Source organism: Streptosporangium sp. NPDC051022, from assembly GCF_040683035.1.
Classification (GTDB): Bacteria; Actinomycetota; Actinomycetes; order Streptosporangiales; family Streptosporangiaceae; genus Streptosporangium.
Map to the genome: position 1 here is coordinate 132,016 of NZ_JBFBCF010000020.1, position 55,914 is coordinate 187,929.

The 55,914-nt window shown below is 70.6% G+C and carries 53 protein-coding genes and 1 tRNA gene (2 of these 54 cut by a window edge); 29 read left to right on the plus strand and 25 right to left on the minus strand.

The window, feature by feature from the left end; translation table 11 throughout:
* The 5 genes in view from AB0N02_RS28890 to AB0N02_RS28910 are tightly spaced (at most 25 nt apart) and all read left to right on the plus strand, a layout consistent with a single transcriptional unit that may run on beyond the window.
* Positions 1-329, plus strand: partial view of an ABC transporter substrate-binding protein gene (locus tag AB0N02_RS28890; RefSeq protein WP_363952815.1) — the final stretch only. Its footprint begins 1,162 nt before the window's first position; the window shows 329 of its 1,491 coding nt (coding positions 1,163-1,491); the start codon falls outside the window, past its left edge; its stop codon occupies positions 327-329.
* 25 nt (positions 330-354) lie between these two features.
* On the plus strand, positions 355-1,344 hold the full coding sequence (locus AB0N02_RS28895) for an ABC transporter permease (protein WP_363952817.1): 990 nt from the start codon (positions 355-357) through the stop codon (positions 1,342-1,344).
* On the plus strand, positions 1,334-3,247 hold the full coding sequence (locus AB0N02_RS28900) for a dipeptide/oligopeptide/nickel ABC transporter permease/ATP-binding protein (protein WP_363952819.1): 1,914 nt from the start codon (positions 1,334-1,336) through the stop codon (positions 3,245-3,247). The genes AB0N02_RS28895 and AB0N02_RS28900 overlap by 11 nt, the downstream gene beginning before the upstream one ends.
* 5 nt (positions 3,248-3,252) lie before the next feature.
* The gene (locus tag AB0N02_RS28905) at positions 3,253-3,435 is read left to right on the plus strand and encodes a hypothetical protein (protein WP_363952821.1); all 183 of its coding nucleotides are present in this window, start codon (positions 3,253-3,255) and stop codon (positions 3,433-3,435) included.
* On the plus strand, positions 3,432-4,433 hold the full coding sequence (locus AB0N02_RS28910) for a dipeptide ABC transporter ATP-binding protein (protein WP_363952823.1): 1,002 nt from the start codon (positions 3,432-3,434) through the stop codon (positions 4,431-4,433). The genes AB0N02_RS28905 and AB0N02_RS28910 overlap by 4 nt, the downstream gene beginning before the upstream one ends.
* Positions 4,434-4,618: 185 nt before the next feature.
* Here AB0N02_RS28910 and AB0N02_RS28915 read toward each other — a convergent pair whose 3' ends face one another.
* The 4 genes from AB0N02_RS28915 to AB0N02_RS28930 form a co-directional block, all read right to left on the minus strand.
* Complete coding sequence (locus tag AB0N02_RS28915; protein ID WP_363952825.1) at positions 4,619-5,440, minus strand: PIG-L family deacetylase; 822 nt, start codon at positions 5,438-5,440, stop codon at positions 4,619-4,621.
* Between the two features lie 118 nt (positions 5,441-5,558).
* Positions 5,559-7,346, minus strand: a complete 1,788-nt coding sequence (locus AB0N02_RS28920) for a biotin carboxylase N-terminal domain-containing protein (protein ID WP_363952827.1) — start codon at positions 7,344-7,346, stop codon at positions 5,559-5,561.
* A 4-nt stretch (positions 7,347-7,350) separates the two neighbouring features.
* Entirely contained in the window at positions 7,351-7,530 is a 180-nt protein-coding gene (locus AB0N02_RS28925) for an acyl-CoA carboxylase subunit epsilon (protein ID WP_363952829.1), read from the minus strand.
* On the minus strand, positions 7,530-9,119 hold the full coding sequence (locus AB0N02_RS28930) for an acyl-CoA carboxylase subunit beta (RefSeq protein WP_363952831.1): 1,590 nt from the start codon (positions 9,117-9,119) through the stop codon (positions 7,530-7,532). The genes AB0N02_RS28925 and AB0N02_RS28930 overlap by 1 nt, the downstream gene beginning before the upstream one ends.
* Positions 9,120-9,320: 201 nt before the next feature.
* On the opposite strand from AB0N02_RS28930, the gene AB0N02_RS28935 reads away from it, so the two are divergent.
* The gene (locus tag AB0N02_RS28935; protein ID WP_363952918.1) at positions 9,321-10,325 is read left to right on the plus strand and encodes a TIGR03617 family F420-dependent LLM class oxidoreductase; all 1,005 of its coding nucleotides are present in this window, start codon (positions 9,321-9,323) and stop codon (positions 10,323-10,325) included.
* Between the two features lie 503 nt (positions 10,326-10,828).
* On the opposite strand, the gene AB0N02_RS28940 is transcribed toward AB0N02_RS28935, so the two are convergent.
* The 5 genes from AB0N02_RS28940 to AB0N02_RS28960 are packed head-to-tail and all read right to left on the minus strand — an operon-like array spanning position 10,829 to position 15,342.
* Entirely contained in the window at positions 10,829-12,472 is a 1,644-nt protein-coding gene (locus tag AB0N02_RS28940) for a PQQ-binding-like beta-propeller repeat protein (RefSeq protein WP_363952833.1), read from the minus strand.
* Positions 12,469-12,990: an ester cyclase gene (locus AB0N02_RS28945; protein WP_363952835.1), complete on the minus strand. Its 522-nt coding sequence runs from the start codon at positions 12,988-12,990 to the stop codon at positions 12,469-12,471. The genes AB0N02_RS28940 and AB0N02_RS28945 overlap by 4 nt, the downstream gene beginning before the upstream one ends.
* A gap of 35 nt (positions 12,991-13,025) precedes the next feature.
* The gene (locus AB0N02_RS28950) at positions 13,026-13,730 is read right to left on the minus strand and encodes an SDR family oxidoreductase (RefSeq protein WP_363952837.1); all 705 of its coding nucleotides are present in this window, start codon (positions 13,728-13,730) and stop codon (positions 13,026-13,028) included.
* Positions 13,727-14,377 carry an HAD family phosphatase gene (locus AB0N02_RS28955; RefSeq protein WP_363952839.1) on the minus strand — a complete coding sequence of 217 codons (651 nt, stop codon included), beginning with the start codon at positions 14,375-14,377 and terminating at the stop codon, positions 13,727-13,729. The genes AB0N02_RS28950 and AB0N02_RS28955 overlap by 4 nt, the downstream gene beginning before the upstream one ends.
* Positions 14,374-15,342, minus strand: coding sequence for an AfsA-related hotdog domain-containing protein (locus tag AB0N02_RS28960; protein WP_363952841.1), 969 nt, complete (start codon positions 15,340-15,342; stop codon positions 14,374-14,376). Before AB0N02_RS28960 ends, AB0N02_RS28955 begins: the two co-directional genes overlap by 4 nt.
* A gap of 184 nt (positions 15,343-15,526) precedes the next feature.
* Between AB0N02_RS28960 and AB0N02_RS28965 the strand changes: the two genes are divergently transcribed.
* Genes AB0N02_RS28965 through AB0N02_RS28985 form a run of 5 tightly spaced genes read left to right on the plus strand, consistent with a single transcriptional unit; the run spans position 15,527 to position 19,010 of the window.
* Positions 15,527-15,787: an acyl carrier protein gene (locus AB0N02_RS28965; RefSeq protein ID WP_363952843.1), complete on the plus strand. Its 261-nt coding sequence runs from the start codon at positions 15,527-15,529 to the stop codon at positions 15,785-15,787.
* Positions 15,780-16,997, plus strand: coding sequence for a beta-ketoacyl-[acyl-carrier-protein] synthase family protein (locus AB0N02_RS28970; RefSeq protein WP_363952845.1), 1,218 nt, complete (start codon positions 15,780-15,782; stop codon positions 16,995-16,997). The genes AB0N02_RS28965 and AB0N02_RS28970 overlap by 8 nt, the downstream gene beginning before the upstream one ends.
* Positions 16,994-18,115 (plus strand): beta-ketoacyl synthase N-terminal-like domain-containing protein, encoded by a 1,122-nt coding sequence (locus AB0N02_RS28975; RefSeq protein WP_363952847.1) that lies wholly within the window; start codon positions 16,994-16,996, stop codon positions 18,113-18,115. The genes AB0N02_RS28970 and AB0N02_RS28975 overlap by 4 nt, the downstream gene beginning before the upstream one ends.
* Complete coding sequence (locus AB0N02_RS28980; RefSeq protein WP_363952849.1) at positions 18,106-18,573, plus strand: MaoC family dehydratase N-terminal domain-containing protein; 468 nt, start codon at positions 18,106-18,108, stop codon at positions 18,571-18,573. Before AB0N02_RS28975 ends, AB0N02_RS28980 begins: the two co-directional genes overlap by 10 nt.
* Positions 18,570-19,010 (plus strand): MaoC/PaaZ C-terminal domain-containing protein, encoded by a 441-nt coding sequence (locus tag AB0N02_RS28985; RefSeq protein WP_363952851.1) that lies wholly within the window; start codon positions 18,570-18,572, stop codon positions 19,008-19,010. The genes AB0N02_RS28980 and AB0N02_RS28985 overlap by 4 nt, the downstream gene beginning before the upstream one ends.
* Positions 19,011-19,077: 67 nt before the next feature.
* Here the strand turns inward: AB0N02_RS28985 and AB0N02_RS28990 are convergent, their stop codons facing one another.
* A complete protein-coding gene (locus AB0N02_RS28990) occupies positions 19,078-19,836 on the minus strand; it encodes an AfsR/SARP family transcriptional regulator (protein ID WP_363952853.1) in 759 nt (252 codons plus the stop codon).
* A gap of 216 nt (positions 19,837-20,052) precedes the next feature.
* Between AB0N02_RS28990 and AB0N02_RS28995 the strand changes: the two genes are divergently transcribed.
* The 3 genes from AB0N02_RS28995 to AB0N02_RS29005 are packed head-to-tail and all read left to right on the plus strand — an operon-like array spanning position 20,053 to position 21,948.
* The gene (locus tag AB0N02_RS28995; protein WP_363952855.1) at positions 20,053-20,457 is read left to right on the plus strand and encodes a MaoC family dehydratase N-terminal domain-containing protein; all 405 of its coding nucleotides are present in this window, start codon (positions 20,053-20,055) and stop codon (positions 20,455-20,457) included.
* Entirely contained in the window at positions 20,450-20,872 is a 423-nt protein-coding gene (locus AB0N02_RS29000; protein WP_363952857.1) for a MaoC/PaaZ C-terminal domain-containing protein, read from the plus strand. Before AB0N02_RS28995 ends, AB0N02_RS29000 begins: the two co-directional genes overlap by 8 nt.
* A gap of 53 nt (positions 20,873-20,925) precedes the next feature.
* Positions 20,926-21,948: a lactonase family protein gene (locus AB0N02_RS29005; RefSeq protein WP_363952859.1), complete on the plus strand. Its 1,023-nt coding sequence runs from the start codon at positions 20,926-20,928 to the stop codon at positions 21,946-21,948.
* Between the two features lie 64 nt (positions 21,949-22,012).
* Here the strand turns inward: AB0N02_RS29005 and AB0N02_RS29010 are convergent, their stop codons facing one another.
* Together AB0N02_RS29010 and AB0N02_RS29015 are read right to left on the minus strand one after the other, a co-directional pair.
* Entirely contained in the window at positions 22,013-22,648 is a 636-nt protein-coding gene (locus AB0N02_RS29010; RefSeq protein WP_363952861.1) for a MerR family transcriptional regulator, read from the minus strand.
* Between the two features lie 93 nt (positions 22,649-22,741).
* Positions 22,742-24,163 carry a DHA2 family efflux MFS transporter permease subunit gene (locus AB0N02_RS29015; RefSeq protein ID WP_363952863.1) on the minus strand — a complete coding sequence of 474 codons (1,422 nt, stop codon included), beginning with the start codon at positions 24,161-24,163 and terminating at the stop codon, positions 22,742-22,744.
* 120 nt (positions 24,164-24,283) lie between these two features.
* Here AB0N02_RS29015 and AB0N02_RS29020 point away from each other — a divergent pair, with 120 nt between their 5' ends.
* The 6 genes from AB0N02_RS29020 to AB0N02_RS29045 all read left to right on the plus strand — a co-directional run bounded on the left by AB0N02_RS29020 (position 24,284) and on the right by AB0N02_RS29045 (position 31,080).
* The gene (locus AB0N02_RS29020; protein WP_363952865.1) at positions 24,284-26,443 is read left to right on the plus strand and encodes an MMPL family transporter; all 2,160 of its coding nucleotides are present in this window, start codon (positions 24,284-24,286) and stop codon (positions 26,441-26,443) included.
* 3 nt (positions 26,444-26,446) lie between these two features.
* On the plus strand, positions 26,447-27,475 hold the full coding sequence (locus AB0N02_RS29025) for an aldo/keto reductase (protein ID WP_363952867.1): 1,029 nt from the start codon (positions 26,447-26,449) through the stop codon (positions 27,473-27,475).
* Positions 27,476-27,843: 368 nt separating this feature from the next.
* Complete coding sequence (locus tag AB0N02_RS29030; RefSeq protein WP_363952869.1) at positions 27,844-28,983, plus strand: histidine kinase; 1,140 nt, start codon at positions 27,844-27,846, stop codon at positions 28,981-28,983.
* Entirely contained in the window at positions 28,902-29,588 is a 687-nt protein-coding gene (locus AB0N02_RS29035; protein ID WP_363952871.1) for a response regulator transcription factor, read from the plus strand. The genes AB0N02_RS29030 and AB0N02_RS29035 overlap by 82 nt, the downstream gene beginning before the upstream one ends.
* Before the next feature lie 53 nt (positions 29,589-29,641).
* Positions 29,642-30,610 (plus strand): hypothetical protein, encoded by a 969-nt coding sequence (locus tag AB0N02_RS29040; RefSeq protein WP_363952873.1) that lies wholly within the window; start codon positions 29,642-29,644, stop codon positions 30,608-30,610.
* A complete protein-coding gene (locus AB0N02_RS29045; protein WP_363952875.1) occupies positions 30,607-31,080 on the plus strand; it encodes an ABA4-like family protein in 474 nt (157 codons plus the stop codon). The genes AB0N02_RS29040 and AB0N02_RS29045 overlap by 4 nt, the downstream gene beginning before the upstream one ends.
* A 149-nt stretch (positions 31,081-31,229) precedes the next feature.
* Here AB0N02_RS29045 and AB0N02_RS29050 read toward each other — a convergent pair.
* From AB0N02_RS29050 to AB0N02_RS29065, 4 genes are all read right to left on the minus strand, one after another.
* Positions 31,230-31,303, minus strand: a tRNA-Lys gene (locus AB0N02_RS29050).
* A gap of 430 nt (positions 31,304-31,733) precedes the next feature.
* Positions 31,734-32,132 (minus strand): OsmC family protein, encoded by a 399-nt coding sequence (locus AB0N02_RS29055; RefSeq protein WP_363952877.1) that lies wholly within the window; start codon positions 32,130-32,132, stop codon positions 31,734-31,736.
* Positions 32,133-32,319: 187 nt separating this feature from the next.
* Complete coding sequence (locus AB0N02_RS29060) at positions 32,320-32,604, minus strand: hypothetical protein (RefSeq protein ID WP_363952920.1); 285 nt, start codon at positions 32,602-32,604, stop codon at positions 32,320-32,322.
* 74 nt (positions 32,605-32,678) lie between these two features.
* Positions 32,679-33,755 (minus strand): NADP-dependent oxidoreductase, encoded by a 1,077-nt coding sequence (locus AB0N02_RS29065; RefSeq protein WP_363952879.1) that lies wholly within the window; start codon positions 33,753-33,755, stop codon positions 32,679-32,681.
* Between the two features lie 353 nt (positions 33,756-34,108).
* On the opposite strand from AB0N02_RS29065, the gene AB0N02_RS29070 reads away from it, so the two are divergent.
* Positions 34,109-34,477, plus strand: coding sequence for a phage holin family protein (locus tag AB0N02_RS29070; protein ID WP_363952881.1), 369 nt, complete (start codon positions 34,109-34,111; stop codon positions 34,475-34,477).
* Between the two features lie 290 nt (positions 34,478-34,767).
* Positions 34,768-36,138 (plus strand): carbohydrate-binding protein, encoded by a 1,371-nt coding sequence (locus AB0N02_RS29075; protein ID WP_363952883.1) that lies wholly within the window; start codon positions 34,768-34,770, stop codon positions 36,136-36,138.
* A gap of 243 nt (positions 36,139-36,381) precedes the next feature.
* Here the strand turns inward: AB0N02_RS29075 and AB0N02_RS29080 are convergent, their stop codons facing one another.
* Positions 36,382-37,371 carry a LacI family DNA-binding transcriptional regulator gene (locus tag AB0N02_RS29080; RefSeq protein ID WP_363952885.1) on the minus strand — a complete coding sequence of 330 codons (990 nt, stop codon included), beginning with the start codon at positions 37,369-37,371 and terminating at the stop codon, positions 36,382-36,384.
* A gap of 192 nt (positions 37,372-37,563) precedes the next feature.
* On the opposite strand from AB0N02_RS29080, the gene AB0N02_RS29085 reads away from it, so the two are divergent.
* Both AB0N02_RS29085 and AB0N02_RS29090 read left to right on the plus strand, forming a co-directional pair.
* A complete protein-coding gene (locus AB0N02_RS29085) occupies positions 37,564-38,472 on the plus strand; it encodes an amidohydrolase (RefSeq protein WP_363952887.1) in 909 nt (302 codons plus the stop codon).
* A gap of 64 nt (positions 38,473-38,536) precedes the next feature.
* Positions 38,537-39,079, plus strand: a complete 543-nt coding sequence (locus tag AB0N02_RS29090) for a cysteine dioxygenase family protein (RefSeq protein ID WP_363952889.1) — start codon at positions 38,537-38,539, stop codon at positions 39,077-39,079.
* Positions 39,080-39,158: 79 nt separating this feature from the next.
* Here AB0N02_RS29090 and AB0N02_RS29095 read toward each other — a convergent pair whose 3' ends face one another.
* On the minus strand, positions 39,159-40,256 hold the full coding sequence (locus AB0N02_RS29095; RefSeq protein ID WP_363952890.1) for a glycerophosphodiester phosphodiesterase: 1,098 nt from the start codon (positions 40,254-40,256) through the stop codon (positions 39,159-39,161).
* A gap of 200 nt (positions 40,257-40,456) precedes the next feature.
* Positions 40,457-41,917 carry a benzaldehyde dehydrogenase gene (locus AB0N02_RS29100; protein ID WP_363952892.1) on the minus strand — a complete coding sequence of 487 codons (1,461 nt, stop codon included), beginning with the start codon at positions 41,915-41,917 and terminating at the stop codon, positions 40,457-40,459.
* 243 nt (positions 41,918-42,160) lie between these two features.
* Between AB0N02_RS29100 and pcaB the strand changes: the two genes are divergently transcribed.
* Both pcaB and AB0N02_RS29110 read left to right on the plus strand, forming a co-directional pair.
* Positions 42,161-43,525, plus strand: a complete 1,365-nt coding sequence (gene pcaB, locus AB0N02_RS29105; protein ID WP_363952894.1) for a 3-carboxy-cis,cis-muconate cycloisomerase — start codon at positions 42,161-42,163, stop codon at positions 43,523-43,525.
* A gap of 238 nt (positions 43,526-43,763) precedes the next feature.
* Positions 43,764-44,309, plus strand: coding sequence for an RICIN domain-containing protein (locus tag AB0N02_RS29110; protein ID WP_363952896.1), 546 nt, complete (start codon positions 43,764-43,766; stop codon positions 44,307-44,309).
* Between the two features lie 140 nt (positions 44,310-44,449).
* On the opposite strand, the gene AB0N02_RS29115 is transcribed toward AB0N02_RS29110, so the two are convergent.
* The 3 genes from AB0N02_RS29115 to AB0N02_RS29125 all read right to left on the minus strand — a co-directional run bounded on the left by AB0N02_RS29115 (position 44,450) and on the right by AB0N02_RS29125 (position 48,759).
* The gene (locus AB0N02_RS29115; protein WP_363952898.1) at positions 44,450-45,226 is read right to left on the minus strand and encodes an AMP-binding protein; all 777 of its coding nucleotides are present in this window, start codon (positions 45,224-45,226) and stop codon (positions 44,450-44,452) included.
* 691 nt (positions 45,227-45,917) lie between these two features.
* Positions 45,918-48,395: a tetratricopeptide repeat protein gene (locus AB0N02_RS29120; RefSeq protein ID WP_363952900.1), complete on the minus strand. Its 2,478-nt coding sequence runs from the start codon at positions 48,393-48,395 to the stop codon at positions 45,918-45,920.
* 130 nt (positions 48,396-48,525) lie between these two features.
* Positions 48,526-48,759 carry a hypothetical protein gene (locus tag AB0N02_RS29125; RefSeq protein WP_363952902.1) on the minus strand — a complete coding sequence of 78 codons (234 nt, stop codon included), beginning with the start codon at positions 48,757-48,759 and terminating at the stop codon, positions 48,526-48,528.
* A 69-nt stretch (positions 48,760-48,828) separates the two neighbouring features.
* On the opposite strand from AB0N02_RS29125, the gene AB0N02_RS29130 reads away from it, so the two are divergent.
* Together AB0N02_RS29130 and AB0N02_RS29135 are read left to right on the plus strand one after the other, a co-directional pair.
* Positions 48,829-49,047 carry a hypothetical protein gene (locus AB0N02_RS29130; RefSeq protein ID WP_363952904.1) on the plus strand — a complete coding sequence of 73 codons (219 nt, stop codon included), beginning with the start codon at positions 48,829-48,831 and terminating at the stop codon, positions 49,045-49,047.
* Between the two features lie 531 nt (positions 49,048-49,578).
* Entirely contained in the window at positions 49,579-51,657 is a 2,079-nt protein-coding gene (locus tag AB0N02_RS29135) for an ABC transporter ATP-binding protein (protein ID WP_363952906.1), read from the plus strand.
* On the opposite strand, the gene AB0N02_RS29140 is transcribed toward AB0N02_RS29135, so the two are convergent.
* The 3 genes from AB0N02_RS29140 to AB0N02_RS29150 form a co-directional block, all read right to left on the minus strand.
* Entirely contained in the window at positions 51,645-53,165 is a 1,521-nt protein-coding gene (locus tag AB0N02_RS29140; protein ID WP_363952908.1) for a penicillin-binding protein 2, read from the minus strand. The genes AB0N02_RS29135 and AB0N02_RS29140 overlap by 13 nt on opposite strands.
* A 116-nt stretch (positions 53,166-53,281) precedes the next feature.
* Positions 53,282-53,698, minus strand: a complete 417-nt coding sequence (locus AB0N02_RS29145) for a MerR family transcriptional regulator (RefSeq protein WP_363952910.1) — start codon at positions 53,696-53,698, stop codon at positions 53,282-53,284.
* 517 nt (positions 53,699-54,215) lie between these two features.
* Positions 54,216-54,800, minus strand: a complete 585-nt coding sequence (locus AB0N02_RS29150) for a TetR/AcrR family transcriptional regulator (protein ID WP_363952922.1) — start codon at positions 54,798-54,800, stop codon at positions 54,216-54,218.
* Positions 54,801-54,942: 142 nt separating this feature from the next.
* On the opposite strand from AB0N02_RS29150, the gene AB0N02_RS29155 reads away from it, so the two are divergent.
* Positions 54,943-55,914 carry the 5' portion of a GH1 family beta-glucosidase gene (locus AB0N02_RS29155; protein ID WP_363952912.1) on the plus strand. The gene runs 354 nt beyond the window's last position, so the window shows 972 of its 1,326 coding nt (coding positions 1-972); the start codon lies at positions 54,943-54,945; its stop codon lies beyond the right edge, outside the window.

Below are 55,914 nucleotides of genomic sequence, written 5' to 3' on the forward strand. Positions count from 1 at the left end.
TCAGCGGCGGCAACATGATGCCCGACCCGGACATCACCGCCAGCCGGCTGGCCACCGACGGGCAGCGCAACCACCTGAAGTTGTCGAACCCGGACGCCGACGCCTGCTATGCCGCCGCCCGGAGCACCATCGACCGGGACGAGCGGACCGCGCACTACCGGCGGCTGCAGGAGGTGTGGGCGCGCGACGTCAACATGATCCCGCTCTTCTGGTACTGCATCTACCTGCTACGCAGCGACGAGTTCTTCGGGTGGGCCGACCAGATCGACTTCCGGGTCCCGTTCTGGCACTGGGGCCGGATCCGGAAGATCACCGGCGGCGAAGGCTAACGGGTAACGGGCGCGGAGATTCCTCATGGAGATCTTGGGCTTCGCCCTGAGGCGGCTGCTGGCCGCCATCCCGGTGCTGCTCGTGTCGACATTCCTCATCTTCCTTGCAGTCGCCGGGTCGGGTGACCCGCTGGCCGAGCTCCGGGAGCGTCAACCACCGGTGCCGCCGGAAACGATCACCGCTGAGGAAACACGGCTCGGGTTGGACCAACCCGTGCTGGAGCGGTACTGGCACTGGCTGACCGGAGTCGTCCAAGGCGACTTCGGCCCGTCGGTCAACCGCAACGCCCACATCGGTATGGAGATCGGCACACGCCTGGGCATGACCATGCGCTTCGTGCTCATCGCGATGCTGATCGCGGCCGTGCTGGCGATCCTGGTCGGGGTCGTCAGCGCGGTTCGCCAGTACTCCTGGCTGGACCATATGTTCACCTCGGTCGGCTTCCTGTTCCTGGCGATGCCGTCGTTCTGGCTGGCGATCCTGCTCAAACAGGGCGGCATCCAGTTCAACCGGGTGACCCACACGGAAACCTTCTACATGATCGGCGACAGGTCGGTGCCGCCACCGCCCGCCCTCGGCGCGCAGATAGCCGACATCGCCGGGCACATGATCCTGCCGACCGTCACCCTGGTACTGATCCATTTCGCGGTGTGGAGCCGGTTCCAGCGCTCGTCCATGCTCGAGGTCCTCAACAGCGACTACGTCAAGCTGGCCACCGCCAAGGGACTGCCGCGACGCACGGTGCTGCGCAAGTACGCGCTGCGCACCGCGCTCACCCCACTGATCACGATCATCGCGCTGGACTTCACCGCGGTGTTCGCCGGCGCGGTGATCACCGAGACGGTCTTCCAGTGGCGGGGCATGGGCGACTACCTGCTGTCGTCCATCAACGCGCGGGATGTCAACGCCGTGATGGCCTGGCTGCTCGTGGCGGCCCTGGCGGTGGTGGTGTTCAACCTGCTCGCCGACATCCTGTACGCCACTCTCGACCCGAGGATCCGTCGTGTCCGCTGAATCCTCACCGACGCCCGCGGCCGGTGCCGAACCCGGCCAGTGGCGCACCGTCATCGCCCGGTTCCGCCGGCACCGGCTCGCCGTCGTCGCGCTCGTGGTGCTCGTGCTCGTCACGCTGTTCGCCTTTGCCGGGCCGACGCTGTGGCACTACCGGTACGACCAGATCACCCCGGACAACTCGAAGCCGCCGTCGGCGACCCACCCACTGGGTACCGACGCGCTCGGTCACGACCTGCTGGCCCAGGTGATGCGCGGTACCCAGCAGTCGCTGCTCATCGCGCTGAGTGTGGCCCTGGGCGCGGCCCTGATCGGTACCGTGATCGGCATCGTCGCCGGCTTCTACCGAGGCCGCGCCGACGCACTGCTGATGCGGACGGTGGACCTGTTCCTCACCGTCCCGACGATCGCGGTCGCCGCTGTGCTCGGGCACAACTTCGCCGGCGAGAGCGGCTGGTTCCTCATCGCCGCGGTGCTCGCCGCCCTGATGTGGACCACGGTGGCCAGGGTGGTCCGGGGGGTCGTGCTCGGCCTGCGGGAACGCGAGTTCGTGGCGGCCGCCCGCGCGCTCGGCGCGTCCAACGTCCGGATCATGGCCTTGCACATCCTGCCCAACGTCGCCGGCCCGATCATCGTGTCGGTGACCGTTCTGGTCGCCGGCGCGGTCCTCGCCGAGACCGCGCTGTCGTTCATCGGCTTCGGTGTCCAGCCGCCCGACACCTCGCTCGGCCTGCTGATCGCCAACGCCCAGTCGGCGGTGGGTACCCGGCCCTGGCTGTTCTACTCGCCGGGTGTGGTCATCCTGCTGATCGCCCTGTCGATCAACTTCGTCGGGGACGGGCTGCGTGACGCGCTGGACCCGGCGCAGACGAGGGGTCCGCGCCGGCGCCGGTACCTGGCCCGGCCGGCGCGGCGCACCGACGCGACACCCGATGAGGTGTTGCTGTCCATCCGGGACCTGAAGGTGGTGTTCGCGGCCGACGGCGGCGACGTGCCGGCGGTCCGCCGGCTGGACCTGGACCTGAGCCGGGGCGAGGTTGTCGGCCTGGTCGGGGAGTCCGGCTCGGGCAAGTCGGTCAGCGCCGCCGCGATCATGGGTCTGTTGCCGCCCACCGCCACGGTCAGCGGTTCCATTCGCCTCTCCGGGGAGGAACTCGTCGGGCTGGCGGAGCCGCGGTACCGGCGGCTGCGCGGCCGGCGCGTCGCGATGGTGTTCCAGGACCCGATGTCCTCGCTCAGCCCGGTGCACACCATCGGCGACCAGGTGGCCGAGGCCGTCCGGGTACACCAGGGTTGTTCCTGGGCCGCCGCCCGCGACCGGGCCGCCGAACTACTGGACGTCGTCGGGGTACCCGACGCCCGCAACCGGCTGCGCGACTACCCGCACCAGTTCTCCGGCGGGATGCGCCAGCGGGTGGTGATCGCGATGGCGATCGCCAACGACCCGGATCTCATCATCGCCGACGAGCCGACCACCGCGCTGGACGTGACCGTACAGGCGCAGGTGCTCGCGGCGTTGCGCGCCGTCCGGGAACGTACCGGGGCTGCGATCCTGCTGATCACTCATGACCTGGGGATCGTGGCCCAGATGGCGGACCGGATCGCGGTGATGTACGCGGGCCGGCTGGTGGAGACCGGTACCGCCGCCGATGTCTTCGACCACCCCGCCATGCCGTACACCCGCGGCCTGCTGGACTCGGTCCCCCGGCTGGACCGGCCCGCCGACGACGAGCTGTGGGCGATCCCCGGCTCGCCACCGACCATGACCGCGTTGCCGGCCGGCTGCGCGTTCGCGCCCCGCTGCGCGATCCGTACCGCCGAGTGCGCCGAGAGCGAGCCCGACCCGCGCCCGGTGTCCGCCGGGCACCACGCCGCCTGCCTGCACCTGACCGTCGAAAGGACGTGACGCTGATGCCCTCTCCCCTGCGTGGCACCGCCGGGCGGCGCGAGCTGTTCCGCTACCCGGTGCTGACCGGCCTCGACGGGCCGGACGTCGCCATCCACGCCCGCGTGGTCACCGGTACCGCGGACGGGCCGACGTTGACTCTCGACGTCGGGTTCGTTGTCGGCCGGCCTCGCCGGAGCGCGTCGTGACCGGCGAGGAACTGCTGGCGGTCGAGGGAGTGACCAAGCACTACCCGATAAGCCAGGGGCGGATCATCAAGCGGCCGGCCGGCGTGCTCAAAGCGGTCGACGGCGTGTCCTTCGAGTTGCGGGCGGGGGAGACGCTGGGCATCGTCGGCGAGTCCGGATGCGGCAAATCGACCCTCGCGAAGCTGCTCGTCCGGCTGGAGCAGCCGACCGGTGGGCACATCCGGTATCGGGGTACCGACATCGCGGCGTTGCGCGGGCGGGAACTGCGCGACCTGCGCCGCCAGGTGCAGATCGTCTTCCAGGATCCGTACTCGTCGCTGGATCCCCGGATGACGGTCGGCCAGATCATCGCGGAGCCGTTCGCGGTGCACCGCGAGTCGGCGCCCGCCGACCGGCGCCGCCGGGTGCGGGAGCTGCTGAAGACGGTCGGGCTCAACCCCGAACACATCGACCGGTACCCGCATCAGTTCTCCGGCGGACAGCGGCAGCGCGTCGGCATCGCACGTGCCCTCGCGCTACGTCCCGATGTCCTTGTATGCGATGAGCCGGTGTCCGCGCTGGACGTGTCGATCCAGGCTCAGATCATCAACCTGCTCCGGCAGCTACAACGCGACCTCGGGCTGGCCTACGTCTTCATCGCGCACGACCTCGCCGTGGTGCGGCACATCTCGCACCGGGTCGCGGTCATGTACCTGGGGAAGATCGTGGAGATCGGCACGGCGGCCGAGATCTTCGAGCGACCGGCACACCCCTACACGCGTGCTCTGTTGTCCGCCGCGCCGGTGCCGGATCCGCACCACCGGGGTGAGCGAATCATCCTGCGCGGTGATCCGCCAAGCCCGGTGAAGTCGCCCAGCGGCTGCTCGTTCCGTCCCCGGTGCTGGCAGGCCGTCGACGCCTGCGCGGAGCGCCCACCGGCGTTGGCCGAACTGAGCACGGGACACTCGGTGGCCTGCATCCGGCAACCGGCCTCTGGCGTTCGCGCGTTCGACGACTGATCATGTGTTGATCGCGTATTCGATCGTGCCGAAGAACGACCCGGCCGTCGCCTGTCGCCGGGAGGTCACGAACGGTGCTCGGCGCCTGCGACAGGCCGGTGTGCGACCTGTGGGGCCGCTGTCGGCCGCCCCGGCACGCCCCACGCCGTCGAAGAGACGCCCGGACCGTCCCGGGGCGGCGGCCGTCACATCTCGCGCAGGCCGTCGAAGAGGTCGTCCTCGTGGTCGGCGGCGGCGACACGGCTGGATCGGCGGACGAAGGACTCGTGGGAGAGGGCCCGCTGCTGGGCCTCCTCGGGCATGCGCAGCAGGAAGATGCTGTCGCCCTGGCTGGCGTGCGCCCGCAGCGCCTTGCGCTTGCGCTCCACGTGGGCGGTCACGTCGACCACGGTGGTGATCTGCTCCTGCGGGGTGCCGAAGTCCGGGGGCAGTCCCTGGTCGTCGGGGGCGGCGCCGATCGAGCGGAGGTAGGCGAACAGCTCGGCGATCCGCTCCCGGGGCACGGCGGTGTAGTAGATCTTGTCGGGAATGCCGGTGGCCTCGGCCGCCGCCATGGTGATGCGGTGGGCCTGGATGTGGTCGGGGTGGCCGTAACCGCCGTTCTCGTCGTAGGTGACGACGACCTGCGGGCGGTAGCGCTCCATCAGCGCGGCCAGCCTCGCCGCCGCCTCCTCGACGGGGACGTTGGCGAAGGCGTCCCGCGCCTGGTTGCCCTCCCAGCCGTCCATTCCGGAGTCCCGGTAGCCGAGCAGTTCCACGTGGGCGATGCCGAGATGGGCCACGGACTCGTTGAGCTCCTCAAGACGGCGGGCGCTCACCGCCGCCTCGTCGTGCCCGGCCTCCCCGGGCTTCACCCCGCCGGGGCCGTCGCCCTGCTCACCGTTGGTGCAGGTGACCAGGACGGTGCGCACGCCCTCCTCGGCGTATCCGGCGAAGACGCCGCCCGTCCCGAGCACCTCGTCGTCGGGATGGGCGTGCACGGCCATCAGCGTCAGCTCTCGGTGCATGAATATCGACCTCTCCGTAGGGGAGGGCCACACGGCCCCGCCCACTCTACGGCGGCCTCCGAACAGACGTCGGTCCGCGGGGATGCCGAATCGCAGACCTCCCCGCGGACCGATCCGTTCAGTCCTGCAGGACGCACAGGACGTGACCGCCGGTGACGGCGTCGCCCACCCCCATGTCCAGCCGTGCGACGGTGCCGGTCTTGTGGGCGAAGAGCGGCTGCTCCATCTTCATCGCCTCCAGCACGACGATCAGGTCCCCGGTCGAGACCCGGTCGCCGTTGCCGACCGCGACCTTGACGATCGTGCCCTGCATCGGGCTGGTCACGGCGTCCGCGCCGCCCTGGGCGCCCGCCGTGCCGTTCCTGGACGGCTGCCGCCTGGGGCGCCTGGCCGTACCCGGCGTGTGGGCCGCCGAGGACGGGTACGGCCCCGCCGAGGAGGCCGCGAAGCCCGGCGGGACCACGACCTCGACCCTGCGGCCGTCCACCTCGACGACGACGGTCTCGCCCTTGGCGGGCGGGATCCCGGCCGCCGGGATCTCCAGGTACGGCTCGATGCCGCCCCGGAACTCGGTCTCGATCCACTGGGTGTGCACGGAGAAGACCCCGCCCTCCCCGTCGCGGAAGGCGGGGTCCTCCACCACGGCCCGGTGGAAGGGCAGCGTGGTGGCCAATCCCTCGACCCGGAACTCGGCGAGGGCGCGCCGGGCCCGCTCCAGCGCCTGGGTGCGGTCGGCACCGGTGACGATGAGCTTGGCCAGCAGCGAGTCGAAGGCCCGCCAGAGCACCGTGCCCTCCTCGGCGCCCGAGTCCAGGCGCACACCGGGTCCGGAGGGGGCGCGCCAGGCCGTGATGGTTCCCGGGCTGGGCAGGAAGTTGCGGCCGGGATCCTCGCCGTTGAGGCGGAACTCGATGGAGTGCCCGCGCACCGGCGGATCGCCGTACCCGAGCTCCTCGCCGCAGGCGATGCGGAACTGCTCGCGGACCAGGTCGAGCCCGGTGACCTCCTCGCTGACCGGGTGCTCGACCTGCAGGCGCGTGTTCACCTCCAGGAAGGAGACCATGCCGTCGCTGCCGATCAGGAACTCGCACGTGCCCGCCCCGACGTAGCCCGCCTCGGCGAGGATCGCCTTGGACGCGCTGTACAGCACGCGGTTCTGCTCCTCGGTGAGGTACGGCGCCGGCGCCTCCTCGACGAGCTTCTGGTGCCTGCGCTGCAGGGAGCAGTCACGGGTCGAGACCACCACGACGTTGCCGTGCGTGTCGGCCAGGCACTGCGTCTCGACGTGCCGGGGCCGGTCGAGGTAGCGCTCGGCGAAGCACTCGCCCCGGCCGAAGGCGGCCACGGCCTCCCGCACCGCCGACTCGTACGCCTCCGGGATCTCCTCCAGCGTCCTGGCCACCTTCAGTCCCCGGCCGCCGCCGCCGAACGCCGCCTTGATGGCGACCGGCAGGCCGTACTCCCTGGCGAACTCCACCAGCTCGTCCGGGCCGCTGACCGGCCCGTCCGTGCCGGGGGCGAGCGGGGCCCCGGCCGCCAGGGCGATCCGGCGGGCCGAGACCTTGTCGCCGAGCTCCTCGATCACCCGGGGCGGCGGACCGATCCAGGTCAGCCCGGCGGCCAGGACCGCCCTGGCGAAGTCGGCGTTCTCCGCCAGGAAACCCCAGCCGGGGTGGACGGCGTCCGCGCCCGACCGGACGGCGGCCTCCACCACCTTGCCGATGTCCAGGTAGCTCTCGGCGGCGGTCTCGCCGCCCAGCGCGAACGCCTCGTCGGCGACCGTGACGTGGAGCGCGTCCCGGTCGGGGTCGGCGTAGACGGCCACGCTGGCGATGCCCGCGTCACGGCAGGCCCTCGCGACACGGACCGCGACCTCGCCGCGGTTGGCTATCAGAACCTTGCGCACTGGCTCAGCCTCTCTGCAACGGCCCGCGGTAGGCGGGACCGGCGATCCAGAACGGCTTCCTGACGGGCGGGCGCGCCTTGTCACGCGTGTTCCTCCGGGCCAGGAGGAACGTGACGACCATGGCCGCGAGTTCCTCGTCCGAGGGCTTCCCGCGCACGACCAGGAACGGGTGGTCGGTCCCCATCACATCGGGGGGTTGCCGTGCTTGCGCTGCGGCAGGGTAGAGCTCTTGGCGCGGAGTACGGCCAGCGACCTGGCCAGCGTCGCCCTCGTCTCACGGGGGTCGATCACGTCGTCGACCAGGCCGCGCTCGACCGCGTAGTAGGGGTGCATGAGCTCCTCGCGGTACTCCGCGATGCGCTCGGCGCGCCTGGCCTCCGGGTCGGGCGCCGCGGCGATCTCCTTGCGGAAGATCACGTTGGCCGCGCCGTCCGCGCCCATCACCGCGATCTCGTTGCTCGGCCAGGCGAACGACAGGTCGGCGCCGATGGAGCGGGAGTCCATCACGATGTACGCGCCGCCGTACGCCTTGCGCACGATGATCTGGATCCGGGGGACGGTGGCGGCGCAGTAGGCGTACAGCAGCTTGGCCCCGTGCCGGATGACGCCGCCGTGCTCCTGCCCGGTCCCGGGCAGGAAGCCCGGCACGTCGACGAACGTCACCAGCGGGATGTTGAAGGCATCGCAGAACTGCACGAACCGGGCGGCCTTCTCCGAGGCGGAGATGTCCAGCACGCCGGCGAACGACATCGGCTGGTTGGCGACGACGCCGACGACGTGACCCGCGACACGGCCGAGCCCGCAGACGATGTTCGTCGCCCAGCCCTCGTGGAACTCCATCAGCTCGCCGTGGTCGACCACCTCGGCGACGACGTCGCGCATGTCGTAGGGCCGGTTCGGGTCGGCGGGCACGATGTCCAGCAGCGCCTCGCACAGCCGGTCGGCCGGGTCGTCCGCCGGTGCCTCCGGCGGGAACTCCTGGTTGCTCGCCGGCAGCAGCGACACCAGGTGGCGCACGTCCTCCAGGCAGGAGATCTCGTCGTCGCAGACGAAGGTGGCCACCCCGGTCATCGTGCCGTGGACCCCCGCCCCGCCCAGCTCGTCGTGACTGACCTTCTCGCCCGTGACCGCCTCGACGACGTCGGGCCCGGTGACGAACATCTGGGCGGTGTCGCGGACCATGAACACGAAGTCGGTGAGCGCCGGGGAGTAGGCCGCCCCTCCCGCGCACGGCCCCATGATCACGCTGATCTGCGGGATCACCCCGGAGGCCCGGACGCTGCGCTGGAAGATCCCGCCATAGCCCGCCAGGCCGGTCACGCCCTCCTGGATGCGGGCGCCCGCACCGTCGTTCAGGCCGATCAGCGGGGCGCCCGCGGCATATGCCATGTCCATGATCTTGTGGATCTTCTGGGCGTGCGCCTCTCCCAGTGATCCGCCGAAGATGCGGAAGTCGTGCGCGTAGACGAACACGGTCCGGCCGTCGATGGTCCCCCACCCGGTCACCACGCCGTCGCCGTACGGCCGTTTGGCCTCCATCCCGAAGCCGCTCGCCCGGTGCCGGCGCAGTCCCTCGACCTCGGTGAAGGAGCCGTCGTCGAGGAGCAGGCCGAGCCGCTCCCTGACCGTCATCTTGCCGCGGGCGTGCTGCTGCCTGGTCGCCTGCTCTCCGGGGCCGAGCCGGACACTCTCCTGGATCCGGGCGAGCTCCTCGGTGTACGCGCGCATGGATCGCGTCGCGGTCTCGACTTTCCTCTCTTCGACCGCCGTCATATCCGTTTACCCTTCCTATGGGAATCAGGTCTACAAATACTGTCAATTCAATCGGCGGCAGAGGAAGGGCTCTTCTCCGTAGGTGGTATCCGGCTATTTCTTAGGAGACATGGCCGAGGCTCCCGGCTCGGTGGTCTGATCGTGGCATATGCCTTTTACGAGGGGACCGAGCCTGTGAGGATCGACTTTCACGGAATCACCGTGCCACCGGACGCCTTCGGCGACCGGGCCGCGCGTGCCGAGGAGCTTGGATACGACTCGGTGTGGATGTCCGAGACGCAGCACGACCCGTTCGTCGGGCTGACGGCTGCGGCACTGCGGACCGAGCGGGTGGCCGTCAGGACGGGCCTCGCCGTGGTGTTCGCCAGGAACCCGATGACCACCGCGATGCTCGCCAACGACCTGCAGCTGGTGTCGAAGGGGCGTTTCGCCCTCGGCATCGGATCACAGCTGCAGACGCACATCACCAAGCGGTTCAGCATGCCGTGGTCAAAGCCCGCGCCCCGCATGCGGGAGTACATCCTGGCGATGCGCGCCATCTGGAAGTGCTTCGCCACCGACGGCAGGCTGCGCTTCCGCGGTGAGTTCTACCGCCACACGGTGATGAGCCCCTTCTTCAACCCCGGTCCGAACCCCTACGGCGAGCCGCCCATCCTCGTGGCCGGCGTCGGCCCGATGATGACGCAGCTCGCCGGCGAGCTGGCCGACGGTTTCCTCGGCCACATCATCTCCACCCGGCGGCTGCTGGAGGAGGTGACGATCCCCGCGCTGCGCCAGGCGAGGGAGGGCGTCGGCAAGTCGATGGAGGGCTTCGAGCTGCACGCGACCCCGATCGTCGCCACCGGCAACAACGAGGACGAGCTGCGCGCGTCGATCCGGCAGGCGAAGGAGTCGATCGCCTACTACGCCTCCATCCCCAGCTACGCGCCCGTTCTGGAGCTGCACGGCCTCGGCGACCTGAAGGACGAGCTGTACCGGCTGGCGGGCACGGGCCGTACGGCCGAGATCGTCGACGCGATCGACGACCACGTGCTGGAGACGTTCGCGATCGTGGGCGAGCCCAAGGAGGCGGCGGCCAAGATCTGGGAGCGCTTCGGCGGCCTGGCCACCAGCATCGCCTTCTTCCAGTCGGGCGACCTGCCGCCCGACTCGCTGCAGCCGCTGCACGAGGCGCTGCGCGACCTCACGCAGCGGCCTCCCGCCTGACCCGCCGCACACGGCCGAAGGGCCGGGCCACCGTCTCGGTGGCCCGGCCCTTCTGTCATGTCCGTCTCTGTCATGTCCGTCTCTGTCATGCCTGTCTCTGTCATGTCCGTCGTGCGGAGCCGTCCTCCCCGGAGGCGGACACGCGAAAAGCGGCGCCGGGTGGGGATGATGTCCCGGCGCCGCTCGTTCGAGGTGCGATGTGCTCGCCGTCGTGGCGTGGCCCGTGAGACCCGTCGTGGTGTGACCCCTGAGACGGGGACTCCGGGCATCGCGTGGCCGGTGCGCCGGCCCGCCGGTGCCGCCCGGGGGCGCCTCTCACCGGGTAGGGCGCCGTCCACGGGCGCCGGACGGGCCGGCGTCACCGCTCGCCGTACCGGTGCCGTGCGGGGCGCCGGTACGGCGGGGGAACGGCCGCGCGTCCGCGCTGCCGGCACCGTGGAGGATGTGGCACGGTGCCGGTGCGCACGGTGGGGGGTGCGCGGCGGGGTGCGGCCGGTGGCCGGTCAGCGGCCGTTCACGGAGAAGGCGTAGAAGGTCTTGCTGCCCTTGCCCTGGATGAACCGGTTGTTGTAACCGTTGCCCCAGAAGACCGTGCCGTTGACGATGGCGGGCCCGGCGTTCGAGGAGCCCTCGCCGAGGTAGTCCCAGAGGATGCGGCCGGTGGCGCCGTCAAGGGCGTACATGTGGCCGCTCATGGAACCGGCGTACATGACCCCGTTGGCGGTCGTGACCGCGCCCATGGTCTCGGCGTTCGACGGGTCGGCGATCTGCCAGAGGATCTTGCCGGTCCTGACGTCGACCGCGGCGAAGATGCCGTTCGTCGTGGTCTGCCCGTTGGGCAGGGTGTAGGGGACGTGGCTGGTGTTGGCGTTGCTGACGTAGAAGCGCCTGCCGTCGGTGGCGCTGCCCCACTCGATGCCGCCGTGCACGCCGCCCGGACCGACCTGCGTCTTCCAGATGGTCTTGCCGGTGCGGGCGTCCAGCAGCCAGTAGGCTCCGCTCTTCTGCCCGGCGCCGATGACCAGGCGCGGCAGGCCGTTCGGGCCGGGGATGGTCAGCAGGTGGCCGCCCTCGGCGAAGTCGTAGTCGCCGCCGTGGTTGGGCGGGCAGTTCTGGTGCGGGAAGTTCGGCTCGCAGGCCACCGTCCAGGCGTCGAACACGATGTCGCCGGCCTGCCACTTGATGTCACCGGTGCGCAGGTCCAGGGCGAGCAGCTGGTCGACGTGGTTGTCCGGCGGCTGGCACTCGGAGGCGGGCTTGCCCGCGCTCTGGCAGTCGCTCACGGTCTTCGGCACCGACAGGTTCTGCCCGGTGCCGACGACGACCGTGCGGTTGATCGGGTCGATCATCGGGCTGGTGCTCCACACGCCGCCACCGCTGAAGCCGCCGATCTGGCCGCCGTTCTCGGGGACGGTGTACTTCTTCCACAGGACCTTGCCGGTGGCCGCGTCGATCGCGTTCACGCTGCCGCGGAAGGTGCAGCACAGGTAGTTGGGCAGGCCCGCGACGGCCGCCTCCTTGGAGGAGACGCCCTGGTAGAGGACGCCGTTGTAGAGCGTGGGGGAACCGGTGACCACGGCCGCGAAGTGCTCGTCCAGCGTGGTCTTCCACACCAGGTCGCCGGTGGCGGCGTCGACGGCGAGCAGGTGCGCGCCCTGGCCGCCCTGCGGGCCGTTCTGGTCGCCGACGTAGATGCGGCCGCCGATCACCGTCGGGCTCGCCCGCACGATGCCGCCCTCGATGCCGTTCCACTCCGACACCTTGCGCGACCAGATGACCGCGCCGGTCTTGGCGTCGAGCTTGGAGAAGTAGCCGCCCCAGTCGGGGATGTAGACCGCGCCGTCGACCACGGCCGGGATCGCGGAGGTGTCGCCGTGCGTGGTGTAGGTCCACTTGACGGCGAGCTTGTCGGCGTTCGAGGGGCTGATCTTGCGCTCGAAGGGGTTGGACTTCGAGTTGAAGACGTTGTGGCCGCCCATCGCCCAGTCGGCGGGCGAGGGGAAGCTCGGGAAGGTCAGCCCCTGGAACGGCGTCTGCGCCTGGGGCTGGGGCTCGGCCTGGGCCCCGGGCGTCAGGACGCCCATCGCCAGCAGGAGCGCGCTCACGCCCACGGCGGCGCGCGTCAGCAGATTGCCTGGCAGCTTCACGAGGAGACCTCCTGTCGGCCGGCCGCCACGCCCGCGTCGGCGGGGGTGGCGTGCTCGGGGCTGAACTTGCCGATCTGGCGGAGCAGGGTCAGCTCGTCGCGAGCGCCCCAGTGCTCGGCGGCCTTGCCGTCCGCGATCCGGTAGAAGTGCAGGTGCTGCACCTTCACCTCGGCACCGGTCGGCGCGATGCCCATGAAGTCGCCGGTGTGGCGGCCGCTGAAGGTCACCCGGACGGCGAACTTGTCGCCCTCCGAGATGAAGTCGTCAACCTGCCACGTGGCCTCGGAGAACGCGTTACGCATGTAACGGGCCGTCGACAGGTAGCCCTCGGGGCCGCCCGCGACACCCGGCGACGCCTCGTGGTCGATGAAGTCGGGGGCGATGAACTGCTGCGCCGCCTCCTCGTCGAGCTCACCGAACACCCGGGCGATCCCGATGGCGATCTCGATGATCTCCTGCGTGGCAACCGGAGGCGCCTCCGCCAGAGGGGCCAGCATCTTGTCAACCTCGTCCGGCATGGTCAGCCTTTCTCAAGATGTGCGAGGTGCGTGAGTTAGTAGCCGAGCCCGGAGCCGCCGCTGATGGGCAGCAGCGCGCCGGTGATGAAGCTCGCCTCGTCGCTGGCCAGGAAGCGCACCGCGGGGGCGACCTCCTCCGGCCGGCCCGAACGGCGCAGCGCGGTGATGCTGTGCAGGTAGGCGCGGTGCTGCTCGGAGAGCCCCGAGACCATGTCGGTCTCGATGAGACCGGGCATGACCACGTTCACCGTGACCTTCCTGGGGCCCAGCTCCCAGGCGAGGGAGCGGGCGAAGCCGGCCATGGCCGCCTTGGAGGCCGAGTAGTTGGTCACGCCGGGCGAGCCCCAGAAGGCCGTGGTCGAGCCGACGAGGATGATCCGGCCCCAGCGGGCCTTGACCATGTCCGTCACCGCGCAGCGCGCGGCCCGTACGGCGCCCATCAGGTTGGTGTCGATGACGTCGGCGAAGTCCTTCTCCGACATGCCGAGGAAGAGGTTGTCCCTGGTGGTGCCGGCGTTGGCGACCAGGACCTGGACCGCGCCCTGCTGGGCCTTGACCTCCTCGAAGGCCGCCTCGACCGACGCGGTGTCGGTCACGTCGCACCGCACGCCGAACAGTCCCTCCGGCGGTTCGCCGGAGCGGTAGGTGACGGCGACCTTGTCCCCCGCCTCCTCGAACGCCCGCGCGATGGCGAGGCCGATGCCCCGGTTGCCACCGGTGACCAGTACGGAACGGCTCACTGAGCCCACACTCCCAACTGCTCGTCCAGAGCCTTGATTGCCGTTTGCGCGTCGGTGAAGTGAACGGCCCGCCAGCCCGCGGCCTCGGCGCCCTCGCAGTTCTTGGCGAGGTCGTCGACGAACAGGGACTGCGCCGCCGGGATGCCGGACCGCTCGACCGCGAGGTCGAAGATCTCCTTGGCGGGCTTGCGGTGGCCGACCTCGAAGGAGAGCACGACGTCGTCGAAGTACTCGGCCGGATCGACCATCCGGCGCCAGTGCTCGTCCCAGGCCGGGACCATGTTGGACAGCAGCCCGACGAACAGCCCGGCGGACCTGATCTCCCGCAGCCGGTCGGCCCACGCCCGGTTGACCTCCCTGCCGTCGAACCAGGCGTCGGCGAGCGTCGTCAGGTGCAGGTCGATGCCGTGGTCGGTGCGCAGCAGCTCGCCGATCCGGGCGAGCCACTCCTGTTCGGTGACCAGGGGCGTGTCGATGGGCAGCATGATGTCGTCGGTGCCGTAGGACGCGGTGACCTTGAGGATCGCGTCGATCAGCGGCTCCTGCCGGATGCCCTGGCTCTCGCAGAAGACGGCCAGGGTGTGGCTGATGGGCGGCGTCAGCACGCCGCCGAAGTCGGTCCACACGGCCAGAACGGGTTCGGTCATCGGGGCACCATCACCATCGTCGACTCGGCGATCGTGATCGCCTCCTGAATGAAGGCGACGTTCACCGTGACGGTGCCGTCGCCGGTTTCCGTACGGGTCGCCGCGGCCAGCACCGGCTGGTCCAGCTCCGCGAACCGTCCGAAGGATCCCGAGACCGTGACGGGCCAGGCGCCGGGGTCGCCGGTGGCGACGACGGCGAGCTGGCGGGCCGCCTCGGTCAGGGTCATGGCGGGCAGGTGGTCGTAGTCGTGGTCGAACAGGGCGCGGTTGCCGAACCTCGGGGTCACCCTGGCGGTCACCGCGGAGGGACCCCGCTCCACCTGCGAGATCACCACGTTCATCGGGCTCACCCTGCCGACCTCGTGCGGTTCGGCCTGGCGGGGGTCGGGCACGTCCTCGAGGTCCCCGGTGAGGGGCGCCGGAGTGCCGCGGAGCACGTTGCGCAGCGCCTCGTGCTCGGTGTGCGTGACGATCTGCACTTCCATGGTGTGCGTCCCGGCGGGGACGCCGCCGACGTAGAGGTCCTGGCGGACGGCGCCCTTGCGCACCTTGCCCGCCCTGACGCGGATGGTCTCGAAGCGGTTGTCGATCCGCAGTTCCCCCGGCCTGCGTCCCGCCTGCAGCACCGACGGTTCCGGAAGGTCCAGCGAGAACGAGTTCACCATCATCGTGGTGTCCGGCGGGAGCCCGAGGAGATGGGCGCCCGCGATGCCGGCCTGCCTGCCCGCCTCCAGGATGAGCAGCGGGTCGAACAGGGCCGGCCGCGCCAGATGATCGCTGTAGTAGCCGTGACTGAGCGGAAGCTGGGCCCCGGCCAGGAAGCGGGACTCCCCCGCCGGGACCAGGTCGGTCACGAAGACCTCCGCGACGGAGGCCCTGTGGACCAGGCGGCGTTCCACCGTACGGCCGAAGCTCAGCTCCTCCGACAGGGCGAGATCCTCGGCGGCCCCGGTGTTGACCGTCATCCGTACCTCCACAAAATGCCGGAATAAGTCGGGCATCACTGTGACACGACGCGATGAAATTGAAATAAAAACGCCATAAAATTGCGCCCGCCTACTACTTTCGATCCTCCGCCTTGCCCGTCATATCCAGCCGCCGTTAATGTCGACTTTCAGCGGAGTCCCGCATTCACGAAAGGAATCCATAATGACTCTGGACGTTCTGCAGGAAAAGATCCGCGGCATCATCTCGCAGGAGCTCGAATTGGAGGACGGCGAGCTCACCGCGGACGGTCACTTCATCGACGAATACGACGCCGACTCTCTTTCCCTCATCACGATCCTCGCTCGGATCGAGAAGGAGCTGGGCGTCGTGGTGCCGCAGGACGAGCTGCCGAACATGCCGAACCTCCAGGGCGTCTTCGACGTCGTGGGCAAGATCACCAGCCGGGAGTCCCAGGGTGTCTGAACGCCGCCGGGTGGTCATCACCGGCCTCGGGGCGGTGAGCAGCATCGGTATCGGGGTGGACGCCTTCATCGAGGGCATTCGCGAGGGGCGCAACGGCGCCTCTCCGATCGCCAGCTTCCCCACCGGTGGCTTCCCCTACGTGACGGCCGGTGAGGTGCACGACTTCGAGCCCGAGGCGATCCTCGAACGGCTCGACGTCGAGCGGTGGGGCCGCAGCAGCCTGTTCTCCGCGGCCGCCGCGCGGCTGGCCGTACAGGACTCCAAGCTGGACCCCGAGTTGCTGTCCGCCTCGCGGGCGGGCTCCATCATGGGGACCACCGCGGGCGAGGCGCAGGTGCTGCAGGCCGCGGTGGAGCAGTGGGTGGCGGACGGGCTGGACAACGTCGACGGGCGGCTCGCCGCCATGACGCCGGTCAGCCAGATCGCCAACTCCGTCAACCACGAGCTGCGGCTCACCGGCGACGCCCAGACGATCCCCACGGCGTGCTCGGCGAGCAACATGGCACTGGGCTACGCCTACGACCTCGTCCGCACCGGTGAGGCCGACTTCATGCTCGCCGGGGGCGCGGACGCGGTCAACCGGGCCTGCCACGCCGGCTTCTACCGGCTGGGCGCGCTGGCCGAGGACCTGTCCCGGCCGTTCGACGTCAACCGCTCCGGCATCCTCACCGGTGAGGGAGGGGCGGTCCTGCTCCTCGAACCGCTGGAGCACGCGCTCGCCCGGGGTGCCCGGATCTACGCCGAGGTGCTCGGCTACGGCGTGAACTGCGACGCCCGGCACATGGTCAACCCGGACGCGCCGAGCATCGCCGAGTGCATCCGCATCGCCCACCGCTACGCGGGGGTCAAGGCCGAGCAGATCGACTACATCTGCGCGCACGGCACCGGCACGCCGACCAACGACTACACCGAGGTCAGCGCGGTGCGCGAGGTGTTCGGCGAGCGGATCCCGCCGATCAGCTCGATCAAGTCCATGATCGGGCACACGATGGGCGCGGCGAGCGCGTTCGGCGCGATCGTCTGCGGCAAGGCGCTGGAGGACGGCTTCCTGCCCCCGACCGCGAACCTGGACACGCTCGACCCGGCGCTGGGCGACGGGCTCGACGTGGTGCCGGGCAAGGCGCGTCCCGCGACCTTGAACATCGTGCAGAACCAGGGTCTCGCGTTCGGCGGGAACAACGTCGTTACGATCTTCGGGAGGGTGGCGTGACGACAACCGTCGCCGTCAGGCCTTTGACGATCACGGCCTGCGGGGTCGTCTCCCCCGCGGGCCTGGGCCTGGGCGCGCTTGAGGCCGCCCTGCGTTCCGGTGTGGACGGCTACACCGGGCCGGAGCGCGCCTTCGAGGAGGCGCTGGACGGCTACCCGCCGCGGCCGCTGTGGGCGGTTCCCGATCTCAAGATCGCCGAGCACCTGGGCCGCAAGGGCCTGCGCCACATCGACCGCTTCACCATGCTCGGTCTCATCGCCTGCAAGCTGGCCCTGGACGAGACCGGCGAGGCCCTCAGCGACGAGGACCGCGCCTCGACCGGGGTCGTCATGGCGACCAACACCGGCAGCCTGGTCAGCATGCTGGAGGTGGGCCGCGACACCCTGCTGCAGGAGAAGCCCTACCTCGTCAACCCCGCCAGGTTCCCCAACGTCGTCACCAACGCCTGCACCGGCCAGATCGCGATCCGCAACTCCCTCACCGGGGTGAACGTGGTCGTCTCCGGCGGCCAGGCGGCCGGCCTCGCGGCCGTGCGCTTCGCGCGCACCGCGATCGGTGACGAGCGCTCCCGCAGGCTTCTCGTCGGAGGCGTCGAGGAACTGTCCGAGGTGGCCGCGTGGGGCTGGCACAAGTCCGGCGCGCTGCACGACGACGCGCCGGTCGGCGAGGGGTCCGCGGTCTTCCTCGTCGAGGACGCCGGGACCGCGTCGGCCGCGGGGCGGACCGGGCTCGCCGACCTGCTCGCCTGCGAGGTCGGCTACTACGGGGCCGGGGACGCCGAATGGCGCACCAAGGGTCTGCGCTCCTGCATCGAGCGCGCCCTGGAGCGCAGCGGGATCACCGCCGACGACATCGACGTCGTCTCCCTGGGCGCGACGAACCACCGGCGCCTGGAGGACCTCGAGGAGCGGGTGATCGAGGAGGTGCTCGACCGTCCCGTGCCCCGGGTGCGCGTCTCGGAGGTGCTGGGCGAGCTGTACAGCGCGAGCGTGCCGCTGCAGGTCGCGGCGGTCCTGGCGCTGTGGCGCGAGCCCGCGGAGCACGCCCGCACGGCGCTGGTGACCTCGATCGGCGGTGACGGCAACGCGGGCTGCCTGGTGGTGCGCGAATGCCGATGAACCAGGGGTGCGTCGGCAAGGTCTACCCGCCGACCGCCCCGTACGAGGTGGGCAGGGAGAAGATCCGGGAGTTCGCCGCCGCGGTCCGCGAGGGCGGCGCCGCCTGCTGGGACGTCGAGGCGGCGCGGGCCCTGGGCTACCCGGACCTGGTCGCGCCACCGAGCTTTCCCATGGTGATGACCCTGGAGGCCGAGCACGACGCCGTGCACGACCCGGAGCTCGGCGCGGCGGACCAGGAGCGCTTCGTCCACCGCGAGCAGCGCTTCGCCTACAGCAGGCCCATCCACGCCGGAGACGTCCTCACGGTGACGGTACGGCTGGCGGGCATCGACTCGATCGGCGACAACGACGTCGTCAACTACGAGAGCACGATCACCGACGCCGTGGGCGAGCACGTCTGCACCGCGAGGTCGACGTTCGTGATCTTCGGCCAGAGCGGGAGGGATGACGCCTCATGACGGTCGAGACGGCGTCACCGCCGCGCTTCGAGGAGATCGAGCCGGGGTACCGGCTGCCCGGCCGTACCTTCAGGATCGAGCGCAAGGACCTCGTCAGGTACGGCGGGGCCGCCTGCGACTACAACACCATCCACTGGGACGACCGGACGGCCGAGGCGATGGGGCTGCCGAGCCCGATCGCGCACGGCATGTTCACCATGGGCCTGGCGCTCGGCGTGCTGACGGACTGGGCCGGCGACCCGGGGGCGGTGGTCGACTTCGGCGGCCGCTTTCCCAGGCTCGTCCCCGTGCCGAACGACGGCGTGGGCGTCGAGCTGGTCGTCGAGGCGACGGTGATGGAGAAGCTGGAGTCGCCCAAGGTCCGGCTCAGCGTGGCCGTACGGTGTGGCGGGAACAAGGTGCTCACCATGCCGCGGACCATTGTGGCGCTGCGATAGACCCCGCCTCCTTCCGGCAAGGGCGTCCGGAAGGAGGCGGGGTCTCGTCAACTCACGGAACTCACGGTCACCTCGCGGTGGCCAGGATCTCGTGGTGGAGCCGCTGCAGCTCGGCGGACGGCTCCAGCCCGAGCTCCTCGTGGAGGACCTTGCGCAGGTCGCGAAAGGCGAGCAGGGCCTCGCCCCTGCGGCCCGACAGGTGCAGTGCCTCGATGAGCCGGGCATGGAACCACTCGTTGAGCAGGTTGGTGGCGACCAGCCCGCGCAGGTCGGGGATGAGCTCTCGGTGCAGGCCGAGGCTCATGTCCGCCTCGACCCACATCTCCATCGCCCTGATCCGCGTCTCCTCCAGGTGCGCCACGTGCCGGGAGAGGACGGGGCCGAGCTGCACGTTGGTCAGCGGCGCGCCGCGCCACAGGCCGAGCGCCTCCCGCAGGTGCCGTGCGGCCTCGTCCGTGTGGCCGCGGACGAGCGCGGAACGGCCGTCGGCGACCAGCCGCTGGAAGTGCCGGACGTCCACCTGCTCCTCCGTCACCCGGAGCTGGTAGCCGGTCGTCTCGGTGACCAGCAGGTCGGCGATCTCCGGCTTCCCGCTCTCCTTGGCCATCATCTGGCGCAGGTGGTACACGTGGGTGCGGATCGTCGCGACCACCGTCTTCGGCGGCGCCCCGTCCCACAGCTCCTCCGCCAGCATGTCGATGTCGACCACCTGATTGGGCCGCAGCAGGAGCAGGGCGAGGAGCTGACGGACCTTCGGTCCCCTCGGAACCCAGACCCCCTGGTCGGACCGTAGCTCGAAAGAACCCAGCACGCTGAAGTTGATCATGTTCTCTCCCCCCCAGGGAAATGACCTGACGGAGGAGAGTCTGCATATGTCATAGCAAGTAGTGGTACTGCGCTAAAGACACATGGGATGTCACTTAAGAGACATGGCCCACCCAGCAGGAGCACGTCGGCCGCGCATCGGCGCCTCCGGCCGGGCCGCGTGATTTTCGTCTCCCTTCCCCTTCCACGCAACCACCCTCACACCGAGGAGGTCGAGGTGCCGCTGAATCCGGCCTTCGCCGGCCGGGTCTACCCGGCCACCGCCCCCTACCGGATCGGCCGCGAGAAGATCCGCGAGTTCGCCGAGGCGATCGGCGACACGAGCGACGAGCGGACCGCTCCCCCGACGTTCGCCATCGCGCTCACGCTGCGCGCCGAGGTGGCGGTCGTCAGCGACCCCGAGCTGGGACTCGACATGACGCGGCTGCTCCACCGCGACCAGCGGTTCGACCACCGGCGTCCCATCCGGGACGGCGACGAGCTGACCGTGACGGTCACCGTCGCCGAGGTCGGCCGCGTCGGGGACACCGACGTCGTCACCCTCAACAGTGCCCTGCACACGGTCGCGGGCGAGCACGTGTGCACGACCACCTCCACACTGATTGCGCAGAGCGATGACTGAACCGCGTTATGACGAGATCGCGCCGGGGACCAAGCTGCCCCGGCTGACCCATGTGATCCGCCGGGGCGACCTGGTGCGCTACGCCGGCGCGTCCGGCGACTTCAACCCCATCCACTGGAGCGAGCGCGCGGCCGCCGAGGCCGGGCTGCCCACGACCATCGCGCACGGCATGCTCACCCTGGGCGTCGCCATGCGGCTGGTCACCGAGTGGGCCGGGCGGGAGGCCGTGCTGGAGTGCGGCGGCCGATTCGCCAGGCCCGTCGTCGTGCCGGACGACGAGGCGGGCGTCGAACTCGTCGTGGACGGCGTGGTCGCGGAGAAGCTGGACGGCTCGCGCGTGCGGGTCGACCTGACCGTCCGCTGCGGCGGCGAGAAGGTACTGGCCCGCCCCCGCGCCGTCGTCGCGCTCGCCTGATCCGTCCGGATCCGTTCACGCAAACCAGCAGACCAACTGAGAGGACCTACACGATGCGGACCTTCGTGGGCGCCTACTCCTGGACCGAGGTCCCCGCGCGGGGCGTCACCGTCGTCGAGGCGGGCGCGGTCTCGGGCACCTTCACCGACATCGTCAACCCGTTCCACCTGGCGTTCTCACCGTCGGGCCGGACCCTGTACGTCGCGAGCAACGCCCCCGAGGGACGGGTGTTCGCGCTGAGCGTCGGGGACGACGGCTCGCTGACCCCGCTGAACGACCAGTCCGCCGAGGGCGCGGGCACGATTCACGTTCTCGTCCACGGCGGCCACCTCTACGCGACGAACCACGACTCCGGGGAGGTCGTCGTCTTCCCGGTCAACCCGGACGAGAGCCTCGGCCCGGTGACGCAGTCGGTCAAGCACCTCGGCTCCGGCCCCGACACGCTGAGCCAGCTCGGCCCGCACCCGCACATGACGGTCCCCGACCCCACGGGCACACGCGTGCTCGTGCCGGACAAGGGCAACGACCAGGTCTACGTCTACCGCCTCGACGAGGGCCGGCTGGTCCCGCACAGCCAGGTCCACCTCGGCGCGGGCACCGGGCCGAGGCAGCTGGTCTTCCACCCGGACGGCCGGCACCTCTACGTGATCAACGAGCTGGTCTCGTCGGTCACGGTCTGCGGCTACGACCCGTCGACCGGGACCCTGTGGACGCTGGGCACCGCCCCCACCCTCCCCGAGGGCGCCGACGGCTGGAACGCCCCCTCGGGGATCACTCTGTCGGCGGACGGCCGGTTCGCCCACGTCGGCAACCGCGGCCACGAGAGCCTCACCGTGCTCCAGGTGCGCAAGGACGGCGCGCACCTCGAACCGGTCGGCACGCTCAGGCTCTCCGAGGAGGCGCTCAGCACGATGCCGTGGGACCTCGTCCTGGACCCCTCCGGCACGCTGCTGTATCTCGCCAACCAGACGGCGGGGACGCTGGTCACGTTCGCCGTCGACGCGGAGACCGGCCTGCTCTCACCGACCGGCGCCTCGGTCGAGATCCCGGGCGCCGCCTGCGTGCTGCTCGGCTGATCCCGCGAACCGCGCGTCCGCGCACAGAGGCGCCCCGGAGACCGTCGGTCTCCGGGGCGCCTCGTCAATCCTCCATGTAGTTGCCGAACAGCCGCGTGGTCTCCGCCTCCTGCGCGATGCGCCGGATCGAGGAGACCACGGCGTCGCCGATCGCGGTCCAGATCACCACGGCCTCGGCCATGCTGTCGAGGTCGGGCCTTCTCATGATCGTCTCGATCTCCAGCCCCGCCAGCCGCCCGACCGTGTCGGCGTACTCGTCGAGCAGCGAGAAGTAGTCGTCCTGCCGCAGGCGGTGCATGGTGGCCAGCGCCTCGGCCAGGGTCTGCCGGGCCGGGTTGCGCGGCCCGACCTGCCAGCCGCGCTTGGCGAGGAGTTCGGCCACCTGGCGGTTCGCCTCGGCCCACGCCTCGTCCTCGACGTGCTCGCGCCGGGTGGTCAGGGCGTACTGCGCCTTGCCGAGCGCGCTGAGGCCGTTCATCTGCGAGTCCATGAGGAGGAGGACGTCACGGGCCGCGGCGATGCTCAGCCCGCCGACCTCGACGAGCGCTCTGGCCAGCTTCAGCCTGCGCAGGTGGCTCTCCTCGTACTGAGCCTGGTTGGGGCTGGTCCGCTCCCCTGGCGGCAGCAGCCCTTCCCGCATGTAGTACTTGATCGTCGGGATCGGCACCCCGCTGCGACGGCTCAGCTCCGCGATTCGCATACCTGTCCTCCTCCCTTGCGAAACGCCCCCTGTGATCAGGGGGAACGGCCCTATGTGACACGAGTCGATTCAGGATAGACAGCGAGCCTTCCGCTATCCACTTTCAACCGTCCTGAGCGACTGCGCCTCCCTGACCGGCACCACGAGGGCCGGGGGCCGGGAGGGCGTCAGCAGGGCCGCGACGGCGCCGAGGGCGAGGATGACCGTGCCCGCCCACAGCGCGGGCCGCAGGCCGGCCACGAAGGCCTCGGAGTCCGCGTAGCCGCCGGTGGCGGCGAACAGCCCCGACAGTACGGCGATGCCCATGACCACGCCGACCTGCCGCATCGAGCTGTTGACCCCGGAGGCCACGCCCTCCTCGGCCACGGAGACGAAGTCGAGCGTCTGGCGGGCGCTGAGCGCGAAGAACAGGCCCATGCCCAGCCCCGCGACCACCATCGCGGGCAGCAGCACGAGGTAGGAGACCGTCGGGGAGACGGTCAGCGCGAACCAGGCCAGCGCGCCGCCCTGCAGGAGCGCGCCCGCGACCATGAGCCGCCTGACGCCGAGCCGCTCGCCGAACATGCCCGCGAGCGGGGCGACGAGCACCGGCATCATGGTCCACGGCAGCGTGCGCAGCCCCGCGCCGGCCGGCGAGAAGTTCAGCACGTGCTGCAGGAACTGGGTCAGCAGGAAGACCGCGCCGAACATGCCGCCCTGGACGAGCAGCGCGACCAGGTTGGAGAGGGTGAACCCGCGGCTGCGGAACAGTCGGGGCGGGACCACCGGGTTGGCGACCGTACGCTCCCAGAACACGAACCACACCAGCAGCGCGGCCCCGGCCACGACGGGGGCGATCACCTGAAGGTTCCCCCAGCCGAGTGAGGTGCTGCGCACCATGCCGTAGACGACGCCCAGGAGCCCGAGCGTGACCAGGGCGGTGCCCCGGACGTCGAGGCGGCTGTAGGGGCCGTGGCTCTCCCGCAGGAAGCGGAAGGCCAGGGGCACCAGGATCAGCCCGATGGGGACGTTGATCCAGAAGACCCAGTGCCAGTCGCCGAGCTCGACGATGGCGCCGCCGATCCACGGGCCGATGGCGATGGCCAGCCCGCTCATGCCGCTGAGCCCGGCGATCGCCATGCCCCTGCGCTCCTGAGCGACGGACTGGACCACGAGGGTCAGCGCCAGCGGGAAGATGACCGAGGCCCCGACGCCCTGGACCGCACGGGCCAGGACGAGGAACCCCGCGGAGGTGGCCAGGGCCGCGGCCGCCGAGGCGACGGTGAACAGGGCCACCCCGCCGACGAAGACCCTGCGCCGGCCGAAGCGGTCACCGAGGATCGCGGCGGTGAGCAGGAAGATCGCGTAGGTCAGTGTGTAGGCGTTCACCGTCCACTCGAGGCTCTCCAGGGACGCACTGAACCGGTCACGAATAGTTGGCAACGCGGTGGTGACGACGAGGTTGTCCATCGACGCCATGAAGGCCGCAACCCCGGTGATCAGGAACGTGGGCAGGCCGCCGCCTCGCACATTCACAAGACGCCTCCATTCAAGGACCTTGCGAAGACTCATACGGATAGTAGATATTATCACTATCGGGTTTTTATCGATAGTAGTGATATCCACTATCCACTGGCGCCCATCGGGAGGGGAATGATGTTCTCCGCGCTTGGCAGGTTCGCCGCGAGACGCCGACTATGGGTCGTCATCGGCACGTTGCTCTTCACGGTCGTGGCCGGCGGCTGGGGGTCGGGCGTACTGAGCAGGCTCGGCGGCGGCGCGGGCTTCGACGACCCGGGAAGCGAGTCGGTGCACGCGGACGAGATCGTCGCGGGCCCCCTCGGCCGCTACGCGAACGACATCGTCGCTCTCTACGAGAGCCCGGACAAGACCGTCGACGACCCCGCCTTCGCGGGCCCCCTCCAGAGCGCTCTGGCGGCGGTGCCCCGCGACAACATCGTGCGCCTGGAGTCCTACTGGACGACCAAGTCACCGGACTTCGTCTCCAAGGACAAGCACGCCACCTACGTCACGATCCAGCTCAACGCGAGCGTCGACCAGCAGCGCGTGCTGCAACTGCGCGCGATCCAGGACAAGCTCAAGGTGAGCGGCCTGACGGTCCGCTACGGCGGGCTGACCTCGATGACCGACCAGGTGAACCGGCAGACGCTGCGCGACCTGCTGTTCGCCGAGGCTCTGTCCATCCCGCTCCTGCTGATCCTGCTGGTGTTCATCTTCCGCAGCCTCGTCGCGGCGGCGCTGCCGCTGCTCATCGGCTTCAGCGCGGCGTTCGGCTCGTTCGCGGTGCTGCGCTTCGTCACCCTCTTCACCGACATCTCGACGTTCGCGATCCAGGTGATCAGCATCCTGGGGCTCGGCCTGGCCATCGACTACGCGCTGCTCATGGTCAACCGGTTCCGCGAGGAGATGCGCGCCGGCCACTCGGTCGACGAGGCCGTACGGCGCACCATGGTCACCGCGGGCCGCACCATCGCCTTCTCCGGCCTGATCGTCGCCATGTCCTTCGCCGGACTGACGGTCTTCCCCTCCCGGTTCCTGCTCTCGATGGGCTACGCGGGCGCGGGCGTCACGCTGCTGGCGGTGCTGGCCACGCTCACCGTGCTGCCAGCCGTGCTCCGCTACGCCGGCCCCCGGGTCAACTCCCGCAGGGAGCGCCAGGGCCGGAACCTGACCGCCCCGATCACCGAGGGCCGCTGGTACCGTCTCGCGCACGCCGTCATGCGGCGCCCGCTGGCCGTCACCGCCGTCATCGTCGTGGTGCTGGTCGGCCTGGGCCTGCCCTTCCTCGGCGTCAACTGGGCCCGGCCCGGCGACTGGGTGCTGCCCGCCCAGGCGGACGCCCGCCTGGTGACCCAGAGGCTGGCCGCCGACTTCTCGCACGACCCCGCCAAGCTGGTGACCTCCGTCGTCGAGGGCAAGGCGGACGCCGCCGCCCTGGACGCCTACGCCCGCAGGCTGGACGCGGTCCCCGGAGTCGACAGCGTCCGGGTCACCGGTACCTCCGGCGACCAGGCCCGGCTCTCCCTCGGCTACTCCAGCGACGCGATGTCGCGGGAGGCCCGCCGGATGGTCGAGCAGGTGCGCGCGGTCCCGGCCCCGCCGGGCACCAAGGCGTCGTTCACCGGCATGCCCGCCTCGCGCGTCGACATCGTCGACATGGTCACCTCGCGGATGCCGTGGATGGCGCTGTTCGTCGCGGTGGTCTCGTTCGTGGTGCTGTTCCTGGCCTTCGGCTCCGTGGTGCTGCCGCTGAAGTCGGTGCTGCTGAACCTGCTGTCGCTGTCGGCCTCGTTCGGCGCCATCAAACTGATCTTCCAGGACGGCTGGCTCTCCGGGTTGCTGAACTTCGTGCCGGTCGGCGCGATCGACGTCAACTTCCCCGTCCTGATCGTGGCCATCGCCTTCGGTCTGGCGATGGACTACGAGGTCTTCCTGCTGTCGCGGATCCGCGAGGAGATGGAGCGGACCGGCGACCCGGTCGAGTCGATCGCCGTGGGCGTCCAGCACACGGCGCGGATCATCACCAGCGCCGCCCTGCTGCTGGTCGTCGTGGTCGGCGGCTTCGTGATCTCCGGCATCACCTTCATGAAGATGGCCGGTGTCGGCCTGATCATCGCGGTCGTGGTGGACGTGACGATCGTGCGCGGGCTGCTCGTGCCCGCGACCATGCGTCTGCTCGGCGCGTCCGCCTGGTGGGCCCCGGCTCCGCTCAAGCGGCTGTGGAACAGGTACGGCGTGCGCGAGACGAGCGGCGCCGGCGACATCGACATGACCCCCAAACCAGCAGGAGTGTGACCGATGGAATATCGCGTGCTCGGCCGTACCGGCCTGAAGGTGAGCAAGATCTGCCTGGGCGGCATGATGTTCGGCGCCTGGGGCAACTCCGACCACGAGGACTCCGCCAAGGTCATCGGCCAGGCGCTCGACGCCGGGGTCAACTTCGTCGACACCTCCGACAACTACTCGGCGGGCGAGTCCGAGGAGATCATCGGCAAGGCCCTGGCGGGCATGGGCGTGCGGGACAGGGTCGTGCTCGCCACCAAGTGCCACATGCCCATGGGCGAGGACCCGAACTCGCGCGGCAACTCCCGGCGGTGGATCTTCCAGGAGGTCGAGAACAGCCTGCGCCGGCTCGGCACCGACTGGATCGACCTCTACCAGATCCACCGTCCCGACCTCGTCACCGACATCGACGAGACCCTCGGCGCGCTCACCGACCTGGTGCGGGCCGGGAAGATCCGCTACTTCGGCACCTCGACCTTCCCTGCCCACCTGCTCGTCGAGGCCCACTGGACGTCGCAGGTGCGCGCCCGGGAGCGCTTCGTCTGCGAGCAGGCGCCGTACTCGGTGCTGGTGCGCGGTGTCGAGGCGGACGTGCTGCCGGTGTGCGAGAAGTACGGGACCGGGGTGATCACCTGGAGCCCGCTGGCCGGGGGCTGGCTGAGCGGGACCTACCGCAAGGGCAGGGAACTGCCGTTCACCATCCGCAGTTTCGTGCTGCCCGAGCGGTACGACATGGCCCTGGTCGAGAACCAGCGCAAGCTGGAGGCGGTCGAGGCGCTCGCCAACCTCGCCGAGCAGACGGGGATCACGCTGATCGAGCTCTCGCTCGCCTTCGTGCTCCAGCACCCCGCGGTCACCTCTGTGATCATCGGTCCCCGCACGTCGGATCATCTGGAGAGTCAGCTGAGCGCCGCCTCGGTGAAGCTGGAGGCGGGGGTGCTCGACGAGATCGACCACATCGTGCCGCCGGGCGTCACGCTGAATCCGCACGACGCGGGCTGGCGGCATCCGGCCCTGGAGGACCAGGCCAGACGGCGTCGTTGAAAATTCATTAAACTAATGAGCGGGGAGCGGTGGAATACTCCCCGAACACACGGCATCGCAGCCCGGACGGCCGTCCGCATTTAAAATATGAGCCCTCCTATATGTTTTGCGGGCGGCCACACAGGTTGTCGACACGAACAGTGAGAGTCCAAATACAGTTGATCATTTGTTTTTAGGGTGTCACTAACGTTGCACCGGATACGCCTTGCCTAGATAATGATGAGAGTGGGACCTGCTGCGCTGGCGTTCGGGGGAACATAACCGGCGATGCATTCCATGGTTCGCTTACTTCACCGCCAACCAGACCAGCCATAGCGAAGCGGTCCGATCAAGCTCGAAGTTCGTCCATTGAAATGCACGGGGATGACATGCAAGGGACCAGTATCGGCGCACTTCTAACACCTCACCAACGATTCACGTTAAACAGTTCAGCAATACTTGAAGCCTACGAAAGTCGGCTTCGGGCACTGGCCAGCCCGCTGGTCAGAACCTCCGAAACCTGGGAGGAATCCCGGCTGCAGGCCCAGCTCATACTCGCCGAGTGCGCCGAGAGCCTGCGGCCGGCCGGAAGGCGGGGACACCCGCAGTTCGCCGACCTGCCCGCGCACGCCACCGGTCATCTCGACCCGCTGGATGCCGCGCTCGGCTGGTCGGAGCTGTTCGACGCGGTCTGCGACCACCTGCCCGCGATCGTGCACGGCCACCCCGACGAGGCGGAGTTGCAGAAGGCGTTCCTGACGACGCTCAACAGGGGCATTCTCGCGCTCTCCCACGTCCTGTCGGCCAAGCAGGACATCATGGCGCTCGACCGCATCCACGAGACGCAGCTCGACGATCGCCACCGCCTGGCACGCGAGATCCACGACTGGGTCGGCAGCAGCGTCAGCATGGCGCTCCTCCACCTCGACCTGCTCGAGAACAACCAGCGGCCCACCGGCGGCACGGAAGTGGAGATCAGGAACATCCGCCGCGCGCTCTTCGAGATCTCGGAGGGTGCCCGGAGACTGGTCTCCGGGCTGCGCTGGCGCGTTCCAGAGCCTCCCCTCGAGGTGGCCCTGAAGGAGTTCGCCCACACCGCCGCCCCGCCGGACACCACCGTGGACATCGCCGTCCACGGAGACGAGCGGCTGCTGCCCGAGCACTACAAGAGCGAGATCTTCGCGGTGATCCGCGAGGGCATGCGCAACGCCTTCGCGCACTCGAAGGCCAAGAACGTGGTCACCCGCGTCGACATCGTCTCGGGAGACCTCCTCGCGACCGTCGACGACGACGGCACCGGGCTCATTCTCGCCGGAAAGGAGAACAGCGCCGGACTCTCCTCCATGAGGGAACGCATCGAGCTACTCCACGGGGTGTTCCACCTCGCCAGCCGCCTGTCCGCCGGCACGCGGCTCCGGATCTGGGTCCCGCTTCCAGGAGCGTTGTCATGCCGGAATCAAACGATCGTATCCGGATCGTCGTCGCCGACGATCACACCCTGTTCCGAGACGCCCTCTGCCAGGTGCTGAGGGCCGAGGACGACTTCCACGTCGTGGGAGACGCCTCGGACGGGCCCGCCGTGCTGTCGCTCGCCGCCCGCACCAAGCCGGACATCGTGCTGCTCGACGTGGAGATGCCGAACCATCATCCGGCGCACACCCTGCCCCGGCTCCTGGAGATCTCACCGCCGCCCAAGGTGATCATCCTGAGCATGCACGACGACCCTCAGCTCGTGCAGGACCTGCTCGGCGCGGGGGCCCACGGCTACCTGCACAAGGCCATCCGCAGCCAGGAGTTGCTCCTGGCCATCCGCAGTGTCCACGCGGGCTGTCACGGGGTCACGGTCCTGGTCTCGCAGGCGATCGCCCCGCCCCCACGCCCCGCTTCCCAGGGGGTTCTCACCGAGCGCGAGCAGGAGGTTCTGGCACTGGTGGCCAACGCTCTCAGCAACCGGCAGATCGCCGTCCAGCTGGCGATCACCGAGGGGACCGTCAAGCGGCACCTGCGCAACATCTTCGGCAAGCTGTCGGCGGTCTCCCGGATCGACGCGGTCAACAAGGCCGTCGTGGCCGCGCCGAGTTACCCGCTGATCCGCCCGCCCCAGGGGCAGCCTCCCCTTGCCAGCACGAAGTAGATAATGGATCGTTGTACTATCGATACCTGACTATCTATTTCATGGGAGACGCCGTGACGCGAACTCTCCGTGCCGTGCTGGGCTGGCACCGTCCGCTGGTCCTGTTCAGCGCCGCGCTGGCCTGCCTGGCCGTACTGTGCCTGGCCGGAATGGCCCTCGACGAGCGCATGCTCGACGGCTCGTCCGTCTGGCTCAAACCGCTCAAGTTCTCCCTCTCCTTCATGATCTACGGTCTGACCCTGGCCTGGCTTCTCCCGATGCTGCGCCGGACGCCGGACCTGGCCCGGAAGGTGGGGACCGTGATCGCCTCGCTCAGCACGATCGGGGTCGGCCTGATCACCTTTCAGGCCGCCCGGGGCAGGCACAGCCACTTCAACGTCAGCACCCCCCAGGACGCCGCCATCTTCGGCATCATGGGGACGCTCGTGACGCTGCTGGCGGTCATCACCATGATCGTCGCCGTGCTGGCGCTGAGCCAGCGGGGCGGCGACCGGGTCACCACGGCCGCGCTGCGCTTCGGGCTCCTGATCTGCGTGATGGGCATGATGGTGGCCTACTACATGGTGGGGGGCAGCGGGCGCGCCGAGGCCGCGGCCAGCGGAAGTCCGGCCGGGGGCGCGCACAGCGTCGGCGTCGCCGACGGCGGCCCCGGCATGCCGATCACCGGGTGGAGCACCACGGGAGGCGACATGCGCGCCCCGCACGCCGTGGGACTGCACGGCCTGCAGGCGATCCCGCTGTTCGCGCTCCTGCTGGCCGCGCTCGCCAGGCGCGTTCCCGCGCTGCGCGACGAGCGGGTCAAGCTCGGTCTGGTGTGGGTGGCCGGGCTGGGCTACGCCGGGCTCGTCGTGCTGCTGACCTGGCAGGCCCGCCGGGCGCAACCGCTGATCTATCCCGACTCGCTCACCCTGAGCGCGCTGGGCGGCCTGCTCGGCGCCACGGTGATCGCCGCGGGACTGGTCATCGCGTTCGGCCGGCGCCTGCCGCTGCGCGGCCCGGCCGTCACCGAAGGCGTGTCATGACGGTCGACACGCTCTTCGACGTCACCTTCCCGCTGGTCGTCCCGTTCTGGGCACTGATGATCATTGCCCCGACCTGGTCGGTCACGCACCGGATCAGTTCCTCGCCCCTGATCGTCCTGCCGCCGCTGGCGGTCTACCTCGTGCTGGTCGTCCCGCGCTTCTCCGCGCTCTGGGCGGTGGTCAGCACGACCGACCTGGACCTGATCACCGCGTTCTTCGGTCAGCGGGCGGGCGCGGCCATCCTGTGGGCGCACGTGATCGCCTTCGACCTGTTCGTCGGCCGCTGGATGTATCTCGACTCCCGCGAGCGCCGGGTCCACCCCCTGCTGATGGGGCCCGTCCTGCTGCTGACGATCCTGCTGTCCCCCATCGGGCTGATGGTCTACCTGGTGATCCGCTACGCCGTGGGACGTCCGGCTCCGGACGCCGCCGGCGAGAGGCGCCCACCCGTGACGTCCAAGGCGGGATGAGACGGACCGTCCGGTCCCGGCGAACCCGGCGAACCCGGCGACGCCGGGCCCCGGCACCCCCTCGGACACAGCCGGGCCGCGCCGGACGGCGGTCACGGTGACCCGGAACAGAAAGAGCCCAGACCGGAACGGTCTGGGCTCTTGCTCGGTGCGCCGCCAGGGACTCGAACCCCGGACCCGCTGATTAAGAGTCAGCTGCTCTAACCAACTGAGCTAGCGGCGCCTGCGATGGGATAACTCTAGCAGTCGCCGGGACGGCGACGCACATCGGAAACCGGGGCCGCGTCCCGCGGAGACTCCCTGCGGAGGACCCGTAGAAAAGGCTGGAGAAAAGACTCGGGGCCGGACAGTCCCCCAACTGTCCGGCCCCGGCCTCTTCGCGGACCCTTCCGTCGCCTCCCCCAAGACTCCGGAGATCCGCTCCGGGACGCGATCCCCCTCGCGTCCTGTATCCGGTGAAAAGTCCCTGCTATGCTCCCCCCGGGCTTCGCAGAACCCCTTGACCTGCTTCAACAGTACAGAAGCGAACGTAACAAGCACGTCATCCCAGGGTTGATTTTGGGCCTACAGCCGGAGATGACCCGGTATCACCGGCAAGGCCCTCCGAGCCTCCGCCCGGCGGCGTGACCGATCCGCCGGGGAGGCACGACGGGTCACTCGGGAAGCTCCAGCCTCACCTCGGTCTTCTCCCGCAGCGCCCGGCTCACCGTGCAGTATTTCTCCTCGACCCGCCGGGCCACCGCGCGGAAGACCTCGTCGGCCTTCTCGTCACCCTCGGGGAGCTCCACGTCGTAGGTGACGGTGATCGGGCCGAGCAGCGTCGGCTCGATCTTCTCCGCCTGGACGGTCATCGCCAGGCGGACCAGCCGGTGACCGCGCTTGGCGGTGAGGGGCTCCACGGTGACGATGTTGCAGCCGCCGAGGGCCGCCAGGAGCAGCTCGACCGGGGTGAACACCCCCTGCTCGTCACCGCCGCCCATGGCGACCTCGGCCCCTCGGTCGTTGCGCGCCACGAACCCGTCGTCGGTCCGCTCGACGTTCACCAGCGCCATGACACCCCTCTCCCGTCTCTGCCGCTCAGCCTACCCAAGCGATCAGGGCGGGCAGCGGCCCCGGGCCCGCTCGTGGATCTCCTCGTCCACCGCGTCACGGCGGCGAAGATCCACGAGCGGAACCCAGGGCCTGTCCTGTGGATCTTTTCGCCCACTGCGGTCACGGCGAAGTTCCACAGAACAGGCCCTAGGCGTCGGGGTGTTTCGACAGGTATTCGATGTAGAACGGCCGGAGCGCGTCGCCGAGCTGTCCCTCTCCCGAGGCCATCGCATCGCTGAGCAGGGCCGAGACACGGCTCAGGTCATTGGCCGTCTCGTCCTCGTTCCCGGTGGACGCCTCGGCGGCCGGGATCACTTTGAGCAGCTCCCACAGGAAGGCGAAGTCCCCGTGGCGCACGGCGTAGCGGACCGAACGATCATGTAGTTCCTGGGCCGACAGCGCCTCAAGCTGGTCCGTTTCCAACTGCCCCACCTCCTCACGCCCCTTCTGCCCCCGTAGAACCGCGATCATGCATGTTCGCCCGCCCGAGCGGCCGGGCACGCGTGTCAGCCGCCCAGGCGGACGATCATCTTGCCGGTGTTGGCGCCGCGCAGCATGTCGATGAAGGCGGCCGGGGCGTTCTCCAGGCCGTCGACCACCGTCTCCTCGAAGGTGATCCTGCCCTCGCGCAGCCAGCCGGCGACCTCGGCGGTCGCGGCGCCCAAGCGGTCGAAGTGGTCGCTCACGATGAAACCGCGCAGGGTGAGCCGCTTGCCGACCGCCAGGAAGAGGTTGCGCGGGCCCTCGGGCGGCTCGGTCGCGTTGTAGGCGGAGATCGCGCCGCACATCGCGGTCCTGCCGTACGGCCTGAACGCCCCGAGCGCCGCCTCCAGGTGGTCGCCGCCGACGTTGTCGAAGTAGACGTCGATCCCGTCCGGGGCCGCCTGGGCGAGCAGGTCGGCGACCGGACCCCTGCGGTAGTTGAAGGCGGCGTGGAAGCCGAGCTTTCCGGTCAGATAGGCGACCTTCTCGTCCGTGCCCGCGCTGCCCACGACCCGGGAGGCGCCCTTCAGCCTGGCGATCTGCCCGGCCAGGCTGCCCACCGCCCCGGCCGCGCCGGAGACGAAGACCACGTCGCCCTCCTTGAGGCCGGCGATGTCGAGCAGGCCGACGTAGGCGGTGAGTCCGGGCATGCCGAGCACCCCGAGATAGGCCGACAGCGGGATGCCGGGGATCTCCTCGACGCGGCGGCCCTGCCCCGGGCCGAGAAGGGCGTGGTCGCGCCAGCCGTAGGAGTGCAGGACGAAGTCGCCGGGCGCGAAGCCGGGCGCGCGCGACTCGACGACCTCGCCGACCGCGCCGCCGTCGAGGGGGCGGCCGAGCTCGAACGGCGGGGTGTAGGACTTGACGTCGTTCATCCGTCCCCGCATGTACGGATCGACGCTCATGAAGAGGTTGCGGACGAGGATCTGACCCTCGCCCGGAGCGGGCAGCTCCGTCCGCGCGAACTCGAAGTTCTCCGGCGTCGGCCACCCGGAGGGCCGGGAGGCGAGCCGGAACTCCCTCGAAACGACCGTACGGCCCCCGGATCCCGGGCCGCCGGACGTACCGCCGGACGTGTTGTCGGGTGTGGTCTCGGACATGGTGCGGATCCCCTCGACGGTCGTGTTCCCCCGGAGGGCCGTCCTCCCGGCTCCCCTGTCCATCATCGCCCAGAACACGGTCGCCGTCCGGCGATCTTCCTTCCCCTGCGGCGCGGGCGCGGCGCGTCCTCGGCCCCTCCTGCCCGGTTCACCGGCGCCACGGCCGGGCGACCCGGCCCACCTGGGAAGACGCCGAACCCTCCCCGTGACGATCATCGCCCGGCCGCGAGAAGCCCCACATCTACGCGCGACAGGCGCCACGAACGGCGCGGAACTGTCTAGTGTCCAGGTATATCCGCTGCCGCCGGTACGGATCTACCGCCCATCGATCTCCCATGCGAGGATGCCGGAACGTGAGAATCATCATCAAAATCCTGGCTGTGGCGGCCGCCCTGTGGGCGGCCACCCAGCTCGTGGAGGGCATCACGGTCTCCGCGGCGAGCACCACGAACAGAATCGGCGTGCTGATCGCGGTCGCGCTCGTCTTCGGCATCGTCAACGCGGTGCTCAAGCCGATCATCAAGGTCCTCGGCTGTGCCTTCTACGTGCTCACACTGGGCCTGTTCGCCCTGGTGGTGAACGCGGGCCTGCTGTTGCTCACGAGCTGGATCGCCGCCCAGCTCCACCTGCCGTTCCACGTCGACGGCTTCTGGGCCGCGTTCTGGGGCGCGATCCTCGTCGGTCTGGTGAGCTGGCTGCTCGACCTGGTCCTCGGTGACTGACACCCGGCGGCGGCCGTCCGAGACTTCTCATGACGGCCGCCGGCCGGGCGGCGGTGCCCCGACGACCATCAGACGGTGCCATGGTCGTCCCGCGACCGTTTCACGGCCTCATGACGGCGATTTTCCCCCCACCGAGGCAGGTCACCGGGGTGGAAGCCCCCGATCGTGTCGCCGAATGCCAAGTCCTGGCGGCGACATACTCATAGCACCACGATAGGGACGTTCTGAGAGAGCCGCTCCTTGTGTCCGTGCCGTTACGTTGACGGCACCCCCCGACACGAGGAGATCACATGCTCCGCAGCAATGCCGTGACAGCAGGTCTCACGCTCGCTCTCACTCTGGCCGCGGCCCCGGCCATCGCCTTCGCGAACACCGGCGCCTCCGCCGACCCCCTCTATCCCCAGGCCAAGGCCGACGCGGCCGCCGTCGTCAAGCCCGCTCCCGAGCTGGTCTCCGCGCTCACCCGCGACCTCGGCATCACCGGCGAGCAGGCCTCTGCCCGCCTGGTCAACGAGAACGCGGCGAGCAAGGTGGAGCCCACCGTCGCCAAGCAGCTCGGCGTGGCCTACGGCGGCGCCTGGGTCACCGGCCCCACCTCCGAACTGGTCGTGGCGACGAGCGACTCCAAGCAGCTCGCCACCATCCTCAAGACCGGAGCCCAGGCCAAGCTGGTCAAGCACCCGCTGTCCGCCCTCAACGCGGCCAAGGCCCGCCTCGACCAGCGCGCGAGCGGCGTCGCGCCCAAGTCGGTCGCCTCCTGGTTCGTCGACGTGCGCACCAACGGCATCGTCGTGCAGGCCACCGACGTGGCCGCGGGACAGGCGTTCGTGGACGCCAGCGGCGCCGACAAGTCCCTCGTCAAGGTCGAGAAGACCGACGAGCTGCCCAGGACGTTCTACGACCTGCGCGGCGGCGACGCCTACTACATCGGCAGCGGCAGCCGCTGCTCGATCGGCTTCTCCATCACCCGCGGCGGCCAGGGCGGCTTCGTCTCCGCCGGGCACTGCGGCACGACCGGTTCCTCGACCAGCGGCTCGAACCGGGTCGCGCAGGGCACCTTCCAGGGATCGGTCTTCCCGGGCAACGACTACTCCTACGTCGCGACCAACTCCAACTGGACCCCGCGCGGCGTCGTCGTCCAGAACGGTGCCACGATCCCGGTGAACGGCTCGACCGTGGCCCAGGTCGGCTCCTCGGTCTGCCGCTCCGGCTCGACCACCGGCTGGCACTGCGGCACCGTCCAGCAGCTCAACAGCAGCGTGACCTACCAGGAGGGCACCGTCAGCGGTGTCACCCGCACCAACGTCTGCGCCGAGCCCGGTGACTCCGGCGGCTCGTTCATCTCCGGCGACCAGGCCCAGGGCGTCACCTCCGGCGGCACCGGCAACTGCTCCTCCGGCGGTACGACCTACTTCCAGCCGGTCAACCCGATCCTGCAGGCGTACGGCCTCACCCTGGTCACCAGCGGCGGCGGGAACCCGACCCCCACCCCGACCACGACCACGACGCAGCAGCCGGGCGGCACCTGGGCCGCCGGCACCGCCTACACCTCGGGCGCGACGGTGACCTACGGCGGCTCGACCTACCGGTGCCTCCAGGCCCACACCGCGCAGCCGGGCTGGGAGCCGCCGAACGTCCCCGCGCTCTGGCAGCGCGTCTGACCGGAGCGACGGCCTCCGGGCCGGAGCAGGGTCACACGGATTCCCTGACAGCGCATCACCCAGAAAGCGCGTCACCAGGAAGGCGTCTCACCCGGAACGCGAGAAACAGATAAAACGAGGAACCGGCCCCTACCCGGGCCATCCGGTCCCCGCGGGCCCGGTATCGAGCGACAACCGCCCGGTGCCGGGCCCGTCCCGTCGCCGGACCTCCGCGGTGAGGTCGGCCGAACCCCCGTGCTGAGGTCAGCCGACCGAACCGCGCTCCCGCAGCTGGGGCGCCTGGACGATGCGGCGCCGGCCGGCGCCGCCGTCGGCGGCGGCCACGATCGTACGGACCGCCGCGCGGACGATGCCGTCGATGTCCCAGTCGACCGTGGTCAGTCCCGGGGTGAGCAGGCCGGACATGGGGTGGTCGTCGTAGCCCATCACGGACACGTCCGAGGGGATCGCCAGGCCGCGCTCGGCACAGGCCGCGTAGACCCCGTAGGCGATCGAGTCGGCGAAGCAGAAGAACACCCGGTGCCCACCGGCGAGCATCGCGTCGGCGACGCCCGTGGCGGCCGTGAGCGCCTGGGGCGCGGTGACCACCTCGATGTCCAGGCCGAGCCGCCCCGCCTCGGCGAGCACGTGCACGTCCGCGGGACGGTCGGTGGTGCTGGCCCGGGTGGGGGTGAGGACGGCGATGCGCCGGTGCCCCCGGTTCCGCAGGTGTTCGAGCGCCATGGTGACACCGGTGCGGTTGTCGAACACGACCTCCCCCGCCGTGCGCGCCCCGGCCAGCGAGTCGCCGATCGACACCACCGGCAGGCTCTCGCACAGCTCGGCCCACAGCGCCGCCGCGGGATCGACCGGCTGCACGATCAGGCCGTCGACCCGCTGGTCACGCAGCTGCCTGGCCAGGGTCCGCTCCCGGACGGGGTCACCGGCGGCGTCCAGGATCAGCGCGTAACGGTCGTTGTCCTTGAGCGCCCGGCCGATGCCGACGGCCAGCGCCTGCTGCCAGAGGTCCTCCAGCGAGTCACAGAGCAGGCCGATCGTCCCGGTCCTGCCGCTGGCGAGCGCACGGGCGATCGGGTCCGCCTCGTAGCCGAGCTCCGCGGCCACGCGCCGCACCCGCTCGATGGTCTCCTCGGACACCTGCATGCCTCGCAGGGCATACGAAACCGAAGCCGGGGAGAGACCGGTGGCCTTCGCCACCTCGCGTATCGTCGCTCGTTTCCGTGGCTGGGGCACCTGTCCACCCTATGCCTCAACCTCCGTCCCAGACGGGCTCTCCACCGGATCAGGATGGTTTGTGACATTGACTCCCATAGGGTGAAGCGGTTCACTGAAACGGTTCACTGAACCGCGTCACTCCAGGACGTAGTAAGGTCAGAGCCGTTACCTATATTCTAGGTAGGGAATACCTCGAAAGGGAGGGGGGAAATGTCCGTCGACGTGCACCAGCACCTGTGGACGCCCGCGTTCGTGGACGCGCTGCGGAGCCGTACGGCTCCGCCCCGCCTGGACGGCTGGACCCTGCACCTGGACGGTGAGCCCGCCTACGAGGTCGACCCCGCCGACCACGACCCGGCCGGGCGCCTGGCGCGCGACGAGGATCTGGAGCTGGCGCTGGTCTCGCTGTCCAGCCCGCTCGGCATCGAGGCACTCCCGCCCGAGGACGCCTGGCCGATCATCGACGCCTACCACGACGACGCCCTCGGCCTGCCCGCCCCGTTCGGCGCCTGGGCGGCGACCTGCCTCGGCGACATCGACCCCGCCAGACTCGCCAAGGACCTCGACCGGGGATTCGCCGGGCTCCAGCTGCCCGCGACGGCCGTGTGGGACGAGGCGGGCCTGGCGCGGGTCGCGCCGCTGCTCGACGTGCTCACCGAACACGACCTGCCGCTCTTCGTGCACCCGGGCCCGGCGACCGGTCCCGAGGGGACCGGGGGAACCGGGGGACCCGGCTGGTGGCCGGCGGTCGTGCCGTACGTCCAGCAGATGCACGCCTCCTGGTTCGCCTTCGCCGCCTTCGGCCGCCCGCGCCACCCCCGGCTACGGGTCTGCTTCGCGCTGCTGGCGGGGCTGGCCCCGCTCCACTCCGAACGGCTGATCAACCGGGGCGGGGAGAGCCGGGGCCTGGTGGACCCGGAGATGTTCCTGGAGACCTCCTCCTACGGCCCGCGCGCCATCGACGCGATCATCCGCGAACTCGGCGTCGACGTCGTGGTCAACGGTTCCGACCAGCCCTACGCCACCGCACCGGACCCCGCGCTCGGCGACGCCGCCCGGCACGCCATCGCGGTCATCAATCCCAGTCGTCTGCTGAACCGGAAGGAGTCGCGCACGTGAACGTGGACAAGTCCCAGGGCAGCGAGCGCTGCCGCGAACGCGGCGCGCTCCGGGGAGGCCGGCGATGACCTACGAGACCCTGCCCGCCCGCACCCTCGACCGGCGCGAGCTGCGTGACCTGGTCGACGAGCTGGCCGCCGACCCGTCACGCTGGGAGGACCAGGTGGACTTCCCCGAGGAGGGGGGCCGCCACTACGCCTCTCTCTACCGGGACGCCTACGTCGACGTCTGGCTGCTGTGCTGGCGTCCCGAGGACGACACCGGCTGGCACGACCACGACATCTCCTCGGGCGCGGTCCGGGTGGTGAGCGGGACCCTGCTGGAGTGCAACCCGCGCATCGGCGGCGAACACGTGGAGACCGCGGTCTCCGCGGGCGAGTCGTTCTCCTTCGGTCCCGACCACATCCACCGGCTGACCGGCGCCGTCGACGGCAGCGTCTCGATCCACGCCTACTCGCCGCCGCTGTGGCGTCTCGGCCAGTACTCGATCAGCGACGGCGGTGTGATGCGCCGCGTCTCGGTCAGCTACGCCGACGAGCTGAGGCCCCTGGACGGCCTGGACGACCTCGACGAGGCGGCCCGGGTCGGCGAGGTCGCCGTCGTGTAGGGACGGGCCGCCGGCGGTCACCCTGGCGGGGGTGGCCGCCGACGGCCGCGCGTCTCCCGCGGGAGGCTCCGGTCCCCGGCTAGCGAAGGCGTTCCCTGACGGCCCTGGCCGTGCCCGGGTCGTCGGCGAAGACGCCGTCCAGCCCCAGGCCGTAGAGCTTCTCCAGCCAGCCGGCCACGTCGCCGGTGGCACGCGGGAAGGCGGGGTTGGCCGGGTCGCCGAGCCGGAAGTCCGCCGGGAGCTGGGAGTTCTCGGGCCGGACGGTCCAGGTGTGGACCTGCAGCCCGGCCCGGTGGGCGTCCTGGACGAGAGGGGTCGGCTGCTGGGTGCGGCCCTGCGCGTCGACGGGGACGATCCGCCGGGTGTCCACGCCGACGCCGTCGGCGTAGCCCGCCACCTCACGCAGCCCCGCGGGGGTGACCATGGTGTCGTAGGTGCGCGGATCCCCGGCCGCCGTCCAGTCGTACGGCGCGCCGGTCGCGTTGATCAGCTGGATCAGCGGAAGCCGGGTCTTCTTCCTGAGGTCGCGCAGGTTGGCGGTCTCGAACGACTGGATGAAGACCGGGTCGCGCCGCCCGCGCCAGCCGTACCTGGCGAGTACCTCCAGCAGCGGCTCCTCCAGGGAGAGCCCGATGGAGTCGAAGTAGCCGGGGTGCTTGGTCTCGGGATAGACGCCGACCCCGTGCTTCTGCGCGAGCTGGACGACCTCCTCGAAGGTCGGGATCTGGGCGAGCCCGTTGAAGACGGTGTTCTCCGGGCGCAGGTCGGGGATGCGCTCCTCGGCCCTGAGCGTCTTCAGCTCCGCGAGGGTGAAGTCCTCGGTGAACCAGCCGGTGACGGGCCGCCCGTCGACGGTCTTGGTGGTACGGCGGGCCGTGAACTCCGGGTGGTTCTCCACGTCGGTGGTGCCGGAGATCTCGTTCTCGTGCCGGGCGACCAGCACGTGGTCCTTGGTGGAGACCAGGTCGGGCTCGATGTAGTCGGCGCCGAGCGCGATCGCGGTCTCGTAGGAGAGCAGGGTGTGTTCCGGCCGGTAGGCGCTGGCGCCCCGGTGGCCGATGACGATGGGCTCGCGGCCTCGGTTGTCGGCCGTCGCGGGCTGGGGTTGCTGCAGCACGACCGCGACGGTGCCGCTCACGAGAACGGCCAGCGCCACGGCGGAAAGCCTACGGATCATGTGCAGGACGCTAGGAGCGGGAGGTGGCCGCCGGGTGCCGGGAACACGACGGGCACCGCACGCGGAGGTGGCCGGGCGGGGACGCGCAGGTCAAGCCCCCCGCCCGGCCGAAGGCCCACGGAACCCGAAGCCCCGCAGAACCCGGAGGCCCACGGAACTCGGAGGCTCACGGGGCCCGGAGGCTCACGGGGCCCGGAGGCTCAGAAGGGATACGAGGCGATGTCCCCCTGCATGGTCACCCACCGGGTCTCGGTGAACGCCTCGACGTTCGCCCTGCCACCGCCGAAGCGCGATCCGGTGCCGGAGGCGCGCAGCCCGCCGAACGGCGCCACCGCCTCGTCGTCGACGGTCTGGTCGTTGACGTGGACGATTCCGGTGGGGATGAGGTCGGCCAGCGCCAGTCCCCGCATCGCGTCCCGGGTGAGGATGCCCAGGGACAGGCCGTACTCGCTGTCCGAGGCCAGCGCGGCGGCCTCCTCGATCGTGGAGAACGGCATGACCGGCGCCACCGGCCCGAACACCTCCTGCGCGTAGGCCGGAGCCCCCTGGGGCAGGTCCGCGAGCACCGTCGGACGGTAGAACAGCCCCTCGTAGGTGCCGCCGGCGGCCAGCCGCGCCCCGGCGTCGACGCTGCCGGTGACCAGGGCGTGGACCTTGTCCCGCTGGCCCGCGTCGATCAGCGGGCCGAGCGCGACCCGCCCGCCCGCCGGGTCGCCGACCGGCAGGTGGTCGGCCTTCTCCGCGAGCCGCGCGACATACTCGCCGGCGATCGAGGAGTGCACCAGGTGACGGCCCGTCGTCATGCAGATCTGCCCCTGGTGCAGGAAGGAACCCCAGGCGCCCGCGGAGACCGCCAGGTCCAGGTCCACGTCGTCCAGCACGACCAGCGCGGAGTTGCCGCCGAGTTCCAGGTGGGCCCGCTTGAGCAGCCGCCCGCACGCCTCGCCGACCCGGCGGCCCGCCGCCGTCGAACCGGTGAAGGAGATCACCGGCACCAGCGGGTCCTCGACCAGGGCCTGGCCGGTCTCGACGCCGCCGGGCAGTACGTGGAGCAGCCCCTGGGGCAGCCCGGCCTCCTCGAAGACGCGGGCGATCGAGAAACCACCGGAGACGGCGGTGCGCAGGTCGGGCTTGAGGATCACCGCGTTGCCCAGCGCGAGCGCCGGGGCGACCGAGCGGATGGCGAGGATCAGCGGGAAGTTGAACGGCGAGATCACCCCGACGACCCCGGCCGGGACGCGGCGGGCCATGCTGAGCCGCTTCTTGGCGGTCGGCAGGATCTCCCCCAGCGGCTGGGAGGCCAGCGCGGCCGCCTCGTAGCACTCCTGCGCCGCGATGTGCGTCTCCGTGCCCGCCTTGGCGCCGACCGACCCGGTCTCGCGGATCAGCCAGTGCTGGATGTCCCCCTCGTGCTCCTCGAACAGCCGTCCGGCCCGCCGCAGCACCGCCGCCCGCTCCTCGAACGAGGTCGCCGCCCACTCCCGCTGAGCCCGTACGGCCAGCGCGACCGCCGCCGCCACGTCCTCGGGGCCGGCGACCCCGATCCGCCCGAGTTCGGCTCCGGTCGCGGGCTCGACCACGGCGGCGTCCCCGCCCCGCGGAACGGTCCACCCGTCCCCGAAGACCAGCCCCGTCCACGTTTTGGCGTCCATCAGCGTCATGGGGTCTCCCTCTGTGCAAGGCATGGTGGTTCGAGGATCGACATGTTCAAAAATGAACATTCGTCCGCAGGACGAACCTACACAGAGAGGACACCCGCTGACCATGACGTCTTTACCCGCCCCCCACCCGGAAACCTCTCACCGGAGAGCGGGCGGGGCGGGCGAGAGGAGAGACATCTCCGGCCCGAAGAGGTCTTTTCCATTTGTCCCGACACCTTCCCGGCCGCATGACAATCTGTCGTCATGACATTTCTGGACGTGACCATGATCTCGTCGGCACGCGGCGGACTGTTCTCGGGAGTGTTCTCCAGGGGCGGGGCCGCGCCCGAGGTGTCGGACGCGGCGTGGCTGGCCGCGATGCTGGACGTGGAGGCGGCGCTGGCCACGGCGCAGGCGAAGATGGGGCTGGTGCCGCGGGAGGCGGCTTCGGCGGTGCGGGAGGCCTGCCGGCCGGAGCACTTCGACCTGGCCGGGCTGGGGAGCGCGGCCGTGGCGACGGGCAACCCCGTGATCCCGATGGTCGCCGCCCTGCGCGGGCGGGTGGAACCCGGGCTGCGGCGGTTCGTGCACCACGGCGCGACCAGCCAGGACATCAACGACACGGCGTCGATGCTGGTCGCCGCCCGTGCCCTGGCTCCGCTCACGGCCGACCTGTCCGCCTGCGCGGGAGCGTGCGCCCGGCTGGCCGCGGAGTACCGCGACACGGTGATGGCGGGGCGCACGTTCCTGCAGCACGCCGTACCGATCACCTTCGGCCTGAAGGCCGCCGGCTGGCTGAGCGCCCTGGACCAGGGGCTTTCGGGTCTGATGGAGCTGCGGCTGCCCGTCCAGTACGGCGGGGCCGCGGGCACCCTGGCCGTCCTCGGCGGCCGGGGCCACGAGGTGCTGCCGCACTTCGCGGCCGAGCTGGACCTGGCCGAGCCGGTCCTCCCCTGGCACACCGACCGGACCCCGGTCACCCGGCTGGCCTGCGCCCTCGGCACCGTGGCCGGAACGCTCGGAAAGATCGCCACCGATGTGAAGCTGCTGTCCCAGACCGAGGTGGCGGAGGCGGCCGAACCCTCGGCACCGGGCCGGGGCGGCTCCAGCGCGATGCCGCACAAGCGCAATCCGGTGGGCGCGTTGTCGGTGCTGGCCTGCGTGCAGCGCGTACCCGGCCTGGTGTCCTCCACGCTCGGCGGCATGACGTCCCACGAGCACGAGCGCGCGACCGGGCCCTGGCACGCCGAGTGGGAGACGCTGAGCGACCTGCTCAGGCTCACCGGCAGCGCGGCGGCCTGGCTCCGCGAGGCACTGGAGGGGCTGACCGTGGACAGCGCGCGGATGCGGGCCAACCTCGACGCGACGAGGGGACTGCTGATGGCCGAGCACGTCGTCGTCACACTCGGCGGCACCCCGCAGGCCCGCACGCTGGTGGACGCCGCCTGCGCCAGGGCCGCCGACGAGGGCGCGACGCTGCGGGAGGTACTGCTCGCCGACCCCCGCGTGAACCTGACCGCCGCGGAGGTGGACGCCGCCCTGGACCCGGCGGCCCATCTCGGCTCGGCCCGCGCCTTCGTGGACCGGGCACTGCACGCCCACACCCACACCCACCCCCGGCCCCTCTGACCCTCTGACCCGGAAACCCGGTGACGTACGGCGTGGCCGTCCCAGCGGACCCGGACCCGGTCCCGGACTCGGACCCGGCCCCCGGCCCGCCGCCGGGCCCGCCCTCTAAAGGCTGATCGGCCGAACAGGATCACCTTTCACGACACGGTGTCATCACACCGCGTAACTCGCCGATACGTTGGGTCATTCGTGCTACGAAGAGCTCGCTGATCTTTCCAAAGCATCTCAGGAGGATTCGATGCGACTCATCCGCACGGGCCGCGCCATCGCCCTGGCCACCGTTCTGCTCACCGGTTCCTTCCTCGCGGCTCCCGCGGCCGGTGCCGCCGCGGCCGACGGGATGACGAAACCCGGGCTCAGGTTCAGAACGACCCTGGTGGCCCGGCACAGCGGCAAGTGTCTGGACGTGTCGGGCGTCAGCACGCAGACCGGCGCCAACGTCCACCAGTGGACCTGCATCTACAACCAGCCCAACCAGGAGTGGAACCTGGTGGCGACCAGCGACGGCTACTACACCCTGAGGGCCACGCACAGCGGCAAGTGCCTGGACGTGTCGGGCGTCAGCAACGAGGACGGCGCCAACGTCTACCAGTGGCCCTGCATCCGCAACCAGCCCAACCAGGAGTGGAGGCTCGTCCAGCGGGACAACGGCTACTTCATCCTCGTCGCCCGCCACAGCGGCAAGTGCCTGGACGTCGCGGGCGTCAGCACCGACGACGGCGCCAACGTCCACCAGTGGACCTGCATCTACAACCAGCCGAACCAGGAATGGCGGCTCGCCTGAGCCTCCGGCACCGGACGCCGGGCGCCGGGTGGCCCGCCTCTCCCGGCGGGTGACGGCGGAGGCGGCCACGACGACCCCTGACGTTCCCGGCCGCGGTGCCCGGCCGGGAACGTCCGGACGGTCCCACGCGCCCGCCGGATCTACACGCGTTGGACGGCTCCGTCGAGCAGGGCCAGGACGGTGACGCCGAAGTCGTGGATGGTCGCCGACAGTTCCTCCGAGGCCAGCTCCGGGGCGATCACCACCAGCGAGCCGCGCATGAGCGCCAGGCCGACCAGGGTCGTCATGGCCAGGGTGCACGTCAGCGGCCAGGTCACCAGCAGAACGTCCGACTTCTCCAGCGCGACGAGCTTGTCCAGCTCGCACATCCGCCAGATCAGGTCCTCGTGCGTGAACACGCCGCCGTCCTCGACCTGCAGCGCGGGCTGGACGGACGGGTCGAGGGGCGGCAGGGGCATCGGGGTGAGCAGCAGCAGGTCGGCGAAGTCGACGGTGTCACGCGCCTGGCCGAACGCGATCACCTGCCGGACCCTGGAGACGTCCGCTGCCCGTACCGACGTCTCCGCCAGGCCGGGAGTCGTGATCAGCAGCCGCGCGTCCCATCGGTCCAGCAGCTCGCCCATCTCCCCGCTCCTGGAGGCGATGGGCGCCGCCACCCCGCCCGCGGCGATGACGGTGTGCACCGCGAGGGTCTGGGCGGCCACGTTGTCCACGTGGATGCCCGCCACCTGCCGTCCCCTGGCGCCTCTCCGGACCAGCCCCGAGGCTGCCCGCGTCACCTCATCGGCCAGGCGGCGGTAGCCGTACACCACCCCGGCGCCGAGATCGATCAACGCGGGCCGGTCACCTCGCTCGTGCGCGCAACCGAACACCGCCTCGGTGACGGTGCCCCTGATGGACGAGGAGGTGGGTCTCATGCCGCCGACCGTACGGCCGGTCACTCCGCACGGGCATCGACAGATATATGTAAATGAGTGTGTATCCGGGCCCGCCCCCTCTAGCGAGCCTTTCCCCGCTCCCCGTTTCTTTGCCGCCCGCTTCCCCGTTTTCCCACCTCATCGGTGATGTGCCGGACATCTCGCCGGCCCCTCGCCGGTAAGGTTCCGAAAGATTTCGCCGCCCCGTCCCCGTGTCGCCCCGTCCCCCGGTACGACCCGTCGGGGGACGGGGCGGACCCCGCTCACGGACGCGGCCCAGGCCCGTTCGTGAGCGGGGTCGCGGCCCGGACCCGCTCGCGAGGGCCGCTCATGAGTGCCGCCCACGAGGGCCCGGACCCGCCAATGAGTGCGGGCCCGAGCCCTGCGCGGCTCGAGCCCGCTGTCACGTGGCCCGTGGCCTTCAGTCCCCACCCCTCCGAGGAGACCTCGACCTTCAGGAGGGACACGCGACGTTCCCGGTGTGCTCGACCGAGACGCCGGGATGGTGTGGGCCCGCCGTACCGAACCGCCGTCGTGGCGGGCACGGCCCGGAAGGCTGGGCGTCATCGGTCGAACACGAGGAAAACGTACGGCCGGCACCGGGCCCGGCGCATGCTCCGGAGTGCGTATCCCGAGATGTATCTGTGAGGCGGCCGATGTGTAGCCTCCCTGTGTAGGGCGGCCGCGGCGCTCAGCCGCGGTTGTGCTCGACGACCCAGGTGGCGACCTGGGTCCGGGAGGAAAAGCCGAGTTTGGCCAGGATGTTGGCCACGTGCCGGGCGGCGGTCGCGGGACTGATCACGAGCTCGTCGGCGATGCCCTTGTTGCTCAGCCCCCTGGCGACCAGCCCGGCGATCTCCCACTCGCGCCCGGTGAGCGTGGTGAGCGGGGCGGCGACCGGATTCCGTCCGGCGGGCACGGGCATCTCCGCCTGCTCCTCGCCCTCCAGCGCGTAGCGGACCGCCTCCTCCTGGGTCATCTCACCGCCGAGCGCCCACAGCTGGGCGACCAGCGCGTCGCCGAGCCGCGCGCGGGCGGGCTGGAGCAGCTCCTCCATGCGCGCGCCGAACCCCGAGGGCGTGACGACGCCGCTCAGCGCGTTCCTGATCGCGGAGGACGCCCCCGCCAGACGCACCGCCCGCTGGTCGTCCTCCTCGGCCAGCGCCAGCTGGGCGAACGTCTCGATCCGCCGGGCCACGCCGAGCCGCTGGCCGGTTCCCCGGCACAGCCTCAGGCTCTCGGTCAGCCTGACGCGGGCGGTCGCCAGGTCTCCCTGGGCCAGGGCGATCCGGCTCAGGCCCGACAGGCAGGTGATGGTCTGCCAGTGGGCCGTGATGTCCTGGAGCATGTCGAGGGCCTGCTCGTAGTAGGCGCGGGCCTCGGCCAGATCGCCCCGCAGCCAGGCGACCTGGGCCAGGCCGATGAGCGCGACCGGGGCGGCCCAGTGGTTGTCGAGCTCGCGGGCGATGGCCAGGGCGGCCTCGAAGGAGCGCTGCGACTCCTTGGCCCGCCCCTCCGACAGCGCGAACGTCCCCTCCATCGAGCGGATCACCATCTCGTGCCAGGGGTCGTCGACCCTGCGCACCGCCTCGAGCGCCTCGTCCAGCAGGCACCGGGCCCGGTCGGGACGCCGCTGGCAGATGGCGACCCAGGCCAGGATGGCCAGCGCCCCGCTGAGCGGGCCGTACAGGCCCGTCGCCCTGCACATCTCGGCCGCCGCGGTGCAGGCCTCCTGCGCCTTGGCGGGGTCGCCCTGCCCGAAGGCCACCTGACCGCGCAGGGCGAGCGCGTCGCCGTGCACGCGAGGCGACAGCACCGCGGGGTCCGCCTTCAGCAGGCGGTCCAGCCACTCGTCGGCGGGGGTGAACCTGCCGCCCGCGATGGTCGGCCAGCGCAGCAGCACCAGCAGCCGCAGGGCGCTCTCCGGCTCGTCGATCTCCGCCGACCAGCGCACCGCCGCCCACACGTTGGCCTGCAGCTCGTCCAGCAGGACCAGCATCGGGCAGACCTCCACCCAGGTCGGCCGGGGGAAGCGGACGATCAGCCGGTGGATCCGGTCCGCGATCTCGATCATGTGGTCGCGGTGCCGCCGCCTCAGCTCGGCCTCCTCACCGGAGTTCTCCAGCTGCTCGGCGGCGTACTGGCGGATCGTCTCCAGCATCCGGTAGCGGGTCTCGCCCGCGACCTCGGCGTCCGCCAGCACCAGGGACTTGTCGACCAGACCGCACAGGACGCTCAGGACGTCCTCGGCCCACAGCCCGTTGCCGTCGCAGACCTGCTCGGCCATGTCCAGCGTCCATCCGCCGGTGAACACCGCCAGCCTCCGCAGCAGGATCCGCTCCGGCTCCTTGAGCTGCTGGTAGCTCCAGTCGACGGTCGCCCTGAGCGTCTGGTGCCTGGCCGGGGCGGTCCTGTCCCCCGCCGACAGCAGCCGGAACCTGTCCCTGAGCCGGGCGTGGATCTGCTCGACCGTCAGCACCCTGCACAGCGCGGCGGCCAGCTCGATGGCGAGCGGCATCCCGTCGAGCGCCTCGCACAGGCTGGCGATCTCGTCGGCGTTGTGCGGGCCGAGGGTGAAACCGCGCGCGGCGGCGTTCGCGCGGGCGGCGAAGAGCAGCACGGCCTCGCTGGCCTCGGCGTGCTCGTGCCCCTCCGCCTGGGGCAGCGTGAGCGGGGGCACCCGCCAGACCGTCTCCCCGGCGACCCGCAGGGGCTCCCGGCTGGTGGTGAGCACGCGTACCTCGGGGCAGCCGGTGAGCAGCGTCCGGCAGAACCGCGCCGCCTCCTCGATGAGCGACTCGCAGTTGTCGATGACCAGCAGCAGCTGCCGGCCGGCGAGGGCGTCGAGCAGCGTGTCGGCCAGCGGGCGCGACGGCTCGGCCTTGACCCCGAGCGCGGCGGCCACCCGGGGCACGATCAGCTCGTCGCGCACCGCCTCGGCCAGCTCGACCAGCCAGACGCCTCCCGGGAAGTCGGCCGCCATCCGGGTCGCCACCTTGACCGCCAGCCTGCTCTTGCCGATGCCGCCCGTCCCGCACAGGGTCACCAGCCGGGCGACGTTCAGCAACTCGACGAGTTCCTCCACGTCGCCCTCACGGCCGACGAAGGCGTTGGGTTCCAGGGGAAGATTGCCGCCGGTGAGAGAAATGTGCGCGGTGTCCTGTGTCATCGGCTCTTAACGAGGTCGCGGGCCAGCCGTCACATAAAGTGTGACACCAATTACCGCGCCGTGCCCAGGCTTAGCACCATTTCGGATGCTCGGCTTGTCAAGCCGCACCTAATTGGATGGTCGAAATGAATTACCTGGGCCACGTTTCCCGGATCCACAGGTTCACCGGTGAGCCGTTCCGAAGCGGCCGGTTCACCGGTGGGCCGGTTTCGCCGAGGGGGCGGAGACGGCACCGGAAGACCCCCGCGGTCGCGTTCGCCGGACTCTCCAGGTAGGACTCCACCACGGCGTCGCCCGCCTGGTGGAGCAGTGCGCCCAGGACGACCACGGCGAAGTTGACGATGACGGCACCGCCGATCAACATGATCCGGACGTCGCGGGAGGTCCTGGCGTAGCGCGAGAAGTCTGCGTCGGCGGGGGGAGCGCGTCCGCCATGCCCGTCATGTCGGCCGGTGTGCTCATGATCTCGGTGGCGCCGGCCCCGGCGGGCCGAAAGGAGAGAACGTCACCGGCGGACAGCGAGGACGGGGTGAAGACGACCACCGTCATGGTGATCATCAGCACCGCCGCGCCGTTCGACGTCGGCGACCGGATTGAGGACGTTTCCCTCCATTGTTTCGCGAAAATGCGAAGATGTTTCGCGAAAGGATGAGGATGCACCTGAAACGCGGGGCGAATGCATGACGAATCCCTTGGACGCCGTCCCGCCGTCATGAAATCAGGCTCGCAAGGTGGCCACAAAACCACACAATTTACGACAAATGACTTACGCTGCCCAGCTGCTTCGGAGATCGATTCATGAGTTCCGAACCAGCTTTCGGATCTACTTTTCGAAAAGGGGCCGCGAATCCGCTTTCGCGCCGTCTCCCCGGTCACGGCGCCCAGTGCACAGCCGCTTCGCCGGTGCCCCGCAGCGGCCCGTACGCCCGGACGTCGGCCGGCCAGCACCACAACCGCCTTGCTCATCCCTGTACCTTCCTGACGGCCGGGCGGCTCCCGGACGCCCCGCCGTCCTTCCTTTGGCTTCACGGAACCTAGGCGACGTCATCGGGCGTCACAGCAGCGTTGTCCGGTGGTGCCGGACAACGGTGCGCCCACCGGCGGGACGGCCCGCGTGGCGCGTTACGGACGGTCACCGGTAATCGGATGGCGAACTGTCGGTGACGGGATACACACTGCAGGGATGGCGGACACCTCTTCGGAACTCGATCCAGCGCCTCCCCCCTCCCCTCCCCGGACGCCCGGCTCCCCACCGGATCCGACCGGCCCCGCTCCCGCCGATCTCGTCGCCCCCGCCCCCGCCCCCGACCCCGATCCCGGGCCCGAATGCAGGCCCGCGTCCGGACACAGCACCGAACCCGGACCTGCATCCGGACACAGCACCGAACCCGGGCCCGCGTCCGAGGCCGAGCCCGCGCTGGGGGAGCTCAACCTCTCCGAGTGGCACGCCCACGTCGGCAAGATGACGGGCGTCGGGTTCCTGACCATCGCCCGGCGGCTGCCCGCCCTGGTCGCGCATGCCGTACGGCTGGCCTGGCTGGCCGGCCCCCGCGACACCGTCGTCACGATCGGCCTGAGCCTGCTCAGCGGCGTGTTCACCGCGTTCGGGCTGCTGGCCACCACCGGGGTGCTGTCCGCCCTGTTCGAGGCGGGACCGACTCCGGAGCGTGTCATGGCCGCGCTGCCGAGCCTGATCCTGGTGGGGGTCGCGGGCACGCTGCGCACCCTGACGCAGGCGGGCGCCGGATGGGCGCAGTCCCGCCTCGACCCCCAGGTGAGCCGGATCGCCGAGGAGCGGCTCTACGGCCTGACCAGCCGGGTCAACCTGGCCGCCTTCGACGACCCCGACTTCCACGACGCGCTCCAGCGGGCCAGGTCCCGCGGGGTCTCGAGGGCGGACGTCGTGGTCGGCACGACCATCAACGTGCTGACCGCGATCATCGGGATCGCCGCGGCGGCGGGTGTGCTCGGGGTGCTCCATCCGGTGCTGTTGCCGCTGCTGGTGCTGGCGGTGCTGCCGGACGCCTGGGCGGCGGTCCGCTCCGCGCGCATGCGCTACACCACGATGTACGCGATGATCCCCGCCAGCCGGCGCAAGTGGATCATCTCGGAGCTGCTGGCCGAGCGCGAGCCCGCCGCCGAGGTGCGCTCCTTCACCATGCGGACCTTCCTGCTGCGGATGTACGACGCGGTCGCCACCGCGGAGCAGAACGTCCTGCTCGGCCTGGCCCGCCGGCAGACGGTCGCGAGGGTCGTCGGCGAGGCGCTCGGCGGGATCGGGACGGCCGTGGTCTACGTCGCCCTGGGCCTGCTGCTCGCCGCGGGCGCGGTCCCGCTGGCCGTCGCGGGCACCGCCGTGCTGGCGATCCGCTCCGGTCAGACCTACCTGGCGAACCTGATGTACGCGACCAACCGGCTCTACGAGGAGGGGCTGTACTTCACCGACTTCCTCGACTTCTGCGCCGAGGCCGAGAAACGCGTCGGCTCCGGGCGCGCCGGGAGTGCTCCGGAGACGTTCGAGCGGATCACGGCCGAGGACGTCGTCTTCACCTACCCCGGCTCGGACGCCCCCGCGCTGCGCGGGGTGTCCGTCCACATCGACCGGGGCGAGGTGATCGCCCTCGTCGGTGAGAACGGCTCGGGCAAGACCACGCTGGCCAAGATCCTGTCCGGCCTCTACGACCCGGACGGCGGGCGCGTCCGCTGGGACGAGACCGACCTGGCGGACGTGGACCCCGAAAGGCTCCGCCACAACATCGCGGTCATCGCCCAGGACCACACGCGCTGGCCGCTGACCGCCAGGCACAACATCAGCATGGGCGCCGACAAGGGGGAGGCCGCCCTGGTCTCCGCGGCCGAGGTCGCGGGTGCCGACCAGGTCGTGGCCGGGCTGCCGAGGGGCTACGACACCCTCCTGGACCGGCGGTTCAAGGACGGCCAGGAGCTGTCGGGCGGCCAGTGGCAGCGGATCGCGATCGCGCGAGGCTTCCACCGCGACGCCCCGCTGCTGATCTGCGACGAGCCGACCGCCGCCCTCGACGCCCGCGCCGAGCACGCTCTCTTCGAGCAGGTCAGGCGGCACGCCGACGGCCGTACCGTCCTGCTGATCACCCACCGGCTGGCCAGCGTCCGCTACGCCGACCGGATCTACGTCCTGGAGCACGGCAAGGTCGCCGAGCAGGGCACCCACGGTGAGCTGATCGAGCTCGACGGCCTCTACGCCGACCTCTACGGCCTGCAGGCCAGCGCCTACTCGGCCTGACCCCCGGACCCGCCGGGCGGTCTCCCCGCCGCCCGGTCGCCGGAGGACGGCCCCAGTACCGCCCGCATGATCGCCCTGGCGATGGGGGCGGCGACCCGGCCTCCGGCCCCTCCGTGCTCGACGAGAACCCCGACGGCGACCTGGGGATCGGCGGCCGGGGCGAAACCGGTGAAGACCGCGTGGTCCTGACCCGTGACGTCGTTCTCCGCGGTGCCGGTCTTCGCGGCGACCTCGACGCCCGGGATGGCGGCGGCCTCTCCCGTACCGCCCGGCCGGGTGACCGTGACCATCATCGCGGTGAGCCGGTTGGCCTCCTCGGGATCCATCGTCGTGCGATACCTCGACGGCTCGGCGCCGTCGATCACGGTGTCGTCGGTGAGGCGAATGTCCTCGACCAGGTAGGGGCGCATCAGCGAGCCGTCGTTCGCCACTGCCGCCGAGAGCATGGCGATCATGAGCGGGGTGGCCCGGTCGTCGAACTGTCCCAGCGCCGACATCGCGGTCTGCGCCTGGTCCATGTGCCCCGGGTACACGCTCTCGGCCACCGGCATGGGCACGGTGAGGTCGTCGGCGTCGAAGCCGAACGCCCGCGCCTGCTCGCGCAGCGCCTCCTGGCCGAGGTCGATGCCCAGCTGCGCGAACGGGGTGTTGCAGGAGACCTTGAACGCGTAGGCCAGCGGCGGTCTGCCGCTCCCGCAGGAGACGCCGCCGGAGTTGCGCAGGTAGGTACCGGTGCCGGGCAGGCGCAGCGCGACGGGCGCGGTGACCCCGGTGGTCGGGCGGTACCTTCCGGAACCGAGCGCGGCGGCACTGGTGACGATCTTGAAGGTAGATCCCGGCGGGTAGTTCCGCTGGATCGCCCGGTTCAGCAGCGGGTCGCCGGGATCGCCCCGCAGCCGCTCGTCCACCCGGCCGAGTCCCGCCACGTCGAAGGTCGTGTAGACGTTGGGATCGTAGGAGGGGAAGGAGACCATGGCCAGGATCGCGCCGGTCGCCGGCTCGATAGCGACGGCGGCCCCGCGCAGCCCCGTGGCGCGCAGCCCCGCGTAGGCGGCGCGCTGCGCCCGGGAATCGATGGTGAGCCTGACCGTCGCCCCGGACCTCATCGTGCCGTCCAGCAGCGAGCGCAGCCTCACCCGGGGATCGGAGCCGGACAGCACCGCGTCCTCGGCGCGTTCGAGGCCGGTGGCGCCGTACAGCGAGAGGTGTCCGGTCACGGCGGCGTAGGAGGGGCCGCCGGGATAGAGCCGCCGATATCCGTACCTGCCGCCGTCCACGTTCGCGACGCTGGTGGCGACGACGGTGCCGTCGCGCAGCAGGATGTCCCCCCTCGGCCTGTCGAAACGCGCGATCATCGTCCGCTGGTCGCGGGGGTCGTCGACGTATCGGGCCGCCCTGAAGGCCTGGAGGTAGGTCACGTTGGCGAGCAGCGCGAACATCATGAAGCCGCACGTCAGCGCGACGTGCCGAAGCGGAATGTTGATCCGGCGTGCGCGTGGTGCGGCCATCGGCCCCTCCCCCGGTCCCGTTACCGGTTTAACAGGCGAACCGGAAAGGAGGGGCAGCCTCGGGGCAAAGCGGCTGTACGTCTTCTAATCAGCCACTAATACCGCTTGTCTTCTAATCAGCCGCTATCACCGCTTACGCCACGTCGCTCGCATTGAGGGACATCAACCACGGCACGGTAGTAGTCAATCTTTCTCCGGATCGCCAGCTGCTTCTCCCGCAGGTTGGCCACCTGCTCCTCGACCCGCCGGTCATGGGCCTCCAGCAGCGCGAGCCGGTCGGGAATCGTGTGGTCACCCGCCCTGACCAGCTCCGCGAAACGAAGCATCTCGGCGATCGGCATCCCCGTGTCCCGCAGGCAGCGGATCGTCCCGAGCCACCCGACGTCGTCCTGGGTGAACCTGCGCTGCCCGGCCGCGTTGCGGCCGACCCGCTCCAGCAGCCCGATCCGCTCGTAGTAGCGCAGCGTGTCGAGGCTGAAACCGGTCTCCTCGGCCACCTGTCCCGGCGTGTAGACACTCACGTCCCGCAGCATCCCACCTGGAGCACACTCCAGGTCAACCGATCCCCTCCCCACCCCACCCCCCGACTCTCCCCACCACTCCCTCGACTCCCCTCCCACCGCCCCTTCGTGCTCCACCCGCCCCCACGTCACCTCAAGCCGTCCCCTCGCGCTCCGCCCCATCCCCCCATCACCTCAGGCTGTCTCCCCCAGCGCCGGTACGGCGAGCCCCCTCACAGACCCGTCCGGCGCCGGTCAACGGCGCGACCCTTGGCCCTCTCCCCCGCTCCCCGGGCCCCTTCGCGCTCCGCCCTGTCCCACCGTCACCTCAGGTCGCCTTCCCCAGCGCCGGTACGGCGAGCACCCTCACAGACCCGTCCGGCGCCGATGAACGGCGCGCACCCCGGCTCCCTGTTCCGGGCCCCCATCCCCGGGCACCCCGAGCCCCGCACCAAAGGCGAGAACGACGGCCGGGCGGCCGGAGGCATGGCGAGGCATGGCACAGTACGGCACGAACAGACGGGACCGGACCGGGCCGGCCGAGACCGGGTCAGTCGTTGGGCAGGTGGTCCGACAGGTAGCGGCGGACCAGGCGCTTGCACTCGACGATCAGCTCGGGATCGCCGTCGTTCCGGGAGCGGAAGGCGAGCTTCAGCACGGCGTCCGCCGCCTCCACCGCGACGAGCAGAGCCCTGTCCAGCCGCGGTCCGGTCGGGGCGCCGAGCAGGTTGATGGTGATCGCGCGCAGCCGGTCGGCCACGATGACGTTGTTCTCCATCGCGGCGTCGAGCGTCCGCTCGCTTCCCTTGAGCGCGGGACCGCCCGGCGTGGGCAGTATCTCCCCGAAGTCGACGACCGCGAAGCCGGCCGTGGACCGTTTCATCACGACGAACTCGTCGATCGCGAGGTCCACCATCTCGGTCCAGTCGGACAGCTGCACCTCCGCGAGCCTCGCGGTGACCCGGTCGAGGAAGGCCTCCAGGTTGCGCAGCGCCAGCGCGCGCACCAGCCCCTGCTTGTCGGGAAAGAACTGGTAGAAGGTGCCGATCGGCACCTCGGCCCTGCGTGCGACCTCCTTTGTGGTCAGGGCCTCGTAGCCGACCTCGTCCAGCAACCGCGCGCACTCGTCCAGCATGCGCTCCACACGTTCGAGGCTGCGTCGCTGAGCCGGACGCCGGCGGAGTGTCCCCCCGGAAACGTTCGTCATCACTCCATCATCCCCCATACACGGCCGGTGACAATTACCATGATCTTCACCGACGCGTTTGGAGGCCAGGATGTTCCTTTGGGGTACGGCGACCGCGTCCTACCAGATCGAAGGCGCCGTCTCCGAGGGCGGCCGGGGCGTCTCGATCTGGGACACCTTCACCCGCGAGCCGGGCCGGATCCGGGACGGCCACACCGGCGACGTCACCTGCGACCACTACCACCGCTGGCCGGAGGACGTCGAGCTGATGGCCGGTCTCGGCGTGAACTCCTACCGCTTCTCCGTCGCCTGGCCACGAATCCAGCCGCAGGGCAGGGGCCCAGCCAACCAGGCGGGACTCGACTTCTACGACCGGCTGACCGACGCGCTGCACGAGCGGGGCATCGTCCCGGCGGCCACGCTGTTCCACTGGGACCTGCCCCAGGCCCTGCAGGACGAGGGCGGCTGGCTGAACCGCGACACCGCCTGCCGCTTCGCCGACTACGCCGCCCTCGTGGCCGACCGGCTGGCCGACCGGATCCCGATGTGGATCACCCTGAACGAGCCGTTCGTGCACATGGTCTACGGCCACGCCCTGGGCAACCACGCCCCGGGCACGGCCCTGCTGCTGGACGCGCTGCCGGTGGCCCACCACCAGTTGCTGGGGCACGGCCTGGCCGTACGGGCGCTGCGGGAGCGGGGCGCGGAACGGGTACTGATCACCAACAACTGCACCCCCGTCTGGCCCGCCTCCGACGACCCCGCCGACCTGGCCGCCGCCGACGCCTACGACGTGCTGCACAACCGGCTGTTCAACGACCCCGTACTGCTGGGCGCCTACCCCGACCTGTCGGCGTACGGCGTGACGCTCGACTGCGTCCTGGACGGCGACCTCGACGTGATCGGCGCCCCGCTCGACGGCCTCGGCGTCAACTACTACAACCCCACCCGGATCGCCGCCCCCACCGCCGAGGGCCTGCCGTTCACCGACGTCGGCGTCACCGGCTATCCCACCACCGGCTTCGGCTGGCCCGTCGTCCCCGACGGCCTGCGCGAGCTCCTC

Bases quoted from the DNA above. Each gene is read 5' to 3' on its own strand.
- AB0N02_RS28895 (WP_363952817.1), top strand. From the start codon at position 355: ATGGAGATCTTGGGCTTCGCCCTGAGGCGGCTGCTGGCCGCCATCCCG.
- AB0N02_RS28905 (WP_363952821.1), top strand. From the start codon at position 3,253: ATGCCCTCTCCCCTGCGTGGCACCGCCGGGCGGCGCGAGCTGTTCCGC.
- AB0N02_RS28915 (WP_363952825.1), bottom strand. From the start codon at position 5,440: ATGCACCGAGAGCTGACGCTGATGGCCGTGCACGCCCATCCCGACGAC.
- AB0N02_RS28925 (WP_363952829.1), bottom strand. From the start codon at position 7,530: ATGGGGACCGACCACCCGTTCCTGGTCGTGCGCGGGAAGCCCTCGGAC.
- AB0N02_RS28930 (WP_363952831.1), bottom strand. From the start codon at position 9,119: ATGACGGCGGTCGAAGAGAGGAAAGTCGAGACCGCGACGCGATCCATG.
- AB0N02_RS28945 (WP_363952835.1), bottom strand. From the start codon at position 12,990: ATGCCGGACGAGGTTGACAAGATGCTGGCCCCTCTGGCGGAGGCGCCT.
- AB0N02_RS28955 (WP_363952839.1), bottom strand. From the start codon at position 14,377: ATGACCGAACCCGTTCTGGCCGTGTGGACCGACTTCGGCGGCGTGCTG.
- AB0N02_RS28960 (WP_363952841.1), bottom strand. From the start codon at position 15,342: ATGACGGTCAACACCGGGGCCGCCGAGGATCTCGCCCTGTCGGAGGAG.
- AB0N02_RS28965 (WP_363952843.1), top strand. From the start codon at position 15,527: ATGACTCTGGACGTTCTGCAGGAAAAGATCCGCGGCATCATCTCGCAG.
- AB0N02_RS28980 (WP_363952849.1), top strand. From the start codon at position 18,106: ATGCCGATGAACCAGGGGTGCGTCGGCAAGGTCTACCCGCCGACCGCC.
- AB0N02_RS28985 (WP_363952851.1), top strand. From the start codon at position 18,570: ATGACGGTCGAGACGGCGTCACCGCCGCGCTTCGAGGAGATCGAGCCG.
- AB0N02_RS28990 (WP_363952853.1), bottom strand. From the start codon at position 19,836: ATGATCAACTTCAGCGTGCTGGGTTCTTTCGAGCTACGGTCCGACCAG.
- AB0N02_RS29000 (WP_363952857.1), top strand. From the start codon at position 20,450: ATGACTGAACCGCGTTATGACGAGATCGCGCCGGGGACCAAGCTGCCC.
- AB0N02_RS29005 (WP_363952859.1), top strand. From the start codon at position 20,926: ATGCGGACCTTCGTGGGCGCCTACTCCTGGACCGAGGTCCCCGCGCGG.
- AB0N02_RS29010 (WP_363952861.1), bottom strand. From the start codon at position 22,648: ATGCGAATCGCGGAGCTGAGCCGTCGCAGCGGGGTGCCGATCCCGACG.
- AB0N02_RS29020 (WP_363952865.1), top strand. From the start codon at position 24,284: ATGTTCTCCGCGCTTGGCAGGTTCGCCGCGAGACGCCGACTATGGGTC.
- AB0N02_RS29025 (WP_363952867.1), top strand. From the start codon at position 26,447: ATGGAATATCGCGTGCTCGGCCGTACCGGCCTGAAGGTGAGCAAGATC.
- AB0N02_RS29030 (WP_363952869.1), top strand. From the start codon at position 27,844: ATGCAAGGGACCAGTATCGGCGCACTTCTAACACCTCACCAACGATTC.
- AB0N02_RS29035 (WP_363952871.1), top strand. From the start codon at position 28,902: ATGCCGGAATCAAACGATCGTATCCGGATCGTCGTCGCCGACGATCAC.
- AB0N02_RS29045 (WP_363952875.1), top strand. From the start codon at position 30,607: ATGACGGTCGACACGCTCTTCGACGTCACCTTCCCGCTGGTCGTCCCG.
- AB0N02_RS29055 (WP_363952877.1), bottom strand. From the start codon at position 32,132: ATGGCGCTGGTGAACGTCGAGCGGACCGACGACGGGTTCGTGGCGCGC.
- AB0N02_RS29065 (WP_363952879.1), bottom strand. From the start codon at position 33,755: ATGTCCGAGACCACACCCGACAACACGTCCGGCGGTACGTCCGGCGGC.
- AB0N02_RS29075 (WP_363952883.1), top strand. From the start codon at position 34,768: ATGCTCCGCAGCAATGCCGTGACAGCAGGTCTCACGCTCGCTCTCACT.
- AB0N02_RS29085 (WP_363952887.1), top strand. From the start codon at position 37,564: ATGTCCGTCGACGTGCACCAGCACCTGTGGACGCCCGCGTTCGTGGAC.
- AB0N02_RS29090 (WP_363952889.1), top strand. From the start codon at position 38,537: ATGACCTACGAGACCCTGCCCGCCCGCACCCTCGACCGGCGCGAGCTG.
- AB0N02_RS29095 (WP_363952890.1), bottom strand. From the start codon at position 40,256: ATGATCCGTAGGCTTTCCGCCGTGGCGCTGGCCGTTCTCGTGAGCGGC.
- AB0N02_RS29100 (WP_363952892.1), bottom strand. From the start codon at position 41,917: ATGACGCTGATGGACGCCAAAACGTGGACGGGGCTGGTCTTCGGGGAC.
- pcaB (WP_363952894.1), top strand. From the start codon at position 42,161: ATGACATTTCTGGACGTGACCATGATCTCGTCGGCACGCGGCGGACTG.
- AB0N02_RS29110 (WP_363952896.1), top strand. From the start codon at position 43,764: ATGCGACTCATCCGCACGGGCCGCGCCATCGCCCTGGCCACCGTTCTG.
- AB0N02_RS29115 (WP_363952898.1), bottom strand. From the start codon at position 45,226: ATGAGACCCACCTCCTCGTCCATCAGGGGCACCGTCACCGAGGCGGTG.
- AB0N02_RS29120 (WP_363952900.1), bottom strand. From the start codon at position 48,395: ATGACACAGGACACCGCGCACATTTCTCTCACCGGCGGCAATCTTCCC.
- AB0N02_RS29125 (WP_363952902.1), bottom strand. From the start codon at position 48,759: ATGTTGATCGGCGGTGCCGTCATCGTCAACTTCGCCGTGGTCGTCCTG.
- AB0N02_RS29130 (WP_363952904.1), top strand. From the start codon at position 48,829: ATGCCCGTCATGTCGGCCGGTGTGCTCATGATCTCGGTGGCGCCGGCC.
- AB0N02_RS29135 (WP_363952906.1), top strand. From the start codon at position 49,579: ATGGCGGACACCTCTTCGGAACTCGATCCAGCGCCTCCCCCCTCCCCT.
- AB0N02_RS29140 (WP_363952908.1), bottom strand. From the start codon at position 53,165: ATGGCCGCACCACGCGCACGCCGGATCAACATTCCGCTTCGGCACGTC.
- AB0N02_RS29145 (WP_363952910.1), bottom strand. From the start codon at position 53,698: ATGCTGCGGGACGTGAGTGTCTACACGCCGGGACAGGTGGCCGAGGAG.
- AB0N02_RS29150 (WP_363952922.1), bottom strand. From the start codon at position 54,800: ATGCTGGACGAGTGCGCGCGGTTGCTGGACGAGGTCGGCTACGAGGCC.